Origin of the sequence: Noviherbaspirillum galbum (genome assembly GCF_010974945.1) — a bacterium.
GTDB classification, from domain to species: Bacteria; Pseudomonadota; Gammaproteobacteria; order Burkholderiales; family Burkholderiaceae_D; genus Noviherbaspirillum; species Noviherbaspirillum galbum.
Genome location: NZ_JAAIVB010000078.1, coordinates 113,338 through 171,008, shown reverse-complemented (window position 1 = coordinate 171,008; position 57,671 = coordinate 113,338). Strand labels below are relative to the sequence as shown.

46 protein-coding genes and 1 pseudogene (2 of these 47 only partly in view) are annotated in these 57,671 nt (G+C 64.3%); 21 read left to right on the top strand and 26 right to left on the bottom strand.

What is annotated here, in order from left to right:
• Positions 1–29 carry the start of a hypothetical protein gene (locus G3574_RS23415; RefSeq protein WP_163967827.1) on the bottom strand. Its footprint begins 1,387 nt before the window's first position, so the window shows 29 of its 1,416 coding nt (coding positions 1–29); its start codon is at positions 27–29; its stop codon lies off the left edge, out of view.
• A gap of 238 nt (positions 30–267) precedes the next feature.
• Between G3574_RS23415 and G3574_RS23410 the strand changes: the two genes are divergently transcribed.
• Positions 268–642, top strand: coding sequence for a hypothetical protein (locus G3574_RS23410; protein ID WP_163967826.1), 375 nt, complete (start codon positions 268–270; stop codon positions 640–642).
• Between the two features lie 193 nt (positions 643–835).
• On the opposite strand, the gene G3574_RS23405 is transcribed toward G3574_RS23410, so the two are convergent.
• The 14 genes from G3574_RS23405 to G3574_RS23340 form a co-directional block, all read right to left on the bottom strand.
• Entirely contained in the window at positions 836–1,981 is a 1,146-nt protein-coding gene (locus tag G3574_RS23405) for an N-acetyl sugar amidotransferase (RefSeq protein ID WP_163967962.1), read from the bottom strand.
• Positions 1,978–3,294, bottom strand: coding sequence for a lipopolysaccharide biosynthesis protein (locus G3574_RS23400; protein ID WP_163967961.1), 1,317 nt, complete (start codon positions 3,292–3,294; stop codon positions 1,978–1,980). The genes G3574_RS23405 and G3574_RS23400 overlap by 4 nt, the downstream gene beginning before the upstream one ends.
• Positions 3,291–4,568, bottom strand: a complete 1,278-nt coding sequence (locus tag G3574_RS23395) for a DegT/DnrJ/EryC1/StrS family aminotransferase (protein WP_163967960.1) — start codon at positions 4,566–4,568, stop codon at positions 3,291–3,293. The genes G3574_RS23400 and G3574_RS23395 overlap by 4 nt, the downstream gene beginning before the upstream one ends.
• 51 nt (positions 4,569–4,619) lie before the next feature.
• Complete coding sequence (locus tag G3574_RS23390) at positions 4,620–5,837, bottom strand: GNAT family N-acetyltransferase (protein WP_163967959.1); 1,218 nt, start codon at positions 5,835–5,837, stop codon at positions 4,620–4,622.
• A 101-nt stretch (positions 5,838–5,938) separates the two neighbouring features.
• Positions 5,939–7,108 carry a hypothetical protein gene (locus G3574_RS23385; RefSeq protein WP_163967958.1) on the bottom strand — a complete coding sequence of 390 codons (1,170 nt, stop codon included), beginning with the start codon at positions 7,106–7,108 and terminating at the stop codon, positions 5,939–5,941.
• Positions 7,098–7,646 carry a GNAT family N-acetyltransferase gene (locus tag G3574_RS23380; protein WP_163967957.1) on the bottom strand — a complete coding sequence of 183 codons (549 nt, stop codon included), beginning with the start codon at positions 7,644–7,646 and terminating at the stop codon, positions 7,098–7,100. The genes G3574_RS23385 and G3574_RS23380 overlap by 11 nt, the downstream gene beginning before the upstream one ends.
• Positions 7,643–8,329: a sugar transferase gene (locus G3574_RS23375; protein WP_163967956.1), complete on the bottom strand. Its 687-nt coding sequence runs from the start codon at positions 8,327–8,329 to the stop codon at positions 7,643–7,645. Before G3574_RS23375 ends, G3574_RS23380 begins: the two co-directional genes overlap by 4 nt.
• Positions 8,326–10,593, bottom strand: a complete 2,268-nt coding sequence (locus G3574_RS23370) for a polysaccharide biosynthesis tyrosine autokinase (RefSeq protein ID WP_163967955.1) — start codon at positions 10,591–10,593, stop codon at positions 8,326–8,328. The genes G3574_RS23375 and G3574_RS23370 overlap by 4 nt, the downstream gene beginning before the upstream one ends.
• 76 nt (positions 10,594–10,669) lie before the next feature.
• Positions 10,670–11,821 carry an N-acetyl sugar amidotransferase gene (locus G3574_RS23365; protein ID WP_235953585.1) on the bottom strand — a complete coding sequence of 384 codons (1,152 nt, stop codon included), beginning with the start codon at positions 11,819–11,821 and terminating at the stop codon, positions 10,670–10,672.
• Positions 11,818–12,576, bottom strand: a complete 759-nt coding sequence (locus G3574_RS23360) for an AglZ/HisF2 family acetamidino modification protein (protein ID WP_163967954.1) — start codon at positions 12,574–12,576, stop codon at positions 11,818–11,820. The genes G3574_RS23365 and G3574_RS23360 overlap by 4 nt, the downstream gene beginning before the upstream one ends.
• The gene (gene hisH, locus G3574_RS23355; protein WP_163967953.1) at positions 12,558–13,190 is read right to left on the bottom strand and encodes an imidazole glycerol phosphate synthase subunit HisH; all 633 of its coding nucleotides are present in this window, start codon (positions 13,188–13,190) and stop codon (positions 12,558–12,560) included. The genes G3574_RS23360 and hisH overlap by 19 nt, the downstream gene beginning before the upstream one ends.
• Positions 13,187–14,362 (bottom strand): glycosyltransferase, encoded by a 1,176-nt coding sequence (locus G3574_RS23350; RefSeq protein ID WP_163967952.1) that lies wholly within the window; start codon positions 14,360–14,362, stop codon positions 13,187–13,189. The genes hisH and G3574_RS23350 overlap by 4 nt, the downstream gene beginning before the upstream one ends.
• A gap of 62 nt (positions 14,363–14,424) precedes the next feature.
• Complete coding sequence (locus tag G3574_RS23345; RefSeq protein WP_163967951.1) at positions 14,425–15,744, bottom strand: O-antigen ligase family protein; 1,320 nt, start codon at positions 15,742–15,744, stop codon at positions 14,425–14,427.
• Positions 15,745–15,872: 128 nt separating this feature from the next.
• The gene (locus G3574_RS23340; protein ID WP_163967950.1) at positions 15,873–16,499 is read right to left on the bottom strand and encodes a hypothetical protein; all 627 of its coding nucleotides are present in this window, start codon (positions 16,497–16,499) and stop codon (positions 15,873–15,875) included.
• A gap of 310 nt (positions 16,500–16,809) precedes the next feature.
• Here G3574_RS23340 and G3574_RS23335 point away from each other — a divergent pair, with 310 nt between their 5' ends.
• From G3574_RS23335 to G3574_RS23325, 3 genes are all read left to right on the top strand, one after another.
• The gene (locus G3574_RS23335; RefSeq protein WP_163967949.1) at positions 16,810–18,282 is read left to right on the top strand and encodes a hypothetical protein; all 1,473 of its coding nucleotides are present in this window, start codon (positions 16,810–16,812) and stop codon (positions 18,280–18,282) included.
• Between the two features lie 51 nt (positions 18,283–18,333).
• The gene (locus G3574_RS23330) at positions 18,334–19,605 is read left to right on the top strand and encodes a glycosyltransferase family 4 protein (protein ID WP_163967948.1); all 1,272 of its coding nucleotides are present in this window, start codon (positions 18,334–18,336) and stop codon (positions 19,603–19,605) included.
• A 223-nt stretch (positions 19,606–19,828) separates the two neighbouring features.
• Positions 19,829–20,866, top strand: coding sequence for a LysR family transcriptional regulator (locus G3574_RS23325; RefSeq protein WP_163967947.1), 1,038 nt, complete (start codon positions 19,829–19,831; stop codon positions 20,864–20,866).
• 62 nt (positions 20,867–20,928) lie between these two features.
• Here G3574_RS23325 and G3574_RS23320 read toward each other — a convergent pair whose 3' ends face one another.
• Positions 20,929–21,630 (bottom strand): pirin family protein, encoded by a 702-nt coding sequence (locus G3574_RS23320; RefSeq protein ID WP_163967946.1) that lies wholly within the window; start codon positions 21,628–21,630, stop codon positions 20,929–20,931.
• 181 nt (positions 21,631–21,811) lie between these two features.
• Between G3574_RS23320 and G3574_RS23315 the strand changes: the two genes are divergently transcribed.
• Both G3574_RS23315 and G3574_RS23310 read left to right on the top strand, forming a co-directional pair.
• Positions 21,812–22,735: a LysR substrate-binding domain-containing protein gene (locus G3574_RS23315; protein ID WP_163967945.1), complete on the top strand. Its 924-nt coding sequence runs from the start codon at positions 21,812–21,814 to the stop codon at positions 22,733–22,735.
• A gap of 157 nt (positions 22,736–22,892) precedes the next feature.
• Positions 22,893–25,103 carry an FUSC family membrane protein gene (locus tag G3574_RS23310; RefSeq protein ID WP_163967944.1) on the top strand — a complete coding sequence of 737 codons (2,211 nt, stop codon included), beginning with the start codon at positions 22,893–22,895 and terminating at the stop codon, positions 25,101–25,103.
• 21 nt (positions 25,104–25,124) lie between these two features.
• On the opposite strand, the gene G3574_RS28870 is transcribed toward G3574_RS23310, so the two are convergent.
• Positions 25,125–27,863 (bottom strand): LuxR C-terminal-related transcriptional regulator, encoded by a 2,739-nt coding sequence (locus G3574_RS28870; protein WP_163967943.1) that lies wholly within the window; start codon positions 27,861–27,863, stop codon positions 25,125–25,127.
• Positions 27,864–28,299: 436 nt separating this feature from the next.
• Here G3574_RS28870 and G3574_RS23300 point away from each other — a divergent pair, with 436 nt between their 5' ends.
• The 4 genes from G3574_RS23300 (at position 28,300) to G3574_RS23285 (ending at position 31,208) form a co-directional block, all read left to right on the top strand.
• Positions 28,300–28,872, top strand: coding sequence for a DUF6160 family protein (locus G3574_RS23300; protein ID WP_163967942.1), 573 nt, complete (start codon positions 28,300–28,302; stop codon positions 28,870–28,872).
• A 136-nt stretch (positions 28,873–29,008) separates the two neighbouring features.
• Entirely contained in the window at positions 29,009–29,803 is a 795-nt protein-coding gene (locus tag G3574_RS23295; RefSeq protein ID WP_163967941.1) for a hypothetical protein, read from the top strand.
• The gene (locus tag G3574_RS23290) at positions 29,800–30,702 is read left to right on the top strand and encodes a hypothetical protein (RefSeq protein WP_163967940.1); all 903 of its coding nucleotides are present in this window, start codon (positions 29,800–29,802) and stop codon (positions 30,700–30,702) included. The genes G3574_RS23295 and G3574_RS23290 overlap by 4 nt, the downstream gene beginning before the upstream one ends.
• Positions 30,699–31,208, top strand: a complete 510-nt coding sequence (locus G3574_RS23285; RefSeq protein WP_235953584.1) for a hypothetical protein — start codon at positions 30,699–30,701, stop codon at positions 31,206–31,208. Before G3574_RS23290 ends, G3574_RS23285 begins: the two co-directional genes overlap by 4 nt.
• Here the strand turns inward: G3574_RS23285 and G3574_RS23280 are convergent.
• Positions 31,171–32,277 carry a GNAT family N-acetyltransferase gene (locus G3574_RS23280; RefSeq protein ID WP_163967939.1) on the bottom strand — a complete coding sequence of 369 codons (1,107 nt, stop codon included), beginning with the start codon at positions 32,275–32,277 and terminating at the stop codon, positions 31,171–31,173. The genes G3574_RS23285 and G3574_RS23280 overlap by 38 nt on opposite strands.
• A 395-nt stretch (positions 32,278–32,672) precedes the next feature.
• On the opposite strand from G3574_RS23280, the gene G3574_RS23275 reads away from it, so the two are divergent.
• The 3 genes and pseudogenes from G3574_RS23275 to G3574_RS23265 all read left to right on the top strand — a co-directional run.
• Positions 32,673–34,508, top strand: a complete 1,836-nt coding sequence (locus G3574_RS23275) for a putative bifunctional diguanylate cyclase/phosphodiesterase (RefSeq protein WP_235953583.1) — start codon at positions 32,673–32,675, stop codon at positions 34,506–34,508.
• A gap of 76 nt (positions 34,509–34,584) precedes the next feature.
• Positions 34,585–38,895, top strand: coding sequence for a response regulator (locus G3574_RS23270; RefSeq protein ID WP_163967937.1), 4,311 nt, complete (start codon positions 34,585–34,587; stop codon positions 38,893–38,895).
• Between the two features lie 196 nt (positions 38,896–39,091).
• Positions 39,092–41,089: pseudogene (locus tag G3574_RS23265) on the top strand (ATP-binding protein); the annotation flags it as partial.
• Positions 41,090–41,111: 22 nt separating this feature from the next.
• On the opposite strand, the gene G3574_RS28520 reads toward G3574_RS23265, so the two are convergent.
• Complete coding sequence (locus G3574_RS28520) at positions 41,112–43,043, bottom strand: putative bifunctional diguanylate cyclase/phosphodiesterase (RefSeq protein ID WP_163967935.1); 1,932 nt, start codon at positions 43,041–43,043, stop codon at positions 41,112–41,114.
• Positions 43,044–43,359: 316 nt separating this feature from the next.
• On the opposite strand from G3574_RS28520, the gene G3574_RS23255 reads away from it, so the two are divergent.
• Positions 43,360–43,782: a response regulator gene (locus G3574_RS23255; protein WP_163967934.1), complete on the top strand. Its 423-nt coding sequence runs from the start codon at positions 43,360–43,362 to the stop codon at positions 43,780–43,782.
• Positions 43,783–44,128: 346 nt separating this feature from the next.
• Here the strand turns inward: G3574_RS23255 and cysK are convergent, their stop codons facing one another.
• Positions 44,129–45,106, bottom strand: coding sequence for a cysteine synthase A (gene cysK / locus G3574_RS23250; protein WP_163967933.1), 978 nt, complete (start codon positions 45,104–45,106; stop codon positions 44,129–44,131).
• Between the two features lie 242 nt (positions 45,107–45,348).
• Here cysK and G3574_RS28730 point away from each other — a divergent pair, with 242 nt between their 5' ends.
• Positions 45,349–45,474 carry a hypothetical protein gene (locus G3574_RS28730; protein WP_268958906.1) on the top strand — a complete coding sequence of 42 codons (126 nt, stop codon included), beginning with the start codon at positions 45,349–45,351 and terminating at the stop codon, positions 45,472–45,474.
• A gap of 151 nt (positions 45,475–45,625) precedes the next feature.
• On the top strand, positions 45,626–45,901 hold the full coding sequence (locus G3574_RS23245) for an HU family DNA-binding protein (protein ID WP_163967932.1): 276 nt from the start codon (positions 45,626–45,628) through the stop codon (positions 45,899–45,901).
• 17 nt (positions 45,902–45,918) lie between these two features.
• Here G3574_RS23245 and G3574_RS23240 read toward each other — a convergent pair whose 3' ends face one another.
• The gene (locus tag G3574_RS23240; RefSeq protein ID WP_163967931.1) at positions 45,919–46,362 is read right to left on the bottom strand and encodes a VOC family protein; all 444 of its coding nucleotides are present in this window, start codon (positions 46,360–46,362) and stop codon (positions 45,919–45,921) included.
• Between the two features lie 194 nt (positions 46,363–46,556).
• Here G3574_RS23240 and G3574_RS23235 point away from each other — a divergent pair, with 194 nt between their 5' ends.
• Together G3574_RS23235 and G3574_RS23230 are read left to right on the top strand one after the other, a co-directional pair.
• Positions 46,557–46,787, top strand: coding sequence for a hypothetical protein (locus G3574_RS23235; RefSeq protein ID WP_163967930.1), 231 nt, complete (start codon positions 46,557–46,559; stop codon positions 46,785–46,787).
• A 19-nt stretch (positions 46,788–46,806) separates the two neighbouring features.
• Complete coding sequence (locus G3574_RS23230) at positions 46,807–47,610, top strand: GIN domain-containing protein (protein ID WP_163967929.1); 804 nt, start codon at positions 46,807–46,809, stop codon at positions 47,608–47,610.
• Between the two features lie 119 nt (positions 47,611–47,729).
• On the opposite strand, the gene G3574_RS23225 is transcribed toward G3574_RS23230, so the two are convergent.
• Entirely contained in the window at positions 47,730–49,883 is a 2,154-nt protein-coding gene (locus G3574_RS23225; RefSeq protein WP_163967928.1) for a putative bifunctional diguanylate cyclase/phosphodiesterase, read from the bottom strand.
• Positions 49,876–50,865: an EAL and HDOD domain-containing protein gene (locus tag G3574_RS23220; protein WP_163967927.1), complete on the bottom strand. Its 990-nt coding sequence runs from the start codon at positions 50,863–50,865 to the stop codon at positions 49,876–49,878. The genes G3574_RS23225 and G3574_RS23220 overlap by 8 nt, the downstream gene beginning before the upstream one ends.
• Positions 50,866–51,114: 249 nt before the next feature.
• On the opposite strand from G3574_RS23220, the gene G3574_RS23215 reads away from it, so the two are divergent.
• Positions 51,115–51,435, top strand: a complete 321-nt coding sequence (locus G3574_RS23215) for a hypothetical protein (protein WP_163967926.1) — start codon at positions 51,115–51,117, stop codon at positions 51,433–51,435.
• Between the two features lie 21 nt (positions 51,436–51,456).
• Positions 51,457–51,963, top strand: coding sequence for an HAD domain-containing protein (locus G3574_RS23210; protein ID WP_163967925.1), 507 nt, complete (start codon positions 51,457–51,459; stop codon positions 51,961–51,963).
• 52 nt (positions 51,964–52,015) lie between these two features.
• Here G3574_RS23210 and G3574_RS23205 read toward each other — a convergent pair whose 3' ends face one another.
• Entirely contained in the window at positions 52,016–52,957 is a 942-nt protein-coding gene (locus G3574_RS23205) for a tyrosine-type recombinase/integrase (protein WP_163967924.1), read from the bottom strand.
• Positions 52,958–53,304: 347 nt separating this feature from the next.
• Here G3574_RS23205 and G3574_RS23200 point away from each other — a divergent pair, with 347 nt between their 5' ends.
• Complete coding sequence (locus G3574_RS23200; protein ID WP_163967923.1) at positions 53,305–55,191, top strand: phage integrase family protein; 1,887 nt, start codon at positions 53,305–53,307, stop codon at positions 55,189–55,191.
• A 512-nt stretch (positions 55,192–55,703) separates the two neighbouring features.
• Here the strand turns inward: G3574_RS23200 and G3574_RS23195 are convergent.
• Positions 55,704–56,678, bottom strand: coding sequence for a ParB/RepB/Spo0J family partition protein (locus G3574_RS23195; protein WP_163967922.1), 975 nt, complete (start codon positions 56,676–56,678; stop codon positions 55,704–55,706).
• Between the two features lies 1 nt (position 56,679).
• Positions 56,680–57,671, bottom strand: the 3' portion of a protein-coding gene (locus G3574_RS23190; protein ID WP_235953582.1) for an AAA family ATPase. 184 nt of this gene lie beyond the right edge of the window; only the last 992 of its 1,176 coding nucleotides appear in the window; the start codon falls outside the window, past its right edge — the gene reads right to left on this strand; the stop codon is at positions 56,680–56,682.

The window sequence follows — 57,671 nt, the reverse complement described above, 5'->3', positions numbered from 1 at the left end:
CTGTCTCCGCAGGAGAAGCGGGAAGACACGGGGGCAGGTGCAGGAGCCGGCGCGGGTGCGGGAGCCGGTGCAGGTGCAGGTGCAGGTGCAGGTGCAGGTGCAGGTGCAGGCGCGGGTGCCGGTGCGGGCGCGGGAGCCGGCGCAGGTGCGGGAGCCGGTGCGGGTGCCGGTGCCGGTGCGGGCGCGGGAGCCGGTGCGGGTGCCGGTGCAGGTGCCGGAGCCGGTGCAGGTGCAGGAGCCGGCGCAGGTGCGGGAGCCGGTGCGGTCGTGGGGTTACGCCACCAGCGGCGCGCATACAGCGCCGTTTGTCCGGAATCGACATTGGTCGTGGCGGCGGCGTCGGCGGCCGCGATCTGCACGGACGCTTCGTTCGCGGTGGAAGCTACGGCCGCATTGTCGGCGCTGGTGCTGCTGGTGGGTGCGGCGCTGGTCTGTCCGCCATCTGTGCTGCCGCTGCCGCCGCAGGCTGCCAGGATCATGGATGTACAGGCGCAAGCGATTGCGGTCCGGATGAAAACAACCTGCTTAAGTGATTTAGACAACTTAATCCCCTCTAGGAAAACGAAAAAGGCGCTCGTCTACTGCCAAGCTTTTGCACTGAATGCCTGTTTACGAGATTGCCTCGACGAAATTAGTTCCTGAGGGAATGTATCTTTTCATGAGCAAACGTAACGGCCAAACAGACTCGGAAAGTGTTGGGCCGCGCGCGACTGTCTGACGTCATGCGACAGTGCGGGCAATCAGCCCGCACGAGGGATGCGGATGCGAGGGGAGTTCGGGAGATGCCGCGCCGGCATGCCGGGTGCGCCGGATGCCGTCGGGCCGGGAGGGAAGGTCAGGAGTAAACGTTGATGCGGCGGCCGAGCGCAGTCTCCACCATTTCCTGCACGCGCTTCAGCAGGCGATAGCGAACGTCCCAGTTCGGAAAGTCCGAATAGTGGTGGGACGGCACGGACAGCAGCGCATCGAATTCCGTGCGCGAGATGCAAAGCTTCTTGCAGAAATAATTGATGTCGATTTCCAGTTCGTCCGGATCGTAGAGCGGCTGGGCCAGTTCCGCCAGGGCCTCGTCGCGCGTCATCTGCCCTGAAACGATCAGGCTGCTCAGGTGCGGACGGCGCTTGTCGAAGCCGAACTTCACCGGCAGGTAATGATTCTGGAAGAAGCGCGTGAAGAGCGACTCGCCATGCTTGCGGCCATACGAACGCCAGCCGACGACGCGCTCGAGCTCGGCGATGGCGCTCGCCTTGTTGTAGGGCATGTAGTTGAGCGGCCTGACCGTGCGCATGCGCCGCACGAAGGGATACCAGATATAGCACTCGAAGAAGCTGATGGTGCTGAAGGTTTTCAGGGGGTGTTCGCCGAAGCGGCGGTGGATGGCCTTGAGGTTGATCGAATCCATGGCCGCGCCCTCCCAGGCATCGGGAAAGATGGATTCGGTCGCGATGTTGCCGCCGCTGAGGACGGTGCGGATGCCGTTGCTCGTGGCGAAATGGTAGAGGCTGGCGAAGAAGACGTGGTCTTGCGGCACGTCCTGGTTGGCCACGCCGGAACGCAGGTAGGCCAGTTGCAGGTCGCGCATCTCTTCCCAGTCCACGACATGGGTATGCAGGTCGAAGTTGCAGTACTTGACGATTCTCTCGATGTTCTGCACCGCCAGTTCGCTGTTCCAGCCCGCGTCGACATGCACGACCAGCGGCCGCAGTCCCCAGTCGCGGCACTTGTAGGCGAGGAAGGAACTGTCCGCGCCGCCGCTGAGGCCGAGGATGCAGTCGTATTCCTTGTTCCTGCCTTCTTCCCGTATCTGCTCCGCCATGGCTTTCCAGCGCGCCGCGCCTTCCTCGTTGGGATACCACTTGCGGCGCATCTCGCTGTCGAAGCGGCGGCAATGGTCGCACACGCCCTCTTCGTCGAAATGGATCCTCGGATCGCTGGTGTCCATGACGCACCGGGCGCAGATGCGGTATCGGGTCTGGTTCATGATGGGTTTCCCGTTCTTTTTACGCGTTCTTCGTTCGCCGTCACCCGCGAGCCCTGGCTGAAGCGCCATGACAAGGCCAGGTACACGAGGTACAACAGGCTGTAGCCGGCGGAATACATCCGGATCGCCATCGGGTAGCTCGGTGCCAGCAGATAGGCGGACAAGGTCATTCCCAGCACGCCAAGCTGCCAGGCGAGATCGACATGCTGCTTGTCGGCGACGTAGAACACGAAGCTCAGCGGGCTGGCGACGAAGCTCAGCGCGAACATCGGCATCAGCCAGGCGGCGATGCGTCCGGCCTCGCGCCATTTTTCGCCGAAGGCCAGCACGAACAAGGGTTCGGAAAACGCCACGATGACGATCGACACCGCCGCCGCACCGGCGGACAAGACCTTGAACGTGCGCAAATAGTCGTCGCGGCAATGCCCGCGCTCGCGGAAGCTCTCGCCGGACGTCCGCCAGAACACGTCGAGCACCGCCGTGCCCAGCAGGCTGATCGGCGCGCCGAGCACGCGGATCGCCAGCGCCAGCAAGCCGCTCACTTCCGCGCCGAAGCGGTTCGCCAGGAGAATGAGCGGCAGCATGGCGGCGCAGGCGCTGATGGCGTCCGCCGGCAGGGCCAGCAGCGGAAAGCGGTAGTTCGCCCTCCAGTAGGCGCGCACCGCGTGCCGGAAATCGCGAATGCCGTCGAACTCGCGCAGCGGCAGCGGCATGAGCCGGGAGGACATGAGCACGCTGGCGGCAACGCCGAACAAGAAGCTGCCCGCCATGCCGAGGGCGCTTGGCAGGAACCAGCCGACGATGATCTGGGTGGCGGTGATGACGGCCGCCTGGCAGATCCGCATGGTGGACAGCACGCGCAGCTGCCCCGACGCGGCGGCCCAGGATTGCCAGGTCTTGGACGCGGCAAAGCCGAGGGCGGCCGGTATCGTCAGCAGGGCGAGCGGTATCGTGAGCGGACGCATGAGGCCGGGCGCCAGCCACACCAGCGGCAGGCCGGCCGCCGCGAGCGCGAGCGCGCCGAGCACGCAGGTTGATAGGGTGCCGCATACCGCGACCGCCCGGGGCCGCCCGGTGGCAACGATGGCGAGCGTCATGTCGAAGCGGCCGGTCAGGATGACGCTCAGCATGGTGACGACCCCGAGCCACGTGGCGTAAAGGCCGAAGTCCGCCGGCGCATAGAGCCGCGCGATCGCCAGCGAACCCAGCAGGGGTATGGCTTGCGCCAGGACCACGCCGCTGAGGGCGGTGCCCACGTTGGTCCAGAAACGTCCGGCGTTGGCGCGTTGCGTCGATTGCTCGGGCTGGCTCATGGCGCTCTCGTGCCGGTCGCCGAGCCCTGCCCCTGCCGCCAGGGAAGTTCTCCGGGCCGGATGTGAGGAACGGGACGCCACGACCGGCGCGGGGTGTCGTCCGCTTCCGCCTTCGCCAGCACGACAGCGAGCGCCCGGCAGGCCTCGTCCAGCTCCGCCTGGGTCAAGGTCGGATGCACCAGCATCGCCAGGCTGGTTTCGCCAAGCTCCCTTGCCACCGGCAGCCTCGCCCGCGGACGCAGGCCGGTGCCATCGAAAGCCCGTTCGAGGTACACCTCGGAGCAGGTGCCCTGGAAGCATGGCACGCCCCGGGCGTTGATCTCATCCACGATGCGGTCGCGGGACCAGCCGCCCGCCAGCCGGCGCGGCTCGACGAAGGCGTAGAACCGGTAGCAGGCATGTTCCACGTCCGGGGGAGGAACCGGCACGCGCAGCACCTTGAACGGACGGCAGGCGGCGGCCAGCCGCGCGGCGTTCGCCCGGCGCGCCGCCGACATCGCCGGCAGCCGGGCAAGCTGCATGCGTCCGAGCGCGGCCTGGATTTCAAGCATGCGCCAGTTGGTGCCGAAGGAATCGTGCAGCCAGCGGAACCCCGGGGGATGGGCACGTTCGTAGACCGCTTCCCAGGACTTGCCGTGATCCTTGTAGGACCACATCCGGCGCCACAATGCCTCGTCGTTCGTCGTGACCATGCCGCCTTCGCCGCCGGTGCTGATGATCTTGTCCTGGCAGAACGACCAGGCGCCGACGTCGCCGATGCCGCCGACCTTGCGGCCCTTGTACACCGCGCCATGCGCCTGGGCGCAGTCCTCGATGACGTACAGGCCACGCTGCCTCGCCAGCGCCATGATCGGGTCCATGTCGCAGGGCCAGCCGGCAAGATGCACGCAGACGATGGCGCGGGTTCGCGGACCGAGCACCGCGCCGATGGTGCGCGCGGTGATGTTCTGCGAGTCGCGGTCGACGTCGGCGAACACCGGCGTCGCGCCGGCGTTCACGATGCTGCTGACCGAGGCGAGGAAGGTGCGCGGCGTCACGATCACTTCGTCCCCCGCGCCGATGCCGAGCGCCTTGAACGCGAGGTCGAGCGCCACCGTGCCGTTCGCCACCGCGACCGCGTGGCGCGTGCCGGCCCAGCCGGCGAACTCCTGTTCGAAATGGCAGCATTCCTCGCCCGTCCAGTAGTTCACCTTGTTGGACAGCAGCACCTCGCCGATGCGGCGCGCTTCCTCGGGCGTGAAGCTGGGCCAGGGTGAAAACGGCGTGTTGAGCATGGGATCCTCTTCTTGTTATTCAAGGATGACCGGCGCGGCCGCAAGGGCCGCTCAGGCGAGATAGTCCGGGAAGAAACCGGGCCGGGGCTGCCAGTCCGGCCGTCCACGTTCCGCTTCCGCCATGCGTCGGATGGACACCAGCCGCTCGCAGGCCGCCGCGTCATGGATGACGTGCCTGGTGCGGAAAGGAACCAGGCCGCCGGCGTCGAATGCCAGCTTGAAGCGATAGATGCCGTCGCTCGGACTGACGCCGCCGCCCAGGACGTAGTGCCGGTAGCCGTGCGCATGACCCCACATGATGCTTTCGTGCCGCATCAAGTCGTTCGGACGTTTCTGGAAGGCAGACGCGCGCGAGGCGCTGAGGAAGGCGTACAGCGCGTCCCCGCAGATCAGCAGCAGGTCCGATGCCACCACCGTGTCGCCGTCGTGGACGTAGACATAGGCCACGTTCCCGAGCGGACAGAGCGCGGCCGTCAATGCCTCGAACCGTTCCGCGGGAATGAAGAAGAAATCCGACGCGTCGCGCCGCCGCATCGTTTCGTAGTACACGTCCAGGAAGCCGCCCAGCCCGCTGCCGCGGTGGTCGAAGGATACGCGCAGGCCGGCGCGCTGTGCCTGGCGGATATTGCGGCGCGCGGTATTCTTGTAGCCGTTCCAGATCGATTCCGGGTCGCGCCGCAGGCGGACCACCACGTTCGGCTGGTGATCGACCAGCTCTCCGTCGGTGCGATCTGCCAGCCGCCCGGAAAACAGGTCCTCGCGCACGAACTCGGTCACGCAGCCGCGCCTGCGCAATTCCGCGTTGAGCGCGGCTTCGAAGTCCCGCGACACGGCAGCCTTGCGCGCGGGATCGCCTTCATGCAGCGGCCCGCCATAGCCATAGGGCGACACGATGTGCCGCATGCCGGCCGGTGCCCCCGCGAATCCCGGCAGGTCGCGCACCTCGCACTCGAAGAAGGGATACAGCACGGTTCCGCCCGGATGGGTGTAGTGCACCGCCACCTGGCGGTAATGACGCGGCTGGACCAGGTCGAGGTACTCGGGAGCATCCTGCGGCCGCCTGGCCGCGCTGGCTTTCCACAATGCGGCGTAGCGCCTGCGGTCGTCGGGATCATCCAGGGAAAGCCATGCCAGCCGGGGCTGGGCGAGCGGGCGGACGGCGTCGGCCGCCCGCTCCTGCGCCGGATCGGCAAGGCAGCCCTGGCGCGCCATGTTTTCCATGGCATCGCGCACTCCCTGGTCCTGTCTTGAATATGCTGTCTGTTCCATCACGCTGTTCTCCATGCCGGCAGTCTAGAAATGCTGCATGCGGCGCCCCGGCAGGCGGCGCTCATGCCCATCGCCCCACATTTGCCCCCTCACTTGTCCCCTCACTTGAGGGCCAGGCTGGCCATTGCCGGGGGATCCTGCGCCAACGGCGCCCGCGCTTCTTCGGCTAGCGCATTTCCGAGCGCATCTGCCACGCGTTCCATGTCAGCTTCCCCATAGCGGTTGTCGCAGTGGATGGAAAGCATCGTCTTGCCGAGCCGCCGGTGACGGGCCGGCACTCCCGGCAGCACTGGCGTGTCCAGCGGCCACAGCACCGCCGTGTAGATGCGTTCCCGGTTCAGGCGCTCCCGGATGGCGTCGCGCAGCGACGGGGTGTCGAACACCAGCTGGCAGCCGAGCGGGCATGCCTGCGCATCGTCCGGACGCAGCACGCGCACCGCGGGCGTGTCCGCGGCCCCGGCCATGGATTCCACCGCGGCGGCCAGCCGGTCCCAGTTCCTGCGGCGCCATGGCCGCATCGACGCGACCGGCATGACCCGGTTCAGCGCCTGCGCCCACGCCGTCATGGCCGACGTGCCGGCCTCGTCCAGCGCCTGTTCCGCTTCCAGGTAAAGCTGGCGGAACACCGCCTTCTCCACCACGGCGCCGTCGAGATACATCGCCTTGAGCAGCATCGCGGCGAGCCGGCGCTGGGAGCCGGCGTCGCGCTGCGGCGACGACACCGGCGCCGCGGGCAGGGCATGCCCGCCCGGCGACCAGAGCATGCCGCCATCCGGCAGGGGCAGGGTCTTGCGCAGGGAAGCGACGCACCAGTCGGCGGTGCTGGCCGCCGCCCAGGGCGACCAAGGATCATGGGTGTGGTCTTCGATGAGCTCCAGGCGCGACTGCAAGGACGGCGGCAGCGCGAGGGCTGCGCGCAGGCCGAAGAAATTCACTGCGAGCAGCACATCCCCTTCGCGCAGGGAATCTTCGTCCAGTTCGGGCGCCGCCATGTCAGGCCCATCCGTGTAGACCGCAAGGGATATGCCGGTTTGCACCAGGCTGGCCACCACCCGCTGGCAGTAATAGCTCGGCACCCAGAGGCGGCGCCAGCCGCGCGTTTGCATGCCATGGCCGATCAGCGCATGGAAGGCATCCCGGCCGGAGGCATAGGCATGTGCCCTGCTTCGCCAGGGCGGCGTGGCCGGCGCGCGCAGCAAATCCGCATGCGCCTCGTGCCAGATGGCCGGAAGATGGAAATCCGACCCTTGTTCCCAGCGGTCAGCCTGCATGATCGTCGCCTCCGTCGAACTCGTCGCGCAGCAGCGACATCACGATCACGTCGAGACGCCGCCCGCCCTTGTAGCATGCCTGCCGCAGCACACCGTCCTCGCGGAAGCCGACGCTGGCGTAGAGCGCCCTGGCGCGCTCGTTGGTGGCCAGCAGCGTCAGCTCGATCCGATGCATGTTGAGTTCATCGAATGCGTAGCGCACCGCGAACCGGGTCGCCAGGCGTCCGATGCCCTTGCCCCAGTAAGCGCGGTCGCCGATCATGATGCCGAACTCGCAGGTCTGGTTGCGGTAATCGATCTTGTACAGGCCGACATGGCCGATGCACAGCCTGCTCTCGCGGTCGCGGATGGCGAGCAGCAGTTCATCGCTGCGGCCGCTGTGCGACTGCAGCCAGTTGCGCAGGCCGGCGCGCGAGTAGCCGAAGCCGAAGCCGCCGAGCAGCGCGGCCACCTCCGGATCGTTCTTCTGCGCGTGCAGCCGGTCGAGGTCGTCTTCCTCCAGCAGCGTCAGTAGGCAGTCGCCGAGCAGGTAATTCATGCGTTCCTCCCCGTGGCCGGTTTCGCCCGCGGCGCGCTGAGCCCGAGATCGTCGACATCTTCGACGTCCTGCCCGGAAATCACGCCGCTGCCGGACGACACGCGGCTGAAGGTCATGAGAAGGATCTTGAGGTCGAGCAGGAAGCTCCAGTGGTCGACATACCAGACATCATGCTCAAGGCGCTTGCTGAACTTCAGCGTCTGTCTGCCGTTCACCTGCGCCCAGCCGGTGATGCCCGGCCGCATGTCATGCCGCCGGAATTGCTCCGGCGTATAGCGAGGCAGGTAAGCCATCAGCAGGGGACGCGGGCCGACCAGGCTCATCTTGCCGCGCAGGACGTCGAACAATTCCGGCAGCTCGTCGAGGCTGGTCTTGCGCAGGAAGCGCCCGAAGCGCGTGAGTCGTTCGCTGTCGGGCAGCAATTCGCCGGAGGCATCGCGGCGGTCATTCATGGTGCGGAACTTGCAAATGGAGAACGGCACGCCGTGCCAACCCGGCCGCTGCTGCCGGAACAGCACCGGCGACCCAAGCAGCAGGCGCACCATGAGGGCGATCAGCAGGAGCAGCGGACCGAGCACGAGAAGTCCGGCGGCCGACGCGCACACGTCGAAGGCACGCTTGCCGGCGAGGCCGGCGCGCCGCCGCCAGCCGTCCCGTTCGATGTCGGCGAGGTTCGCGCTCATGATGCCAACGCCCTTGGGGAACGACCGCGGTCGTAGCGTTCGCCGTAGCCGTAATGGGTGAAGCGCGTGGCGGAATCGTTGAGGACGACCCCGGTGACGGAACGCCCCGCCTTGTTGAGATGCTTGACCGATTCCTCGATTTCATTGACCGTGCTCACCCCGCTGCGCACCACGTTCAGGATAACCCCGGCGATCGGCGCCACGGCCAGGGCATCGGCCACCGCCAGAACCGGCGAGGTGTCGATCAGCACGTAGTCGTAGCGCGCGGCGCATTCCTGCAGCAGCCGCATCAGCTGCGGACTGGCAAGCAGTTCGGCCGGCGTGGGCGACAAGGGGCCGGCGGCCAGGAAATCGAGGTTGCGGGCAACGTCATGCTGGATCAGCTGGTCGAGCCGGGCGCGGTCGGCCGCCGGCTCGCCGAGCGCGTCGCTCATGCCGCGGTTGTGATCGGCATTGAAGTACCGGTGCAGGTCGCCGGCCCGCAGGTCGGCGTCGATCAGCAGGACTCGCTTGCCGATCGAGGCAAGCACTGACGACAGATTGGCGGAAACGAAGGACTTGCCGACGCCCTGGGTCGGTCCGGTGATCATCACGATGTTGTTGACCGCGTCGTTCATCGTGAATTGCAGGGCGGCGCGCAGGCTGCGCAAGCCCTCGATCGCGCCGTCGGGCGCATCGTGGGGCAGCACCGCAGGCTTGCCGCCGCCGCGCAGCGCCAGGCGATACAGGCGTTCCTGGTTCTCGCTGTAGGGGATCGCCGCGCTGACCGGCAGGCCGAGCGCCATTTCGAGTTCGACGGGATCGCCCACCTTCCCGACGAGCATCTTGCGCACCACCGCCGCCAGGACGCCGAGCACCAGGCCGGCGAGCGCCGACAAGGCAACCACCAGCACGCGGTGCGGCTTGACCGGCTTCGAGGGGACTACCGCCGGATCGAGAATCCGCGCGTTGCCGACCTCGCTGGAAGCTACCAGGCGCAATTGCTGGGCCGTGCCGAGAAGGCTGGTGTACAGCTCGGTATTCACCTTCACGTCCCGGCTCAGGCGCAGCATTTCCTGCTCGATGCCCGGCAGCTGCTTGATGCGGTTGTTGAGGACGGCGATGCGGCCGTTCAGCTCGCGTTCCTGGCCGGCGATGATCTGCAGGTAGGGGTGGGCGGGCTCGAACCGTGTCAGCAGCTCGATCTTCTTCTGGCTCAGCTCGGTCAGTCGCATCTGCAGGGACGTCGTCTGCTGCAGCAATACCTTGCCTTCCTCGCCGATGTCCACCGCGCCGAAGCGGTGGCGCATCTCCTTGTAGCGGGTTTCCGCGTCTTCCAGTTCCGTCTTGAGCGCGGGCAACCGCCGGTCCAGCCACTTCAGCGATTTCTTGGCCTTTTCGGATTTGCGCTCGATGTTTTGCTGGAAATACTCTTGCCCGATGTCGTTCAGGATGGCTGCGGTCCGTTTCGGATCGGGGCCGTCCAGCAGCAGGCCGATGATGCCGGACTGCTTGCCGTACTCGGCGATCCTCAGGCCGGACTGCAGGCGCTTGACGGTCTCCATCACGTTCCTGCGGGTGAGGAGGAATTCAGCGCCGGGACGCGCCGCGATGCGGTCGACCTGCAGCACGATCTGGCCGTTGCCGGCCGGTCCGGCGAGGACCTGTCCGACCCGGCCCTGCATGTCGATTCCCTGTTCCTCGTCCAGGAGCCGATAGGTGTTGCCATCTCCTACCCGCAGGACGAACTGCCTGCCTTCCATCTCGGGCGGCACGTCGAAGCGCGAGACGGCGGCATCTTCCCTGCCCCATACGTAGCCGCCATGTCCCGCGATGCCGGGCGTCGACAGCTTCTTGTTGTAGCGCGCCACGGCGGCGCCGATCACCGGGAAATAGTGCGGCTCCAGGTCGATGTACAGCTTCAGGTTTTCCACCGCCTGCCTGACCACGGCGCGCGAGCGCAGGATCTCGATTTCCGATGCGGTCGCCGTGCGGATGTCGAATGCGCCGGACAGGTCGCCCTGGATGTTCTTCGGCGCGCTGGAGCTGCCCGTGCCGCTCGCGCCGGACATGTCTTCGACCTGCACCAGCAGGTTCGCCTCGTACAGCGGGGTCGCGGCCAGCGCATACAGCAATCCGCCCAGCGTGCAGAGGATGGTGATGAAGACGACCAGCCAGCGGCTGTCGGACAGGGTCATGAACAGGCGCGAAAGGACGGAGACCTCCCGCAATTCCTGGTTGATTTCGGTGGGACGCGACGGTGCGGGTAACAGAAGCTGGTTCATCGCGGGTTCTCTCGCAAGACTGGAATGGCAGGGCGCCTGCGGCAAGGCTCGGTCCGGACGGCGAACCGCGCCGGCTTCAGCGCGGGTACAGGTGGTGTTTCCTTAGCTGGTTGACGGACTTGCGCAGGAAGCTCACCTCGGCGAACTGGTTGCGGTAATCGCTGAAGGACTTCGGCGCCGCGCGCATCATCGCGTCGAACTGCTCTCCGGTGAGCCCGAGCTTCTTCAGCACGTAGCGCAGGTCCTGTTCCTGGAGGTCCTCCGCGTAGGGCGGCTTGCGCAATTCTTCCAGGGCCTGCTCCCGCTTGATCTGGCCGGAATTGATCAGGTCGGAATAATGGCCGTAGCGCTTGTCGATTCCAAATTTGCGCGGCAGCACGTAGCCCTGGTAAAAACGGGTATAGATGGATTCATGATGCTTGCCGCCATAGTCCTTCCAGCCGAGATCGTCGCGCAGCACGGCCTTGGCTTCTTCCTTGTCGTAATCGAGGTAGTTCAGGATGGACACGATGCGGATGCCGCGCACGATGTTGACGTAGAAGAGATACGGCAGGTTGAAGCGCGGATAGGTACGCAGGCTCACCGCGCCGAAGCGGCGGTGCACGTCGTTGATGTAGCGCCAGTCGGAATGGCCGTAGGACCACGCCGGAACGCTCATCGATTCCGTCGCGAAATTCATGCCCGAGATGATGTACTTCACGCCGCGCCGGTCGGCTTCGCGCCACAGCAGGGCATTGATCGCATGGTCGGTGGGAATCTCGCCGTCGGGCGTCGAGGCCTTCAGGAACGAAATCTGCAGGTCGCGGAATTCTTCCCAGTCGACGACATAGGTATAGAGCTCGATGTCGAGGTTGCGCAGCACGCGTTCGATGTTGCTGACCGCGAGTTCGGAATCCCAGCCGTTGTCGAAATGAACGGCGAGCGGCCGCAGCCCGTACTGCTTTACCACGTAGGCGACGTAGGTGCTGTCCACCCCGCCGCTGACGCCGATGATGCAGTCGTAGTCCGCATGGCGTCCCGCCGCCTTGATCTTCGCGGCGAGCGCCTTCATCGCTTCCCGTCCGCGTTCGCCGTGCAGCACGCGTGAACTCACGAGTTCATCGTAGCGGCGGCAATGATGGCAGACGCCGCTGTCGTCGAAGCGGATGGCGTCGTCGACCACGTTGTCCATGATGCAGCGCACGCAAGCCTGGTAAGCGGGAAACTCGTTCATTGCAATCGCCGTCATTTGAAGATCGCCTCCAGCTGGTAATAATCGGGATAGGTGATGAGGACGGCGCGATGCTTGCCATGGAACACGAACATGCTGCCGGCGGCCGCGGCCGATGCCCCGGCGTCGACCGCCTGCCGCAGGTGCGAGCAGCTTCCCGCGCCGCCGGCGGCGACCACGGGAATCGACACCGCCTGCGCGACGCGGCGAACGAGTTCGAGGTCGTATCCCTCCATCATGCCGTCGCGGTCGATGGCGTTGAGCAGGATCTCCCCGGCGCCGCGCTTCTCCATCTCTTGCGCATGCTCGACCGGGTCGAGCTTGGCGTCGTGCCGGCCGGACCGGGTATGCACCGAATAGCGGCCGCGCCAGTTGCGGCGCACGTCGATCGAGACCACGACCCCCGAGATTCCGGCAAGCGAGGCGGCTTCCGTCACCAGGCCGGGCTGCTCGACCGCAGCGCTGTTTATGATGACCTTTTCGACGCCCAGCGCGTAGAGCCGCTTCACCTGGTCGATGGTTCGCACGCCGCCGCCATAGCCGAACGGCATGAAGGCTTCGCTTGCGATGTCGGCCAGCAGCTCGAAATTCGGGCCGGTCTCGGCCGCGCGGGCGCTGATGTCGAGGAAGACCAGCTCGTCGACTTCCTTCTCGTTGAAGATGCGCACGGCATTGATGGGATCGCCGACGTAGCGCGGCTCGTCGAAGCGCACCGTCTTCACCAGGCCGCCGTTGCGCAGGAGCAGGCAGGGGATCACGCGGGCGTGCAGCATCGCATCTCCACGAAGTTGCGCAGCAGCGCCATGCCGAAGCGGTGGCTTTTCTCGGGATGGAACTGCGCTCCCATCACGTTGCCGCGCTGGACCAGGGCCACGAAGTCACGTCCGTAATTGGCCCGGGCCACGACATCGGCGTCGTCTTCGCAGACGAGGTGATATGAGTGGACGAAGTAGAAGCGCGCCCGCTCGTCGAGTTCATGCAGGAGCCATGCGTCGTTTCCATTGACGGCGAGCCTGCTCCAGCCCATGTGCGGCACCTTCAGCTTTTCGCCTTCGGCGAAACGGAAGCGACGGCAGTAGGCGTCGATCATGCCGAGGCCGGCGCGATTGCCTTCCTCGCTGCCCCGCCCCAGCATCTGCATGCCGAGGCACACGCCGAGCAGCGGCACGCCGTCGTTCAGCACCCGTTCGCGCAGCGCCTGCACCAGTCCCCTGTCCTCCAGCGCCTGCATGCCGTGGTCGAAGGCGCCGACGCCGGGAAGGATGATCTTGTCGGCTTTCATGATGGCTTCGGGCGTGGAGGCCAGGACGGGTTTCGCGCCGACCCGGTGCAACATGTTCAGCATCGATCCGCGATTGGCCACACCATAATCGACGATTGCAATCAAGTCGCTTCCCCTTCCATGGGCGCCAGGCTGCGAACCGGCGCATCGAATCCCAGCCATTGCCGGTAAACGGACTCCAGGGCCTTTTCCTGCCGGTCCCAGTTGAACAGCTGGCGCGCGCGGGCAAGCTCGGCCTGGTAGTGTCCGGGAGGCCGGGAAAGCAGCGTCATGACCGCCGACCGCAAGGCGTCCGCCGTCAGTTCGCTGGCCACTTCCCCGACGCGGAAGCGACGCAGGAAGGACCGCTGTTCCGTGGTCGGCGACACGATGAGAGGCTTGCCCGCCATGATGTATTCGAACAGCTTGTTGGGCATGCAGTACTCATAGCTCAAGGATGTCGGTTCGATCACCGACAGGCCGACGTCGGCCGCCGCAGTGTAGGACAGGAGTTCGCCGGGCGGCACCGCTGGATGATGGAAGACGTTGTCGCAGGCATCGGCCTGCTCCCGAACCCAGCCGGACAAGGGGCCATAGCCGAGGATGACCAGCGCCGCGCGCCCGCGCAGCCCGGCGAACGCCTCCACCAGCAGGCGCAGGCCGCGGCCCTCGCCGATCAATCCCTGGTAGAGGAAGATGGGCATGTCGGCCGGAATGCCGAAGCGTTCCCTGAACACGTCGCTCGGCTGCAATTCGCGGTAAGGGGGGCAGTTGTAGAGAACCGTCGTATTCGTGATGCCGTATGCTTCGCGATACCAGTTATCGATGGCATCGCCGACGAAGATGCAGTGGTCCGCCTGGCCGATCAGCGCGCGCTCGGTCAACTTGGTCAACCGCTTGCGCAAGCCGTGCAATCCATTCGTTTCGGTTTCGAGTTCATGCGCGTCGTAGACCAGGCGGGCGCCGGTCGTGCGCTTGAAGCGCACGCCGAGCGGCAAGGTCGCGATGCTGTGGCAATTGACGCAGCCGATCCGCTCGCCGCGATAACTGCGGAACACCGCCGCGCTCCACGTCATCGTCGCCTGCGTCTTCTCCAGGAAGGAAAGCGATTCATCGCGCAGGCCGATCCGGCGGATGTGGATGCGGTCGCTCACCGCTTCCGTCACGGCCAGGTCGCTGCGCCCCGTCCCTACCAGGTCGATGCGCTCGAACAGTCCCAGCTTCTCCAGCAGGCGCGCCTCGCGCAGGATGCGGCTCTCGTTCAGGAAAGGCGAGGGATAGAGGTGGATGTTAATCATGAACCAAGTATAGAAACCGGTACCGCCGCGGATAAGTACCAAATTTAGATTCCCGGACCAGTCTATGCAGCGCTTCCATCCAGTTTTTCGATGCTGGTTTTTCCCTGCCGCATGCGATTCACCGTTCGCCTTGGCGACGCAGACCCGCCCAGCACCAGCTCGCGATAGCGTCCGAAGACCCCGATGGCGGCCGGCACGCCGAGGTAGGTGAAGTCCTTGACCGTGGCCAGGAGAAACAGGGTGACGCCGAGCAGGCAGAATGCGTTGAGGCATTCGCCTAGCAGGCCGGCATGCCGGCGCCGGGCCATGTCCGCCGCCAGCATGCCCAGCGGCACCAGCATCAGCGCAAGGATGAATAGAAAGCCGAACAGTCCCAGGTCCACCCAGGCAGAGATGAGGTTATGGGCATACGATCCCACGCCGCCGACGTTGATGTAGCTGCCATAGTCTCCCAGCAGCGGATGTTCGCCGACGGTTCGCAAGGCAACCTCGAACATTTCGTTGCGCGAACCCCAGGAAGAGGACGTCGACAGATCGAGCAGTTCCAGGATGCGATTCCCGGGCAGCATCTTCGCCAGGTAGGACACATGCGGACCGAAGGCGAGCATGGCCAACGACGCGATGCCGCCCGCCACCCACAAGCGCCGCCTGGCCAGCACGGTCTCGACCAGCGCGACGGCCAGCAGCGCGCCCACGAGTTCGCTGCGCGCACCATTGAAATACAGCGCTGCAAGCGACACTCCATGCAGGACGAGGCGCAATGGCAATGACTTGATGAATGGCACCGCGACGAGGTAGGTCATGAGGAAGGACCGCGCGAATCCCTGGTAGGTAATGATGGTCGCGGAGTCGTGCCCGGTGATCCGTTCGGAAAGATCGAAAAAACCGTTGGACGACAGATCGAAGATCATTGCTGCCATGCCGCCCAGCGCGGCTACGGAGGCCAGGAGCACGCCGCGGGAATGGAAATCGGCCATGCGGAAGATGATGTAGACCGGCACGAACTGGAGCAGCGCGACGGCGTGCTCCTCGTTTGGATGCGGCGCATCGCTGGTGGCCCACTGGAAAGCCACCATGAAGAAATAGTAGAGCTGGAACAACAGGAAGGCCACGTCGGTTCCACCGAGGAAGCGCGGATTGCGTACGGCTTCCATGCAGTAGTAGAACAGCAGCAGCGGCAGCAGCATCAAGGCCACGGGCGAGAAAAAGCCGGCAAGCACGGGGCCGAGCTTTCCGGTTCCGATCGCCGCGTGGTAGAAGAAGAAGCCCGGGAACAGCAGGAGATATCCGGCATGCACGAGCATCGCGCCGGCCCGGCTGGGTGCCCTCCCGCGTGGTTTCGCAGCGGCGCGCGGATAGGTCCGGATGAGAGTGGCAGCCATGGCGAGGAATTCCGACGGAGCAAATGCTTAATCTATCGTCCGCAGGCAAAATGATAAATACAGGTTTTCGATGGAAAACCCGGCATGCGCGACGCATCCAGCGCATTTCTCGATGACACGCGGTGAACTCAGCGTTTCCAGGCGATCGGCGACGTCCTGCCTGAAAGATGCAGCGCGGCTTTTTCTATCCAGGTCTTGCCATGGCCGTGCGCGAGCCAGCCGGATGCCAGGAAGATCACGGTGCATGCCGCGGCGATCCAGCGCAGCGAGGCAACCGGAATAGATGGGTCGGATGATGCGTGCGGTGCAGGCGGCAGGCGCCGGATGACCTGGAGACTGGCGATGCAACCCAGCAGCCATCCGCCCAACGCTTCCGACAAGGTATGGAAGCCGAAATGCACCAGGAAGGCCAGCATCGCCACGCTGAGCCCGAGGCCGGGCAAGGCTGCGGCGCCGGCCGGATGCGCAATCATCCTGCCCAGCATCGTGCGCGACAGCACGGGAAAGACGGCCGCCGCCAGCATGGCATGGCCGCTCAGCGCGTTGTAATCGATCTCCGGCAGCGCAACGCCCCAGCCCATGTAGGCCGCCTTCGATGCGGCCACCAGCAGGCAGGCGACGGCAAAGCGCAGCATCCAGCGCCATGCCAGGCCGGCAGCCCCGGATAACGCAAGCCAGGCCGCGATGCCGCATGCCAGCGGAATCATCACGCTTGCATTGCCGAGATAGGCAACAAGTTTTACCAGTTTTTCCAATGATGGCCGAAATGAAAGGGAATGTCCGCCATGTGGGCCTGGATCCATCGAAAACCTCGATCGTTCCGGCCGCGCTCCATCGAATCGCCTGATGCATTTGTCCGCCGATGCGACAGGCATCTCATCGATCCGTTGTAGTTTGAATTAGGTCAAGCACACCGCTATTGGACTTAGTCAAACTGCAACCGCATGGCGTGATCGAGCCCTTCCGCGAGGCGCGGGAAGGGCAATCCTTGCCCGCCTGCCAAGCCAAGCCAAGCCAAGCAACGTGAGCGGACACCATGTCCTTACCCCCGAACCGGACGCACGCATGATTACCCGCCTGCATTCCTTGTTTGTCATCGCGCTGCTGTTCGCGCTGCAGGTTCCGCTGGCCGCCGGCGCGCAGGCAAGCAGCGCGGACGCTGATTTCCTCTGTGGCGGCCGCGTCGAAGCGGACACGTGGCAGTTGTGGGACCAGCAAGTCCGTGCGCCGTTCGAGCAGGAAATGCTGCCGGAGCGCCTGCTCGGCCAGGGCGATACCTATGCGCTCTACGACATGCAGCTTTATAGCCAGAGCCTGTGGTCGATGGCCCAGCAATGCGGGCGCATCGACCGGTTGCGCGAGGCGGCCGGCCTGGTCGCCGCCACCTATCCTTCGCTCGAGCCCGCGCCTGCGCCGGCAACGGGCCGCGCATGGATCTGCCGCGGCGGCGCCATCTGCGCCGACAACGGCTTGCTTGGCCGCGAAGTCAAGCTCGTCAGCTTCCAGTTCCTCGGACTCGCCTCGTTCGTTGCAAATGCGCTCGCAACTTCGGATGCACCGCTGTCGGGCAAGGAGAAAGACTTCATCAACGACACCGTTGCCATCGTGACCGAACACATGCTGCGCTGGTCGGGCGACTATGAAATCAATCGCCTGATGCAGGTGCGCAAGGCCGGTCTTCAGGATGTGCGCGCCGATGATTCCTTCCTGCTCTTTTCCGACCAGGACCTGTGGCCGCTGACCATCTACGCGGAACTGGCCGGCCTGCGCCAGTGGCAAGTGAAGCAGGGGCTCGGGGCCACGACCGCCGCCGATGGCAAGCTCAAGCAGCATCTGAATGCGCTGCTGCAGGCATTCAGCGCGCGCGTGTCCATCCTGAACAGTCCCGCGCTGCGGCTTGCGAACACGGACTCCGCCGACCTCGACCGGGGATACTGGAAGCGGATGGCGGCCAATGCCTACGCCGCCTACGAGGGCGCCGACAGCCCGGTGTCCTGTCCGGCCGGCGTGCCGCGCGTGGACACCGCTGCGATACCCCAGCGCGCCGACATCGGCTGGGACCTGAGCCATGCGCGGCGGCTGGTGCAGGCGGTCGATGCCTTCGAGCGCAACCGCGCGGCGCTGAAATCGGTGTTCGCGGTGAGCGAGGCCCGCCTGCCGCTGCCAACGCTGCCGCAGGCGTTTGCCGCCATGCTGCTCAATGGCCCATGGAACGGCGATACGCTGCGGCCGCTGTTCGCGAATTACTGGAGCGGCGCCAATGGCTGGTTCGGCGTGGTTGCCGCACCCGGCTGCACGGCCGGCACCGCACCCTATGGCATGACGGATTCCTTTCCCACCGGCGGCTATGTCACCTGGGCCCGTTACCTGCCCATGATCGGCCTGCTGGGACGCCGGCTGTATGACATCGCCTACAGCAGCGCGCCCGATGACCGGGCTTTCATCGAACGCTTCTATCCCAACCTGGGCCAGGGCGTGCCGGTGCGTTACCGCTCACTCTACATGAGCATGTTCCTGGCCTCGCTGGTTCATCCCTGAGGCAGGCCTGTGCCCCTTGCCTGGCAAGGGGCGTCCCGGAAAGGAGCGAGCATGAAGCAAGTATGGATACTCAACCATTATGCGGTGGAGCCGGGAGCGCCCGGCGGCACGCGGCACTACAGCTTGTCCGAGCACCTGCCCCGTTTCGGCTGGAAAGCCACCATCATCGCGGCCAGCGCCGAGCATAACGGCGACGGCCAGCGATTGCAGGCGAACGAGGCTTTCCGCCACGAAGTGTGCGGCAAGGTCCCTTTTCTCTGGCTGCGCACGCCGCGCTATCGCGGCAATGGCGGCGGCCGCATGGTGAACATGCTCGCCTACACCATGCGCGCCCTGCTGCCCGCGTCTACCGCCGCCCTGCCCCGTCCGGACGCCATCATCGGCTCGAGCGTCCATCCCTTCGCGGCGCTGGCGGGCGCCCTGCTTGCCCGCCGCCATGGGGTGCCTTTCCTGTTCGAGGTGCGGGACCTGTGGCCGCAGACGCTGATCGACCTGGGACGGCTGACTGAACGCCATCCGATGACCTGGATGCTGCGCCGCCTGGAGCGCGCCTTGTATCGGTCCGCCGAAAACATCGTCACCGTGCTTCCGAACGCGGCCGACTACATCGCGCCGCTGGGCATCCCCCGCAGCAAGGTCACGTGGATACCGAATGGCGTGGAAACCGATGCCTTTCCCCTGGCGGCGAAGCCTCAGCCCGCTCCGGGCGCGCCCTTCGTGCTGATGTACCTTGGTTCGCATGGCACCGCCAACGGGCTCGATCATGTGCTGCATGCCTTGCTGCATGCCTCGCGCCAATTGCCGCCGGGAGCGTTGCAGCTGCGCATGGTGGGCGACGGTCCGCTCAAGCCCGAGCTGCGCGAGCTGGCGCGGCGCCTCGGGCTCGACAACGTCAGCTTCGAGCCGCCGGTCGCAAAGACGGCCATTCCCGCGCTCGCGGCGCAGGCGGATGCCTTCGTCATTTCCGTGCTGGATCGGCCGCAACTCTATCGCTATGGCATCAGCATGAACAAGCTGTTCGATTACCTTGCCGCCGCGCGTCCCATCCTCATCGCCTCCGCCGCCGCGAACAACCCGGTGGCCGACGCGAACGCCGGCATCGCCGTGCCGCCCGCCGATCCGGCCGCGCTTGGCGACGCCATCGTCAAGCTATGGAATCTGGGCGACGCCGAACGCCGCAGGATGGGATTGGCCGGCCGGCATTATGTCGAGACGCATCATCGCTTCCAGATGCTTTCGCGGCGGCTTGCGGAAACCCTTGACCGCTGCGTGGATCCGGTCGCGCAGCCGCGCCCCGAGCTGGCCCCCTTGACCAAAGGCTGAGACACCGCGGCTTGTCCGATGACCTTTGCTGTTTTTCCCGGTATTCGTAACGCCCGCATGATGAGCGCAACAGAAAGAGGAACCCCAGGGTAACTGGCTTGAGCTAGATTAAAACTAGCAGTCACAAAAAAGATGGTTGATCCACGCGATGTTAGGGTTTTCAGTCCGACTCAAGTTCAGCTGGTCGACACGGTTCAGTGGTAGATGTTTGAATGGAAAAGCGATGAAGCCAAACAACAATACACCCTCATGCCTCCTTGGTTTGCAGCTGAATGAAACTGGCGCACTGCGAGGCAGGCGCCTCTACGATGCGAGAAGCCTGCATGTCAGCCTGCGTCAATTGCGAATGCTCCACGCGGTGGTCGACTGCAATGGTTTCACCGGCGCCGCCAACCACCTTCACCTCAGCCAGTCCGCCATCAGCTATTCGATTGCCAAGCTGCAAGAGCAGCTCGGCGTCTGCCTGCTGAAGGTCGAAGGCAGGAAGGCCTATGTCACCGAAGAGGGCCGCACCTTGCTCGAACGTTCGCGCAACCTGATGCACGAAGCGCTCGAACTGGAAGTGCTCGCGGAAAAGCTGCGGGACGGCCTGGGCAGCGAAGTGCGCCTGGTCGTGGACGGCAACTTCCCGAACAAGCTCCTGATGTGGGCCCTCAGGCAATTCGACAAGGAGGCCGGGCACACGCAGGTTGCGCTCAAGGAAGCGGGTCCCGCCGAAGCGGAAAACCTGCTGCGCGACCATGGCGCCCACCTGGCGATCAGCAGCAACGTGCCGCGCGGTTTCGCCGCCGATCCGCTGATCTTCATCGAGATGATCGCGGTCGCGCATCCCATGCATCCCTTGTTCCAGCTGCATCGCGCGCTGACGGTCCAGGATCTCGAAAACCAGGTCGAGGTCGTCGTCTCCGGCAGCGTGACGCCGCCGCTTGCGAGCAGGCGGAACAGCGCGAGGCGGGTGCCGCCGTGGCATGTGAGCGGCATCGACCGGGCGATCAATGCCCTCTCCGAGGGATTCGGCTATGCGTGGCTGCCCCGCCATCACCTGGAGCCCTTGCTGCAGAAGCACAGCCTTCGCATGTTGCCGCTGGAAGGCATCGCGGCGCAGACCAGCATGCTTCACCTGGTGTATTGCAACCCGATACGCCTGCACGCGGGCGCGCGCAAGCTGGCCGAGATCCTGCAGGACATTTCCGGCGAGTCGTCGCACGGCCAGGTTGGCGCGGCATCGAACGGCGACCAGGGAACCGCCTCCCTGCCTTGACCGCAATGCGGTGCGGGAAGACGCCTTCCTCGCGGAAGGCGCTTCTGCATGGCGTCAGTGCGTCAGTGCGGAAGGTCGAACAGCAGCACTTCCGCATCATCGGCCTGGTTCAAGGTCACAAGGGCCTCGTCGCTCAGCTTCAGCGCATCCCCGCCGGCGAGGCTCACGCCATTGACGCTGACGTTGCCGCGGATGACGTGCACGTAGGCAAGGCGCCCGGACTGCAGTTCATGCCGCACCTCGTGGCCCTGCCCGAGGATGGATGCGTAGACGCGCGCATCCTGGTGCACCGATACCGAGCCGTCCTTTCCATCCGGCGACACGATGAGGCGCAACTGCCCGATCTTCGACGCCTGGTCGAAATGCTTTTCCTCGTAGCCCGGCGTCACGTTCTGCACGCCGGGTTCGATCCAGATCTGCAGGAAATGCACCTGCTCGCTGTCGGACGGGTTGTACTCGCTGTGCCGTACCCCCGTTCCGGCGCTCATGCGCTGCACGTCGCCGTAACGCAGCACGGAACCGTTGCCCATGCTGTCCTTGTGCTCGAGCGCGCCGCTCAGCACATAGGAAACGATTTCCATGTTGCGGTGCCCGTGTGTGTCGAAGCCCGCGCCCGGCTCGACCCGGTCTTCGTTGATCACGCGCAGCGGCCCGAAGCCGTTGTGGCGCGGATCATAGTAATGGCCGAACGAAAAGCTGTGGTTCGAATCCAGCCAGCCGAAGTTGGCGGTGCCACGTTCATTGCCTTTGCGGACTTGCAGCATGATGCATCCTTTCCAGTTTGGTTCGAAAATTTTGAATGCCCTTGTCGCTGACGTTCAGGCCGTTCCATCCGGCCTTTCTCAACGCATCTCTCTCGACATGGTTGTATTATGGTGACGCCGGCCCGGAAATCAAAACGGAAAGTTTACCGTCCAATGATCGAAATTTTCGAATGCCCATCCCATGCTGAAGCTTAGCCTCGACGCCCTGCAGATCATCGACGCCATCGATCGCCGCGGTTCCTTCGCGCGCGCCGCCAAGGAGCTGTTCCGCGTGCCGTCGACCATCTCGTATACCGTCGGCAAGCTGGAAGAAGACCTCGGAGTGCAGATTTTCGAGCGCTCCGGCCCGCGGGTGGAACTGACGGCGGCCGGGCGGGAACTGCTGCGCGAAGGACGCTACCTGCTCAAGGCGGCGGGCGACCTGGAATGCCGGGTGCGCCGCGTCGCCTCGGGCTGGGAAACCGAATTCATCATCGGCATGGACTCGCTGTTCTCGCCGTTCGGACTTCGCGATGACGTCGCCGACTTCTATGCGTGCACGGACCAGACCCGCCTGCGCATCGTCCAGGAATCCATGTCTGGCACCTGGGAAGCGCTGCTCGACGGACGCGTCGACCTGCTGGTCGGAGCGGCAGGCGAGGGGCCGTCCGGCGGCGGCTATACCACCTTGCCGCTGGGACAGATTCCTTTCATCTTCACTGTCGCGCCGGGTCATCCCCTGGCCGCGGTAAAACGCCCCCTGGCCAAGGACGACCTGCAGACCTGGCGCGCCGTTTCGGTTGCGGACTCCGCGCGCAGGCTTCCCGCGCGCACCGTCGGCCTGCTGTTCGGCCAGGACGTGCTGACAGTGCCGGACATGGAGACGAAGCTTGCCTTCCTGGCAGCCGGCCTCGGCGTCGGCTTCCTGCCCGAGGCATGGGCAAGGCAGGCGATCGCATCCGGCCTGCTGGTGGAAAAGGAGGTGGAGGAACCGAGGGCGCCGGAATCCTTCCACCTCGCCTGGCGCAGCGGCGAGGAAGGACAGGCAATGACGTGGTGGATGGCACGCATGCAGGAAAACCCGCCGCTGGCGCGCTTGCTGGCGATGCCGGCGCCCGCGTCCTAGCGACTGCCCCGAGATTGCCGCCATGCATCGGAGGGCGCCGCCGGAATGACAGAACGGCAGGCGTCTTCGCCGCTCCAAGCTCTCATGCATGCCGGCCCGCATGACCCATCGCGCCGCGCAACGTCCAACCCCGCCATCCAGACAGGCAATCGTTTCCATGCACTACGCCCTTTCGCCACGCACCTTCTTCTTCAGCCATTACTTCTATACCGGCCTGCGCATCGCCACCGGCGTGGTAGGGATCGCCCTGCTGGCAACCCTTGCCTTCGGCGAACGCATCGGCGTCGCGGTTGCCTTCGGGGCTCTGTGCAACAGCCTGATGGACCTGCCCAGTCCCTTGAAGCACAAATTCAATGAGATGCTGACCAGCGTGCTGCTCTGCTCGGCAATCGCCCTGGTGAGCAGCCTGTGCGCGCCGCACCCCTGGCTGCTGGTCCCGCTGGCCGGCCTGGTCGGCTTCATCACCAGCATGCTGGTCGTCTTCGGACGCAAGGCTATGCCGCTGCAGTTCGCCGCGCTCTTCACCATGATGCAGACCGGCAGCAATCCGACCGGCGGCGAGCATGCCGTGGCCACCAGCCTGCTGTTCTTTGCCGGCGGCTTTTCCTACATGCTGTATTCGCTGGCCGTGTCGTGGTGGCTGCGCGAACGCATCAAGCAGCAGGTGCTGGCCGAGTCGCTCTACGCGCTCGCCGCGTATCTCCGCATCAAGGCGGGCTTCTACGATGCGCGGCGCGACCTTGGCACGCAATTCACGCGCCTCGTGCGCCAGCAGACCACGCTGGCGGAACGGCAGCAGGCTTCGCGCGACCTCATCCTGCGGGTGGCGCCGGCGCAGCGCGACACCTTGCTGGTGCGCGCGCATTACGCCATGCTGGATGTCTACGAGCTGGCGCTCGCCATGCACCCCGACTATGCCTTGCTGCGCAAGCATGTCTCCGACGGCGACCTGCTGATGGCGTTCGGCCGCCTCGCCGGCCTGCTTGCCGACGATCTCGAAAACGTTGCCTTCGCCATGGCGCAGAACCGCCTGCCCGCCCCGCCGCCGGACCGCGGCCCCGAACTCGACCGCATCGAAGCCCAGGCCCGGCAGGCGACCGACGCCGGCCGCTCCACGCCGGCCGCCGACTATGCGCTGCGCGTCACCATCGTCAAGCTGCGGGAACTGTTGCGGGCCGTCGAACGCCTGCACCGGCCCGGCAGCGGCGCAAGCATCCCCGAGCCGCCGGCGATACAGGATGCCTGGGCGCCCTTTCTCAGCCGGCAACGCTACGAGTGGCGCATCCTGGTGTCCGAGATCCGGCTCGGCTCGCCCACCTTCCGCTATGCAATCCGGGTCGCGGTCGGCATTTCCTTCGCGCTCGCGCTGTCGCGCGTCCTTCCCTATGCCACGCACGGCTACTGGATCGCCCTCACCGTGGCGGTGATCCTGAAACCGAACTACAGCATGACCCGGCGCCGGCGCAACGACCGCGTCATTGGCACGCTCGTCGGCTCGGTGCTCACGGCGCTGATCCTGAAGGTGGTGCATGCGCCGCTCGCGCTGCTGGGCATGCTGTTCATCGCCACGGCCGCCGCCCCTGCCTTCCTCAACATCCGCTACCTTTACACCGCGATCGCCGCCAGCGCCCAGGTCCTGCTGCTCATCGGCCTGACCACGCCGGAAGCCTCGCACGCCATGCTGGAGCGCCTGCTCGATACCGGCGTGGGCGTGCTGATCGCCGGCGTCTTCACCTACGTCCTGCCGTCATGGGAGTACGAGGACATTCCGCGCCAGGCCGACCGGGTGCTGGCGGCGAACCGCGGCTACATCGCCGCCTGGCGCAAGCTGCTGCTCGACGAGGATGCCGACGACTTCGCCTACCGCGTCGCGCGCAAGCGCTTCATGGATAGCATCGCCGGCCTTGGCAACGCATTGCAGCGCATGCAGGACGAGCCGGAGAACAAGCGCTATGCCTTGATGGAACTGGACCGCTTCGTGGTGCAGAACTATCTCGTGGTGGCCCACTGCGCCGCCATCCGGCTGATCATGCACCGCCATCCGGCCCCGCCGGAAAACGGCCTGCCGGCGGCGATGATAGAACGCATCGCGCGCGGCCTGGCCGGCCAGCTGGGCACGGCGCAGGAGGCGCTGCGCGCGCCCGAGGCGCGCCTGCGGGCGGCGGACGCGTCCGCCGCCCGGGAGGACGGGACCGAGGAGACGTCCGATGCGGCGCGGGCGTGGACGGGTTACCGGCTCCTGCAGCAACGCGCGCGTCAGCTTGCAAGCGACGCCGACGTGATCACCGGTGTCAGCGCGGCCATCGGCTCGGTCTTCCGGCAAGCCGGCGTGGCGGTGGGCGCGGCGCGGGACAGCCGGCCGGGCTGAGCGATGTTCCCTAAGCGGATGCTAGTCGATGATGCAGCGCGAGCGCGCCAGCGAGATGGCTTCGGTGCGGTTGTGCGCGCCGAGCTTGGCATTGATGTTGCGGAGATGGGTCTTCACGGTGGTGATGGAAACGAACAGCTTTTCGGCGATCGCCTGGTTGCCGTGACCCTTCGCCAGCAGCACCAGCACGTCGAGTTCGCGCGAGGTCAGGTCGCTCTGCTGGACGGGTGCGCGCGCCAGCGCGGAAGGCGGCGGCGTCGTCAGGCCAGTGGTCGACGGCTCGCCCCGCATCCTCTGCATGAAGGCCAGCAGGCCCGCGCGATCGCGTTCCTCGCGCTCCCCCGGCTCGCCGCTGCCGTCGAGCAGTTCGCGCAGCAGGCCGAGCAGCAGCGGACCTTCCTCCTTGAACGGCCGGACGATCCCTTCCGGCATGGCATCCTCCAGCACTTCCTTGATGGTGCGCAGGGCGAGGTTGCGCTGGCCGGCCAGGTGCAGCGCCAGCGCATGCAGGATCTTCACCCGGATGGCATAGCGGATACGTCCGCGCGCCTGGGCATCGTGCAGATGATCCTTGAGGCCGGGAAGGATGGCATGCGGGTTGCCGAAGCGGACATGCCAGCGGTAATGCGCGAGCGCCGGCGTCTCGATGTCGTTGGCCACCATCTGCACATGGCGGCACAGCCATGACGGCTGTTCGCCGACGAGCGCCAGCAGGTCGCGCGCCACGACCTGGTTGCCGTCGAGGGTCGCCTGGCGCGCGCGCTCCAGCCTTGCCATGTCGATGATGCGCAGCAGCCCGCGCTGCATGCCCAGCTGTTCGAGGTCGAGCAGGACATGCATGGCGTCGCCGCCCTGGCCCTGCTCGTGGAGGATGCGCGCATGCAGGACGTGGCTGGCGATGAGCTGGTCGGGAATGCCGGCGTCCTTCACGAGCGGCAGGTAGAGCTTGAGCAGGCGCTTCGCTTCATCGAGCGCGTCCGCCTCGTAGAGCGCCTCGGCGAGATACAGGCTGGCGAACCCGGTATCCGCGCCCTGGCGGGCGCAGCCGGCGTCCGCGCCGGCCTGCCTCGGCGCGTACGGCGCGGGATGGCCGATGAGGGCCTGCAGGCGCGCCGTCGCCGCGCGCAGGCGGCCTTGCATCAGGTCCAGCATGGCGTGCACGTAGCCGCCCACGGTGATGCTGAACAGCGGTCCGATGGCGGATCGCTCGCGGGTGGCGTGGTCGAGCATCACACGCGCCTCCTGGAAGCGGCTGGTGGTCGCCTGGTAATACGCGCAGCCGATCAGCAGCATGCTGCGCAGCAAGGGTTCCTTTTCCGCCGTCCCGAGGATGTGCGGGTCTTCCCACATGGCGGCGGTCTGCTCGGAGCGGTCGAGCATGAAGAGGCTCAAGGTTTTCAGCACCAGGTAGATCGGATGCGGCAGCACGCTGCCCGCGCCAGCGGTGGCGCTATGTTCGAGCAGGGCGAGCGCCTCCTCGCTGCGGTTGATGTGGATCAGCGACCAGGCATACACCGTCACCAGCGCAGGCCGCTCCAGCAGCGCCTCGTGCGGCACGCCGTCGAGCCAGCGCGCCAGCAGCCGCACCCGTCCGCGCAGCAGCAGCGACTCGGCATGCTTTTCCAGAAGTTCGAGGGTCAGTTCCTGGTCGCCGCATGCGAGCGCATGGTCGATCGCCGGGACCGGACGCTGCTGGGCGACATGCCACAGGGCGGCCCGCCGGTGCAGCACGGCCGCCAGGCCCGGCGATTGCCGTTCGAGCTGGCCGCGCAGGAAGCCGGCAAAGAGCGGATGGTAGGCATACCAGGCATGCTGGTCATCGAGTACGGTGACGAACATGCTGGAACGCTCGAGGTCCTCGAGTAGGCGGCGGCTGTCGCTGCGCCCTGTCACCGCGTTGCAGCTGTCGGCGCAGAAGGTCTGGAGGATGCTGGTCTGCAGGATGAAGTCCTGGACTTCCTTCGGCTTGTGCGACAGCACGTCCTCCGCCAGGTAAGAGGTGACGACGCTGTTGCTGCCGGTGAAATGGCTGATGAAGCGCTTCGGATCGTCGTTGTCCTGCAGCGCCATGGAGGAGAGCCACAAGGCGGCAGGCCAGCCGTCCGTCAGCTGGTGCAGCCGCTCGATGTCCTGGCCGTCGAGCGGCAGGCCGCGCTTCTCCCGCAGCAGGTGGCTGGTCTCCTGCACGCTGAAGCGCAATTGAAATGCATCGATCTCGAGCAGCTGCTGCTTCACCCGCAGCCGGCCGACGCTCATCAATGGCTGCTCGCGCGAGCCGATGACGATGCGCTGGCGCGGCCCGAGCATGTCGATCATCTGCTCGATGACCGAGAGCACGGCGGGATTATGGACATGCTCGAACTCGTCGATGATCAGCATGAAGGCGCTTTGCTGGCGCTCGAGCGCGGAACCGAGTTCGAAGTTAGATGGCCATTGCGCACCGGCGGCGTCATCGCCGTTCGCCAGGGCGAAGGCTTGGCCGAGGCACACCATGAAGCGGTCGAGGTCGTTGTCGCCCTGGTCCGCCGTGAGCCAGGCGACCTTCCAGCCCTCTTCGGCGCAGGTGTCGAAGACATGGCGCAGGAACGTGGTCTTGCCGAATCCGGCCGGCGCCTGGACGAAGGTCAGGCGCGCCGGATGCTCGCGCAGGCGTTCCAGCAGCCGCGGGCGGGCCACGAAGGGAAACCCCATCGCCGGCGGGCGAAGCTTGGAAGGCGCCGGCCGGAGCACGGGCGGCAGTTCACGCAACTGGTCTGGCATCGGAATGGCTGGTCACTTCGTTGTGACGAGGGGCAACAACGATGACATGAACTTGTCATCGAAACAATAGAGCGCGGCCTCTAGTTTATCTGCGGTAACAGTTTTGTCACGTCGCGGCGCAGCGAGGAATGACCCGGGAAGCCTGGAAGTTTCTTTGCGGACGCGGTGCGGCGGGCGTGGCTCTTTCAGCCAGATGTTTGGCTTGCGCGGTAAGGGGCGCGGCCACCGGATTTTGTTGCCATTGTCCTAACATGAAGGCTCTTAATATTGCTTTTATATTAAGACCAAAGCGGTGCCGGATTCTTGCAGGGAAGCGCCGGGCGATATCCCGGTTTCCAGTTCAGGGGTGTTCCAAAAGGGCACGGGGGCAGGAAGGCGGCAACCGCAACATGCTACGACAACTTACCGCATTCGCACATCTACTAGGAGACTTTCCATGAAACTGTTGAAGAAAACCGCCATCGCCGCTGCTCTCGCCTTCGTCGCCGTCAGCGCTTCCGCCATGACCGAGATGCAGGACGAATCCCTGAGCGCAGTGAGCGGCCAGGACGGCGTTTCCATCGCCGCCAACCTGAACGTGAACATCGGCGAATTCAAGTACACCGACACCGATGTGGGCACCGGCGGCTCGGTAAGCTTCTACAACATGAAGACGCAGGGCCTGATCGGCGCCACCATCGACGTCATCAACAAGAACGTGTTCAACGCGATCCTGGGCGCGAACGGCGTCACCCTGACGGCCGCCGCCGGCCCCTCGCCCGCCATGTGGAACGGCACCTCCGACGTGGTCCAGATCGCGATCCCGGCATCCATGCAGATCGACGATGCCAACAAGAACAAGATCCTGAGCATGTCCGTCGATGCGATCCGCATGGGCAGCGGCTACGATGGCTCCGCAGCAAGCGCCAACCTGGGCACCATCGCGGCCAACGCCAATCCGTCCTTCGGCTCGTTCCAGATGAACCAGGTCGACCTGCGCGGCACCACCGCCTGGATCTGGGCTCACTGATCCAAGCCATTTACAGCAACGTGATCCAAGGGTGAGGCAGCGCTTTCCGGCTTCGGCCGGGAAGCGCCTCTTTTTCCCGCCGAATCACGATACGTCACGGTTCTTCACCTTCCCTCCGCTTCCGACCCAGACCGCCATGCGCCTCATCATTGCCCTTTCCGGACTCGCCGCGGCAAGCTGCCTGCTGGCGCCGCCGACCGCATGCGCCCAGATGCAGGCGCTCGATGACAGCGAGCTGGCGCTCACCAGCGGCCAGGGCCTGCTCGAACTCACCAACAGCAGCGCCAACGGCTTCGACTTTTCACGCATCTCGCTCGGCGCGGACGTTGCGCTGAACGCCAATTTCCGCAACATGCGCTGGGGAGAATACAGCTATCCCGCGCGCAACGGCAGCGGCGCGGACATCGACATCGCGGCCCTGCAGTTCGGCCGCAGCGACGGCACGGCCGCCCAACGGGTGGTGCAGATCACCAATCCCTATTTCGAAGTCGTCTACAGGAACGGCGGCAATGCCGCCACGCGCGAGATCGTCGGCATGCGCTTCGGCTTCGACAGCATCGCCGGCGACATCGGACTGAAACTGAACACCCTGAGCGGCTCGATGCTCATCGATGGCGGCGCGGCGGGCACGCTCGACTCGCGCGGCGATCCCGGCGGCGGCAAGCGCTGGGACGGCGCCTGCACCGGCACCTGCCTGAATTTCAACCAGGTCGGCGCGATCCGGGCAGGCGATGCCAACGGACCCAGCCGCGACTTCTGGATGGCGGTGCTGAAGACGCCGGTGCAGTTCGCCGCGCCCAACCCGGCCATGCCATTGCCCGACGTGGCCCAGGCCGGATTCTGGATGAACTGGCGCGACCGCCTGACGGCGCTCAATGCCACCGGCGCCCTCCCGCCCAATCTGCTGGCCGGCGTGGCGGCCGCGAAATGAAGGCCATGTTCGCCATCCGCTCCGGCCGGCGTCCGCTGGCAACGGTATGCCTGCTGGCAGCCCTGCTGCCCTCCGCGCATGCCATGGAAGCATTGAACGACCAGGCGCTCTCCTCGGTGCAAGGCCGCGACGGCATGAGCTTCGACCTGTCGAACTTCGCGCTGACGAGCAATGCGCGCATCACCTACTACACTCCCGGCCCTTCGCCATCCAGCCTCACGCTGTCGAACCTGTCGGCGAGCCGCTCCGACGACCCGACGCTGCCCTTCGCCGATCCGTTCCGCCTCGACATCCGGCGCAGCGAAGCCGGCCTGGCGGATTTCCTCGAACTCGCCTTTCCCATAAACGCCAGCGGCAACGTGCGCTGGCAAGCTGCCCTCGACTGGAACGTCAACGCCAATGGCATCAGCCAGGACGGCGGCAGCGTGGTGCTGAAAGATGCCGCGCTGCTAGGCGGCGGCATCCAGCTCACCACGCCGCGCAGCGGCGACGGCTTCGCCTGGGGACTTGCGCTGGGCGCGGAGATCGGCAACCTCATCTTCCGGCCGCGTGGACGCGACGACGTCACCCAGGCCGACCCCGCCGGCGTCGCCGAACAAATGAACATGCGCGGCATCCGCATCGGCGCGGTCGACGCCAACGGCAACCTGACCCGTTCGCCCTGGCGCATCGCCGACGTGTCGACGCAGCCCGGCATCCTGCGCGCGGAAGCCGATGCTTCCGGAACGCCACGCCTGCGGCTGGGCATCGACTGGCCCGGCAGCGCAGGCGCGCCGGCGGGCGGCATGAGCATCGACAACATCTCCTTCAAGAGCGACATGACCGGCAACCTCGACCTCGGCTCCAGCCGCATCGGCAGCATGCAGATCCAGTACCTCGACATCCGGTTCCGCCCATGAAGCGCGCCCTATTCTCCTTCCACGCCTTGCTGCTTGCGGCTGCCCTCTCGGCGCTGCTCCTGCCGTGCGCCCGCGCCGACAGCGCGCTGGAGGAACTGCAGGGCTTGCAGCCCCTGCCTGATTCAGAACTCGAAGGCATCGCCGGCGGCGACGGCATCGGCATCGCGGCGCACATCGCGCTCAACGACCCGACCTTGAACAATCCGGTCACCGACAGCCGCATCGCCATCGGCCATACCGTCAATGGCGCGACCAACTACATCGTCATCAAGAACCTGCGCGGCAACGTCGACATCTCCGGCATGCTGCTGCAAGTGCAGAAGAAGCCGGACGGTTCGAGCTATCTCGAGCTGACCCTGCCCGAGCATATCAGGCTGGGCAACGTCGGCTTCGAATCGCTCAGCGTGCAGTCGGATCCGGCGGCGCCCGTCACGGGCAACCTCGGGCGCGTCTCGATCGACGGCACCATCAACCTGCAGGGCCAGCTCCGCGTCTGGGCCCACTAGACCCACCGGACCATGGCGCCAGCATGCGCGCGAACCCGGCAATGCCGCCCTCTTCCTTCAGGCGCCGCCGCAAAGATTGCGCCTGGCGGCGCAGCCTCGCCTTGAGGTCTCCCGCGGCCACCAGCGGGTGCCGCGCCATCTCCAGGCGGGAACGATAGATCGTCAGGTGGCACAGCCGGCGCTCCACGCCGAGCAGCCGGAACTTGTAATCGTGCGGCCCCCACAGGAAATGATATTCGCGGGCGCCGCGCCTTATGCATTCGCAGATCGTCAGGTAGCAGCAAAGCGTGCCCACCCGGTAGTCGTTCCACTCCGGATCATGGGCGATGGTCTCCAGGAAGACGTTGCTTCCCGCCTGGAAGTTGATCGTTCCTGCGATGATGCGTCCGTCGATGCGAAACACGCTCAGGATGCCGCATTCCTTGGCGAGCGCGACGATGCGCCGCGTCTCAACTTCGTCGATGCCGGCGACCTTGCCCTTCTGCTCCATGCGCAACTTGTTGAGCGCGATCAGGTCGAGGATGTCCTTTTCCCGTATATCCGCTCTGGACGCGATCTCATGACTGAGCGTGGGAAAGGTTTTCTTCAGCTTGTTCAGGTAACGCTTGATGTAGCTTCGCGTGGCGCCGCCGAGGCGGCTGAAATACGCTTCCTCCGTCGGAGGCAGGTCGAGCACGATGTCCTCCAGGCATTCATAGGCGAATGACGGATATGCCGCGACCGGATCGGCCTGAACCGCATGCAAGACAACCACGTCGGCATTGCCTTGGGAAAACATCTGGGCAGAAAAGCGCTCGAGAAGTGCTGCCGGGAAGCAATGTCCTTCGTTGAGCACGCGCACCCGGCGCCCATCACGCGTGAAGACGATGATTGCCGTCAATTCGTTGCCGCAGGATTCAACGTAGGAGCCGATATTTCCTGCCAGCATGCCAGTCAGCTTCCACTGCGCAGGCAGCGCATATACATTTCCATACAGCCGCGCCATCTGCGCCTCGGCATCGGCGGGCAGCCCGTCAAACACGAGTCCCTGCAATTCGGCGCAGGTTTCTCTTGAAGGTGAAAGATCCATCCGCATATCGTCCTGCAACGCCTGCTTCGCATGCATGTCTTGCTTTCTCCAGGGTAAGGTGGACGGCTCGCTCGCCGGTCCTGCAAATTGGATGACGCCACCTGCCCAAGTTCATCCGGCATGCAGCACGCGCGCATGCCTCTTGCGGCCACACAAGCCGCCCTTCCCCAAAGCATTTTATTGTTCACGGTAATGGTTGCCTTGACGAATCTCGATATGACCGGGAACAAATCCACCCTTGCTCCTTCTAAATGTGTTTCCGCTGAGACGCTACAGGGAAAGCGGAATTTCGTTGCCGCGTATCAATGTTTTTTTGAGAGGCTCACCTCATGTCATTGAACGACGGCAACACGGGAATGCCCCCAAGAAAACGCCACAATGAAGAGAGCTCCCAATTGCAGAAGCCAAAAGTCCTCGTGGTCAATGACCACGCCGCAAGCCTGTTCGCACTCCAGACCATCCTTCTTAATTCACCCCAGTCCCACGAATATGAAGTACTGACCGCCACCTCCGGCACGGAGGCGCTGCGGCAAGTTCTTGCCCACAAGTTCGCCGTCATCCTGCTCGACGTCAGCATGCCCGGCATGGACGGTTTCGAAACCGCCGAACTGATTCACTCCCACCCGATGTCGGCCACCGTGCCCATCATCTTCATCACCGCCTATTACGCGGATGAAATGAATCGCATGAAGGGCTTCTCGCACGGTGCGGCGGATTACCTGATCACGCCGGTCATCCCGGAAGTGCTGCATGCCAAGGTCTCTGTGTTCATCGAACTCGAGCGCAAGAACATGCTGCTTGAAAAGCAGAAGGGCGAGCTGGCGGTGCTGAACAAGAACCTGCAGGTGCAGCAGATGGAAAAGCTCAAGCGCGTCAACGCCGCGCTTGAAGCGGAGATCGCCGAGCGCCGTCAGGCCGAGGAGCGCGCCCAGGCGCTCGCGACGCGCGATTCGCTCACCGGCCTGCTCAACCGCCGCTCGCTCACCGAACAGCTCGAGCATGCGGCCGTGCGCGCGGCGCGCCAGCAAGAGCATCTCGCGCTGCTGTTCCTCGACATGGACAAGTTCAAGAGCATCAACGATACCTATGGCCACGACGCAGGCGACGATCTTCTGGTGCAGATGGCAACCCGGCTGCGTTCCGCGGTGCGGGAAGCCGACATCGTCGCCCGCCTCGGCGGCGACGAATTCGTGATCCTCATGGAAGGACTGCCTTCCTATGCCGCCGCGGCCCAGGTTGCCAAGAAGATCCTCGCTGCGACCGCCAAGCCGTTCAACGTGCAGTCGCAGCAGGTGCGCACCTCGGTCAGCGTGGGCATCGCCATGTTCCCCGACGACGGCCAGACCGTCCAGGACCTGATGCGCAGCGCCGACCTCGCGATGTACCACGCCAAGCAGGAGCGGCGCGGCAGCATTCAATTCTTTCATCCCGAACTCAACGCGCGCCTCATCGAGCGCCGCCAGCTCGAACACGAACTGGAGCAGGCGCTCGAGAACGAAGAGTTCGAGCTGTACTACCAGCCCAAGGTGGATGTCCGCTCCGGACGGGTTGCCGGGGTCGAGGCGCTGCTGCGCTGGCACCATCCCCGCCTCGGCGTGCTCAGCGGCGGGCAGTTCATGCCGGCCGCCGTCGAAACCGGCCAGGTGGTGCCGATCGGCGAATGGGTGATCGCCCAGGCGTGCGCGCAGGCGCGCGCGTGGCAGGATGCGGGCGCGCACTTCCCGCACCTGCCGATCGCCGTCAATATCGCGATTCCGCAGCTCTACGCCAACCTGCCTGAAGTGATCTATCGCGCCTTGCGCAAGTACCAGATCGCGCCTTCCTGGCTGCAGCTGGAAATCACGGAATCGCTGGTCATCCGCGATGTGGAAAAGGCAACGAGCGTCTTGCAGGAAATCAGCGAGAGCGGCATCACGATCGCGATCGACGATTTCGGCACCGGCTATTCCTCGCTGTCGGTGCTCAAGTCCCTGCCCATCGACATCCTCAAGATCGACCAGTCCTTCGTGAGGGACCTGGGCAAGGGCGCGGGCGACAACGCCATCGTCGCCGCAGTCGTCAACATGGCGCGCGCGCTGGCATTGCGCGTCGTCGCCGAAGGCGTCGAGACCGAGGAACAGCTCGCCATCCTGCGCGACCTCGGCTGCGACGAACACCAGGGTTACCTCTTCAGCAAGCCCTTGCCCGCCGCCGCGCTCGGCGAACACGTCATGCAGGCCATCCGGGCCTGACGCAGCGAGCTTGCCCGGCCATTCAGGCCAGCCCCGGGGCGCCGTCCGGCGCCCCGAAGCACACAAGGAACATCACATGAATCCAAGCATCGACCAGGTGGACGACCTCGACGTAAAAACCTTGCTGGCCACCTTGCGGGCCCTCAAGCGAGGCGACCTGTCGGTGCGCATGCCCTCGGACTGGACCGGACTTGCCGGCAAGGTCGCCGACACCCTCAACGACATCATCGACACCAGCGAGCAGACCGTGTCGGAACTCATGACCGTCAGCCGCGTGGTTGGCAGGGACGGCCAGCTCGACCGGCGCGCGACCGTGCCGGGGCTGACCGGCGGTTGGGGAAGCATCGTCAGGTCGGTAAATACCCTGATCGACGATCTGGTGCATCCGACCAACGAGATGGCGCGCGTCATCGGCGCGGTGGCGAAAGGCGATCTTTCCCAGAACGTCGCGCTGGAAGTCGACGGGCGTCCGCTCAAGGGACAGTTCCTGCGATCGGCGTCGACCGCCAACACCATGGTCGAGCGCCTCAATTCCTTCGCCTCGGAAGTGACGCGCGTGGCACGGGAGGTGGGCACCGAAGGCAAGCTCGGCGGCCAGGCTAGCGTTCCCGGCGTGGCGGGCACCTGGAAGGACTTGACCGACTCGGTGAACTCCATGGCAGGCAACCTGACCTCGCAGGTGCGTAACATCGCCGACGTGACCACCGCAGTGGCGAACGGCGACCTCTCCAAGAAGATCACCGTGGACGTCAAGGGCGAGATCCTGGAGCTCAAGAACACCATCAACACCATGGTCGACCAGCTTCGTTCGTTCGCGTCGGAAGTGACGCGGGTGGCGCGCGAAGTGGGCACCGAGGGCAAACTCGGCGGCCAGGCTTATGTGCCGGGCGTGGGCGGCACCTGGAAGGACCTCACCGACAACGTGAACTTCATGGCGGGCAACCTGACGGCCCAGGTGCGAAACATCGCCGACGTGACCACCGCCGTGGCGCGAGGCGACCTCTCCAAGAAGATCACCGTGGACGTCAAGGGCGAGATCCTGGAGTTGAAGAACACCATCAACGTGATGGTGGACCAGCTTAATTCGTTCGCCTCGGAAGTGACGCGGGTGGCGCGCGAAGTGGGCACCGAAGGCAAGCTCGGCGGCCAGGCGCAGGTCGAAGGCGTTGGCGGCACGTGGAAGGACCTGACGGAAAACGTGAACTTCATGGCGGCCAACCTCACCGCACAGGTGCGCGGCATCGCCGGCGTGGTGACCGCCGTGGCGAACGGCGACCTGAAGAAGAAGCTGACCGTGGTGGCGCGGGGCGAGATCGCTACCCTCGCCGATACCATCAATGAAATGATCGACACGCTGGCGCTGTTCGCGGACCAGGCCACGACGGTGGCGCGCGAGGTGGGCGTGGAGGGCAAGCTCGGCGGCCAGGCGCGCGTGCCGGGCGCCGCGGGCACGTGGAAGGACCTGACGGAGAACGTCAACCAGCTCGCGGCCAACCTCACCACCCAGGTGCGGGCAATCGCGGAAGTGGCGACGGCGGTGACGCGCGGCGACCTGTCGCGCTCCATCCAGGTGGAAGCACGGGGCGAGGTGGCGGACCTCAAGGACAACATCAACGAGATGATCCGCAACCTGAAGGAGACCACGCAGAAGAATGCGCAGCAGGACTGGCTCAAGACCAACCTCGCGCGCTTCACCCGGCAGCTCCAGGGCCAGCGCGACCTGCAGGCGGTGTCATCGATGATACTGTCCGAACTCGCGCCGCTGGTGTCGGCGCATCATGGCGTGTTCTACCTGATGGACGCGGCGGAAGACGATCCGCGCCTCCATCTCGTGGCAACCTACGGCTATCGGGCACGGCCGCATCTGCCGCCGTCGTTCCGGCCGGGCGAGGGCTTGGTGGGGCAATGCGCCAGCGACAAGCGCCTTGTCTGGCTGACCAACGTGCCGCGCGACTACATCCAGGTGTCGTCCGGCCTCGGCGCCGCGCCGCCCGTGAACATCGTGGTGCTGCCCATCCTGTTCGAGCAGCATGTCAAGGCGGTGATCGAGATCGCTTCCCTCGACCGCTTCACCGAGACGCACGTGTCCTTCCTGAGCCAGCTCACCGAATCGATCGGCGTAGTGCTCAATACCATCGAGGCCAACAGCCGCACCGAATCGTTGCTGACACAGTCGCAGTCTCTGGCGCAGGAACTGCAGCAGACCAACCTGGAACTGGCGGAGAAGGCGCGCCTGCTCTCCGACCAGAACATCGAGGTGGAACGCAAGAACCGCGAAGTGGAACAGGCCAAGATGGCGCTGGAAGAAAAGGCCACGCAGCTTGCCCTGTCCTCGAAATACAAGTCCGAGTTCCTGGCCAACATGTCGCACGAACTGCGCACGCCGCTCAACTCGTTGCTCATCCTGGCCCAGCAGCTCGCAGCCAATCCGGACGGCAACCTGACCTCGAACCAGGTGGAGTTCGCGCGCACCATCCACGGCTCCGGCAGCGACCTGCTGACCCTGATCAACGACATCCTCGACCTGTCCAAGATCGAGTCTGGCACCGTCACCCTGCAGCTCGGCGAATACGGCTTCCATGCCCTGCGCAACTTCGTCGAGAGAACCTTCGGCCATATGGCGGACGCGCGCAAGATCGGCTTCAAGGTCGACATGTCGTCGCGCCTGCCTTCCACCTTCATCACCGACAAGACGCGCCTGCAGCAGATCCTGAAGAACCTGTTGTCGAATGCCTTCAAGTTCACGAGCAACGGCGAGGTGTCCCTGCACATGGACGTCGCGGGCGGCGGCTGGAGTCCGGAAAACCGCGGCCTGTCGGCCGCGCCCGCGGTACTGGCATTCTCGGTGCAGGACACAGGCATCGGCATCCCGGCGGACAAGCTGCAGCTGATCTTCGAAGCATTCCAGCAGGCCGACGGCAGCACCGCCCGCAAATATGGCGGGACCGGCCTGGGCCTGTCGATCAGCCGCGAGCTGGCACGCCTGCTCAACGGCGAAATCCGCGTCGAGAGTACGGTGGGCGCGGGCAGCATCTTCACGCTCTACCTGCCGCTGTGCGAACCCGCCGGCACCGGACTCCACCATCTTCCCGCCGTATGGGAACGGCAGCTCGAAACCGCGCGCCAGCGGGCGGAACGCGCCGGCGCCGCGGAACGCTCGACCGTCGCCGATGCCGGGGACGACCGGGAATTCCTCGGCGAGGGAGAAGAATGCGTGCTGATCGTCGAGAAGGATGAGGCGCTCGCCTCGGTGCTGGCGGAGCAGGCACGGGCCCATGGTTTCAAGATCGTGGTGGCCGACCAGCCGAACGCCGCGCTCGCGCTGGCGCGCGACTACCAGCCCCTGGCCGTGATGATCGATCTCGACCATGAGCGCGAGGCAGGCCTGCTCACCATTGAGCGGCTGCAACGCGACCCGGTCACGTCGAACGTGCCGGTCGTCGTGCTGTGCGCCGATGCCGCGGACGATGCGCCGCCGCTGCAGTTGCCCGAAAGCGTTCGCGGCCGCCTGCGCAAGCCGCTTGCGGTGGATGCGCTGGATGCCGAGTTGCGCCGCATCGCCAGCGGACCCGCCGGAGATGCGCGCAACGTCCTGGTCGTGGAACCGGAAGAACGACAGCGCCGCGCCCTGCTCGAGCTGATCGGCGGCGGCGACGTGCGGGTCGAGTCCGTCGGCAGCGGCGAAGAAGCCCTGCGGGCGCTGGAATCGAGCCGCATCGACTGCGTCGTCCTGAGTCCCGATGCGACCGATGCGCACGGCGTCGATCTGCTTGCAGCGGTGGACCGCCACCCCGCGCTGGCGAGCGTCCCGATCGTGGTGCATTCCGAAAAGACCCTGACCCAGGAAGACCTGCGCAAGGTCGACCATGCCAGCCAGTCCGCCCTGATCCGGATGACGACCTCGATCCAGGAGCTCCAGGCCGAAACGGCGTCGCTGCTGCAGCTTCCGCAGGGCGACGGGCCGCATGCCGCGGCGGGCGCACCGGGGGATGGCGGGGACGGCCTGCTCGATCTCGCCGGCCGCAAGGTGCTGGTGGTCGACGATGACGTGCGCAACATCTTCGCCCTCAGTTCGGCGCTGGTGCGCGAGGGAATGAAGGTGCTGTACGCGGAAAACGGCCGCGACGGCATTGATGTCCTGCAGGCCAATCCCGACATCGACATCGTGCTGATGGACATCATGATGCCGGAGATGGATGGCTACGACACCATGCAAGCCATCCGCGCGCAGCCGGCGCTCAAGGACCTGCCCATCATCACCCTGACGGCAAAGGCGATGAAGGGCGACCGCGACAAATGCATCGCGGCGGGCGCCTCGGACTACATCACCAAGCCCGTCGACCTGGCGCGCCTGCTGACACTGATCCGGGTCTGGCTGCACCGCTGATTACCAAGGGCCATCGACGCCTTTGATATCAATCAAAAAGTGTTTTTGATGACGGAGTTTTGCAGTTGCGCAACTGAACTGCCGGGGCCGGGCGTTTTACAATAGCACGATGCGACGTGCTCCGCAGCGCCGCCCCGCCCGGCCATGCGCCGGCGGTGGTCGCGGCATGCCTGCCAACCGCCTGTATTGATTCGCCATGCCCAACCCCGATCTCTCCCAGGACCGACTCCGTGACAAGCTCAAGGTATACCGCCGCGCGGTAGAACTGCTTGCCTCCTCCCTGGAATTCGACGAAACGCTCGCGCACACCATTTCCGCCTGCCTTCCTGCGCTGGGCGATTTCGGATTCTTCGACGTCGTGGTGGATGACGGCGTGCGCCGCACCGCCCGCGCCCACCTCGATGACGAAGTCGATGCCATCCTGCGTCCGACGGAATGGATACGCCAGGAGCGCCCGGACATGAACCTCTGCGCGCTCTCGACCGGGCAGGCGGCTTTCCATCCGGACATCGACGACGGCTGGTACCGGGCCGTCGCGGTGGACGAAGGCCATCTCGCGATCCTGCGCAGGCTGGCCTTCCGCTCCATGATTTCCGTACCCATGTGGTACCGGGGCGAACTCGTGGGCGCGCTGACCTTGTTCATGGGCCGGTCCGGCCGGCGGCATACCGAGGACGACCTGGAGCTGGCAATGGAACTCGCCATGCTCGCCGCGCCGACGGTGGTCAACGTCCGGCTGCTGGAAAAGCAGCGCCGCGCCGAAGCCGCGCTGCGCGCCAGCGAAGAGCGGCTTCGCATCGCCCTGGACGCGGGCGGCATCGGCATCTGGGACTGGAACATCCTAAGGGACGAGATAAGCTGGTCGGACCGGGTCCATGCCTTGTATGGCCTGCCGCCGGGAAGCTTCCAGGGAGGCATCGCGGATTTCGCCGCGCTCGTCCATCCCGAGGACCTGCCCGACGTGCAGGCCCGCATCGAGCAGGCCCTGGCCGTTGGCAGCGGCTACACGGCGGAATTCCGGGCGCTGCTGCCGGGCGGCCGCATCCGCTGGCTTTCGACGCAGGCCCACCTCGACCGCGACGCCGCCGGCACGCCCGTGCGCATGGTCGGCGCCACCACCGACATCACCAAACGCATGGAACTGCTGGCCGCCGAGCGTGCGGCCAAGGCCGAAGCCCTCGCCGCCAGCCGGGCCAAGGATGAATTCCTCGCCATCCTCGGCCACGAACTGCGCAATCCACTTGCTCCCATCGTCACCGCGCTGCAGCTCATGGAATTACGCGGCGAGCGCACCACGCAGTATGAGCAGGGCGTGATCCGCCGGCAGGTCGACCACCTGTCGCGACTGGTCGACGACCTGCTCGACATCGCCCGCATCTCGCAGGGCAAGGTCGAATTGCGGCTGGAACGCATCGACCTGGCGGCGGTTCTCGACAAGGCCATCGAAGTGGTGGCGCCGGTGCTCGAAAAGAATGGCATCCGCTTCGACGCCAGGCTGCCCGAGCAGCCGGTCTACGTCCTCGGCGACCCGGTGCGGCTGGCCCAGGTGCTGGCCAACCTGCTCGGCAATGCCGCGAAGTTCACGCCGCCGGGCGGCCATGTAACGGCGGAGCTTACCGTCGCCGACGCGGGAGCATGCCTGCGCGTCACGGATTCGGGAATCGGCATTCCGCCGGACCTGCTGCCGCATGTATTCGACATGTTCGTGCAGGGACCCCAGCGCATCGACCGCGAGGCGGGCGGACTGGGGCTGGGCCTGACCATCGCCAGGACGCTGGTGCGGATGCACGGCGGCAGCATAAGCGCGGTCAGTGCGGGCAAGGACCAGGGCAGCCTGTTCGAGATCCTTCTGCCGATCGCCGCGTCCGCCTTGCATGATGACCGGTCGTCGGTTCGACGCGAACATGATGTCGCCGGCGCGCGGGTGCTGGTGGTGGACGACAACGTGGATGCCGGCGAAACGATCTCGGAGTTGCTGCGTTCCGAAGGCTGCGAGGTGAGGTATGCGCCGGACGGCGCCACGGCGCTTGCCATCGCAGCGGACTTCGTTCCTGGCGTCGCCATTCTCGACATCGGCCTGCCCGACATGGACGGCTACGAACTCGGCAGGCTGCTGAGCGCCATGCCCGCGCTCGCGCGCACGCGTTTCGTGGCCTTGTCCGGCTACGGCGCCCGGCCGGGCGACGAAAAGCGGTTCGAGTTCAGTGCGCGGCTGGTCAAACCGGTTCGATCGCGTGACCTGCTGGCTGCCTTGGCGCCCGCGCGCGAACGCGAGGCCGAGGCTGGCCCGCCGTCCGTCCCGCCGCCTCTTGCTCCTGCTGCCGGAGCAACGCCGTGAGGCAATCGGCGTCCATCGGCCGTCCGAAGAAATAGCCTTGCGCGAGCGCGCAGGCGTGCGTCGACAGGAATTCCACCTGCTCCGCCGTTTCCACGCCCTCGGCGATGACTTGCAGGTGCAGGTGCCGCGCCATGGCGATGATGGTATCGGTAATCGCCATGTCGCTCGCGTCGGTGGCAATGCCGGCGACGAAGCTGCGGTCGATCTTCAGCGCCGAGATCGGAAAGCGCTTGAGATAGGACAAGCTGGAATAACCCGTACCGAAGTCATCGACGGACAGGCGCACTCCCATGGCGGACAGGCAGCGAAGCGTAGCGATGTTTTCCTCGCTCGGCTCCATGAGCACGCTTTCGGTAATCTCCAGATCGAGCGCCTCCGGCGGCAGTCCATGTTCCTCGAGGATGGCGGCCACCACGTCGCTGAAGCCCGGCTGCATGGCCTGGCGCGCGGAGAGGTTGACCGCGATGCTCATGCCGGCGTGGCCATCGTCGCGCCATACGCGTAACTGGCGGCAGGCTTCGCGCAGCACCCACTCCCCGATCTTGAGGATCAGGCCGGACTCTTCGGCGACCGGAATGAAGTCCAGGGGCTGGATCATGCCGCGCGCGGGTTGCAGCCAGCGCAGCAGCGCCTCGGCCGACATGATGCGGCCGCTGCGCAGGTCGACCTGCGGCTGGTAGTGCAGCAGGAGTTCGCCGTGCGGCAGGGCATTCCTGAGCTGGCTTTCGATCGCGAGCCGCTGCTGCACGGCGGTGTTGAGCGAAGCCGTGAAGAACTGGTAGTTGCCCTTGCCCTTGGCCTTGGCGTGGTACATCGCCGTGTCGGCGGCCTGCATCAGGGCGTCAACGGTTTCGCCGTCCCCCGGGTACATGCCGATGCCCATGCTGGCTCCGGCGTGCAGGGATTGTCCGCGGACGATGAACGGCTCTTCGAGCGTGTCGAGGATCTTTTGCGCAAGCTGACCGACCTGGGTAGTGCTCCGGAGCTTGGGCAGGCAGATGACGAACTCGTCTCCCCCGAGGCGCGCCAGCGTATCGCTTTTGCGGATGCAGCGCCGGATGCGGGAGGCGAACTCGCACAGCAGCTCGTCGCCGGCCAGATGGCCGAGCGAGTCATTGACGTGCTTGAAGTTGTCGAGGTCGATGAACAGCAGGGCGATGGCGTGCCGTTCGCGGTCGGCGTGCATGATGGCGTGGTTGACCCGGTCGTGCAGCAGCACCCGGTTGGGCAGCCCGGTCAGGCTGTCATGCAGCGCCATGTAGCGGATGCGCTTCTCGGTTTCCTGAAGCCGCTGGTGCGCCTGCTCCAGCCGATAGTTCGACTTGAGCAATTCGCCGTTGGCTTCCCGCAGCGCGCTGGTGCGCAGGGACACCAGAACCTCGAGGTGTTCGCGGTATTGCTGCAGCTCGACGGTGTCGTGCATGCGTTCGGTGACATCGCGGATCAGGGCGATCAGCACCTCTTCGCCGTCGATGTCCGTGATGGTCGCGGAGATTTCCACGTTGCGCAGTTCGCCATCCCGGGATCGCAGGCGGGCGGCGAAATCGTTGACCTGCCGGAGGCGCCGCACGGCGTCGACCAACCGCTGGCGCTCTTCCGGCTCCGGCCACACGCCGAGCTCCGTCGCCGTGCGCCCGATGATGCGCTCGCGGGTCATGCCGACGAAGCGCTCGTAGCTGGCGTTGACGTCGATGTAGAGACCGTCCTTCAGACGGCTGATGGAGATGTAGTCGGGAGAACGATAGAAGACGCGCCGATAGGCGTCGCCATCGTCGACTTGCGCGGTCTTCCTGATCGCGTTACCAGCCATCGGCGGGGTTCTCCTTGCTCCCGAAGGGCACACCGTTGTGCCGAAAGCCGATCATGCCATGTTGCCATGTGTCATGGCTTTGCGCAAAAGCAATGGTTTGCTCTTAATAAGGCGCATACTTGGCGGGAATGAAGACGTTGCCTGCCAACCCGCAGGAGCGTTTTTTGACAAAACACAGTGTTTATCGAGCCCTCCGACAACCGATTTTACTATCTAAGCTATACTTCCCGGACAGGCTTCCATGGACTGAAAACTCCAGCCCTGCCTGGCTTGTCAAACCACGATGTAGCGATTGCCGGAATCATTCCGGAAAACCATGCCCGAAACCAAGTCAACAGAGCAACAGTCTGCCGCGGCAGAAACCCGCCGGCCCCATGTGCTGGTGGTCGAGGACAATCGCGATCTGGCGAAGCTTTTCTGCGACCTCCTGGAGATCGTGGGCTGTTCCACCGATATCGCGACCACGGTCAGCGCCGGCCTTGAGCAGGCGAAACGCCGCACTCCGGAACTGGTGTTCTGCGATCTCGCGCTCCCGGGCGACAAGAGCGGCTTCGAGTTTCCCACCGAATTCCGCAAGCTTGGCATGCCAAGCCAGATCCGCCTGATCGCGGTGACCGGCTACAGCAGCCCCGAAGACCACGCCCGCGCCATGGAAGCAGGATTCGAACGGGTGATGACCAAGCCCGTCAAGTTCGCCGAAATGCAGACGGTGGTCCGCAGCATCCGCCTCGTCGCCTGACGCCTTTCCCCGACATTCCATTGCAGTTCCGCTGTGCCGGACGCGTCGCGGCGCATGCAAGATTTTTCATGGCAGGACTTCCAATGTTCAGGGCGGCTGGTGTAACATTCCGTCGCTTACAAAAAAAATCCTGCCAAGGAGCGAGAGAGACAAGAGCCCGTCCGGCCTGCCGCGACGGGCTTCTTTTTTGATATGTCCTGCATGAATGTCTGTCATCACGACAATAAATTGGCTGCATGCAAGGACGTTCGCTAAGATGCGAACTGTCTCCTCCAACTCTCCTTGAATTGGATTTACCCGCCCACCGCAAGGTCGGCGGGTTTTTTTTCGCCTGCCAACAATTGCCTCAGAGCGGCATGCCGGTTGCGTCGAACAGCCCTTCGAACAACGCGGAGCTCAGGTAGCGCTCGCCGGAGTCGGGCAGCACGACGACGATGGTCTTGCCGGCCATCTCGGGAAGCTTGCCCAGGCGCACGGCCACCGCGGCGGCCGCGCCGCAGGAAATGCCGGCGAGGATCCCCTCCTCCTTCGCCAGCCGACGCGCATAATGCATCGCCTCTTCATTGGTGACCTGTTCGATCCGGTCCACGAGCGACATGTCCAGCACCTCCGGCACGAAACCCGCGCCGATGCCCTGGATCTTGTGCGGCGCCGGCTTGAGCGGTTCCCCCGCGCGGGTCTGGGTCAGGACCGGGCTGGCGACCGGTTCGACGGCGACGGAAACCAGGGAATGGCCCCGGGTCTTCTTGAAATAACGCGACACGCCGGTGATGGTGCCGCCCGTGCCCACGCCAGAGACGAAGACATCCACCTTGCCATCGGTGTCTTCCCAGATCTCCGGTCCCGTCGTGGCCTCGTGCACCGCCGGATTGGCCGGATTCTTGAATTGCTGCAGCAAGACATATTTGCCGGGGTCCGAGGCGACGATCTGCTCCGCCCTGGCGATCGCGCCATTCATGCCCTTCGGGCCTTCGGTCAGGACAAGCTTCGCGCCATAGGCCAGCAGCAGCTTGCGACGCTCGATGCTCATCGTCTCGGGCATGGTCAGCGTCAAGGGAATGCCGCGTGCGGCCGCGACGAATGCGAGGGCGATGCCGGTGTTTCCGCTCGTCGGCTCGACCAGTTCCTTGCCCGGGCCGAGCAGCCCGCGCTTTTCCGCGTCCCAGATCATGGCCGCGCCGATGCGGCACTTCACCGAGTAACCCGGGTTGCGCCCTTCTATCTTTGCCAGGACGGTCGCGCCGGCGCCATCGGTGATGCGGTTCAGGCGCACGAGCGGGGTTCGTCCGATCGACAACGAGTTGTCTTCAAACCAGTGGGACATGTCAGCTCCTTGTTGCGGTGAAATGAGAACGGGATGGCATTGTTTCATTGCGCCGTGAGGCGGGCAAGCCATCCATGTCAAGAATCCTGCCGGGACCCGGGCGCGTCAAGGCGCGCTTTTGTTGTTTCGATGCATCAGCGGCGACATAAGTGTGCGCTGTGTCACGTTCATGCCAAAAGCACATTTCTATAATGGACTACAGCAACATTCTTTAACGGAATCCTTTCTGAGAGAGAACCATCATGGGTAAGACGCTTCATGAGCGTGTGCCGCTCAAGTCCAAGCCTGCGGTTAACGTGCAGCAGACGCTGCTGTTTGCCGCCCTGCTCGCCTCGGCCCTGGTTTTTGCGCTCTTTCAGCTGAACTGACGCGTCATTTGCCTATCAATGGCATGCATGGCTGGCATGTCCGGCGCGCGGGCGTTCGCCCGCGCTGTAAAAAGCTTGCGCCGGAATAACAAGCCGCATGGCCGGGCGACCGGTTAATGCTAGAATCCGTGCTCTTTCCATTGGAGGTTGCATGAACAAAACCGAACTCATCGACGCCGTCGCCGCAGAATGCGACTTGTCCAAAGCCTCGGCCCAGCGCGCTGTCGAGTCCGTCCTGAACCAGATCGTCAATGCCGTAACCGCTGGTGACAGCGTCCAGCTCGTCGGCTTCGGCACGTTTGCCAATGGCTCGCGTGCGGAACGCACCGGCCGCAATCCGCGCACCGGAGAAGAAATCAAGATCGCCGCGGCCAAGACCGTGAAGTTCTCCGCCGGCAAGGCGTTCAAGGACGCGGTCAACAAGTAATACGGACTCTGCAGGCTTCAGGACGCGGACGGCAACGTTCTTCCCGCCTCCTGCGCCTGCCAGGGCGGTCCCTTCAGTTCCACCACGTTTCCCTCCGGGTCGGTGACATAGATCGACGGCCCCTCCCCTTCCGCGCCGTAGCGCGATTCCACCTGTCCTGCCGCGATCCCCTTCTCCTCGAGATGGCGCCTGATGTCCTGGGCATCGAATGGCTCGACGCGCAGGCAAAAATGATCGAGGTTCCGACCTTCGCGGCCGGGCGCCACGCCACCGGCACGGCCGAGCTTGCCGTCCACCGGCACCAGGTCGATGAGGCAGGTTCCCGCGCGAACCTGGTAGAGCCCGATTTCTTCCTGCGCCTTTTCCAGGCTGCATCCGAGAACCCCGAGATAGAAATCCAGCATGGGGGGCAGGTCGGAGACCCGCAGGACCAAGTGATCGATATGCTTGATGGTCAGCATGACGGTAGTTTTCCAGGTTGATGGCAAAAATGATGCGGTCCAGCGGCGTGCGGCAGCGGCCTGCGCTCGCACAGTCCGTCGCGCCAGGATGCATTTTGCACCAGGAATTGTGCAATCTGTCGCAATCCGCTGGAGCGTGGGCGGCCGCGGGCATACAGTGGCATCACACCGCGCAACCAACCACAGGAAAGAACATGAAAAACGTCATCGCCATCGCCCTGCTCGTCAAGGTCTTCGCCATCGTCGCCATCATTGCTTTCTCGGGCCGCTTCGCCGCCACTACGCCGGTCCAGCCGCAAGCCGCCTCCGACATTCCGCGTATTACAATCGTGGCGAAGCGCCTGACCCCGGCGCAGAAAGCCGCGATGCTGGAACAGGATGCGGAGCAGACCGCCGGCACGCGCAATGCCGCAGAAGCGGCCTGATTTCAGGAGAAGAAGCGCCATGAGAACCCGAGTGTCCGCCGTCGCGCTGGCCATTTGCGCCGTCCTTGCCAGCGTTGCCGCCATCGAGGCCCATGCCCAGGGAACGACGCCGCAGGAAAGCAACTCCGGAACCGCCGTCTCGGAAAACCGTAGCGTGCCGGCGTCGGTCACGATGGTGGAAGTGCGCGGCAATATCGACCTGCGCATGCGCCAGGCCGCCGCGCCCGCGATGGTCATGCGTTACCAGCCGAGGCTGAAACCGAAGGTGACCTTGAGCCAGGATGGCACGCGCCTCCTCATCGAGACCGAAAAGGAAAGCTGGACGCTCGGCCGCGCCGCGACGCCGGTGGTCGAGCTCAACCTGCCGGCATTGCGTGAACTCGGCATCTCCGGAAGCGGCGACGCCGATGTACGCGGATTCAAGGGCGAGTCGCTGCAGCTGTCGCTGGCCGGCTCGGGCAACGCGAAGTTCGAGGGACAGTACCGCGAGGTGACGGTATCGGTTTCGGGAAGCGGCAACCTCAAGATGGATGCCGGCGCGAGCGACAACCTGGAGTTTTCCCTGGCCGGCTCCGGCGAAGCCACGGTCACGGGTTCCGGCAAGTCGCTGGCATTGAATATCGCCGGTTCGGGCGCCTTCAACGGCAAGCAGCTGAAGGTGGCGAGCGCGCGCATCACGTCCGCCGGATCCGGCAGCGCCTCGGTCAATGCGGCCAGCGCCATCGCCGTATCCTCCGTCGGCAGCGGCGACGTTTCGGTCTATGGCAACCCGGCCCAGCGCAGCGTGAGCAGGGTTGGATCGGGCAGCGTCCGCTGGCAGTGAGCCGGCGGACCGCCGCACGGCATCACATCATTCAAAGCATCACTCCTTGCGGCCGCGCCAGGCATGATCTGCCCGGGTGCGGCTCTTTTTCGCCGGTTCGCGCTCCATGCCTGCCGGCGTCATCCCCGCCTTAGCGCCAATCGTTCCCCGTCGCGGACTTTCCTTTCGAATTCCGCCGGCGGCAGCGCCGGACTGAAGAGATAGCCTTGCAGCTGGTCGCATCCGAGGTCGCGCAGGAAGGACATCTGCTCGCGGGTTTCCACGCCTTCGGCGACGATTTCCTGGCGCAGCTGCTGCGCCATGGTGACGATGGCGCGGGCGATCGCGCAGTCATTCTCCTCGTGCGGCAGGCCGATCACGAAGGACCGGTCGATCTTCAGCGTGCTGATGGGGAATTTCTTGAGGTAGGCCAGGCTGGAGTAGCCGGTGCCGAAGTCATCCAGCGCCAGGGCAAGTCCCATGGCGACGAGCTGGTTCATGATGGGAATGACGTTTTCCGCGCCCCGCACCAGCAGGCTCTCCGTAATTTCGAGCTTGAGCAGGTTGGGCGGGAGCTGGTGCTTGTCGAGCACGGCGTGCACGCGCTCCGGCAAGGCCGCGTCGAACTGGCGCGAGGAGATGTTGATCGCGATCGGCGGCACTTCGAGGCCGGCGTCCTTCCATTGCCGGATCTGGCGGCAAGCCTCCTCCAGCACCCAGTCGCCCAGGCTGAGGATGAGCCCGGTCTCTTCGGCCACCGGAACGAAGATGCCCGGAGACACCATGCCGCGTTCCGGATGCTTCCAGCGCAGCAGGGCTTCCGCGCCGACGATGCGGCCGCTGCGCAGGCTGACCTTGGGCTGGTAGTGCAGCTGAAGCTGGCTTTCCGCGAGGGCGCGCCGGAGCTCGCTCTCGAACCACAGGTGTTCCTTGGCGCGCTGGTTCATCTCGGCGCTGAAGAACATGTATCCCACTTCTCCGCTCTGGTGAACCCGCGTGCGCGCGGAATCGGCGAAGCGCAGCAAGGTATCGGTTTCCATGCCGTCCTCCGGGTAGACCGCGATGCCGATGCTCGCGCCGATGCGCAGGTTATGGCCGTCGATCAGGAAAGGCGCGTCCAGCGAGCTCAGCAGCTTCTGGGCGACGATTCCGGCGTGCTCGCGCTTCTGGATGTCGAGCAGCGCGACCGCGAACCGGTCGCCGTCGAGCCGGCACAGCACGTCTTCGTCGCGCAGCGTGGCGCGGAAGCGCTGGCTGATGTCGCGCAGCAGCGTGTCTCGCACTTCATGGCCGAGCGTGTCGTAGATGGACGTGAACCGGTAGAGGGCAAGGACCAGCATCGCCCCGTGCCCGTGCTGGCGACGCGCAACGGTCAGCGCCTGGTCGGTCAGTTGGGTCAGGAGCGAACGGTTGGGCAGGCCGGTCAGCGAGTCGTAGTTGGCGAGGTGCTGGATCCGCGCCTCCGCTTCCTTATAAACGCTGATGTCGGAAAAGATGGAAAACGCGTGGGTGATGTCGTTCGTGTCGTTGCGCACCACGCTGATCGAGACGGACTGCGGAAAGTGTTCGCCGTTCTTGCGCTTGCCGATGATTTCGCCATGCCATGGTCCGGCGCCGCGCATGGCCGAGCGCACCTGGGCGCGGAAGTCGGCGTTGTGCTTGCCGGAACGCAGGATGTCCGGCGTCTTGCCGATGGCTTCGGCAGCGGTGTAGCCGGTGATGCGTGTGAAGGCGGTGTTGACGGAAACGATGCGCTCTTCGCTGTCGGTGATCAGGATGCCCTGGTCGCTGTCCTCGATGATGCGTGCGTGCAGCCGCAGCTTGTCTTCGTCCGACAGCCCGTCGCCGATTTCCGACATGCGCGCCACGAAGCCCGCCGGCTGGCCGGCCTCGTCGCGTTCCGCGGTCAGGGACAGGCTCGCCCAGAAGATGTCGCCCGACTTTTTCCGGCGGCGCACTTCCATCACGGCGCTGCCGTCGTCGAGGAACATCTCCGCGATTTCCTCGCTGCTGTCGGCATAAAGGAAGAGCACGTTCTGGCCGAGGGCCTCCTCGGCTGTGTATCCGAACAGATGCTCCGCGCCCGCGTTCCAGCCGGTGATGTAACCCAGCAGGTCCATCCGGATTTCAGGCTGGGGAAGAGCGGCGCGGCCTTGCGGCGACGCCGTTGGCGACAGGCGCATCTCGTTCAGGGCGGATTCCAGCTCGCTGAGGGTTTGCAGGAGGGCAGCGCCGTCCAGCTCGCGCGCCCTGCGGCAAAGCGCGATGCACGCCTCGAGCCTGGCGTCAGGCATGTTTGCCCCCGTTGGGTTCCTGGATGACCTCGCTCATCCAGAGGTAGGACTCCACCAGCAAGCCATGGAAATCGTGGGCCGACAGGTGCAACTGGTCCAACCGGTCCTGGCCGGGCATCCACTGCTCCGCCCATGTCGCCGTGTCGAGCAGGCAGCCGATGTCGCCGCCATGCTCCAGAACCGCCTGGCGGATGGCGTCGCTGATCTTGAGCGGCTTGAGAACCTCCGCCAGCGGCATGCCGAACAGCACGCCGAGAAGGGAAAACATGCCGGCCATGAATGCGGCTTCCTGGGTTGCCTTGTCCATGCCGCTCGCCTTGGCAAGCAACTCCATGGTCCGGGCACGGACGGCAACGCGGGCCAGGAGCATGGCGGAACGCTCATCCCCCTGGCGCGAGGAAAAGAGCATGAGGTTCAGCCAGCGACGAAGCTGGGCACGTCCCATGATGAGGATCGCCTGTGAAAAGCTGGTGATCTGCCGGCTCATTCCCATGCCGAGGGAGTTGACCACCCTCAGCAGCTGGTATGACATCGTCGGATCGCGCCGGAGCACCGCCTCGATCTCGTGGGTATCCGCGTCGTCATTGACCAGTTGCACCAACTGGAGCGCAAGTGTGCGCGATGCGGATTGCGCGGCATTCGGCTTGGCGGGCGGGGCAGTCCACCAGTCTCCGGCCAGCCATGCCGCCGTGGCCGGAACCGCAGCGGGCGCGTCCTTGGAGAGAACATGAAGCGCCGCAACGGGGACGGTCTTGCAGCCTTGCCGTGCCAGTTCCTCCACGAGCGCCGCGTCCGCAGCGACGGGTTCGACGAGCAAGCAGGAAAAGCGCTTCGCCAGGGCGGAGAAAGCGTCGCTGGACACGATCTCGGCCGCCATGGCGGGGTCGAGTATTTCCGGGCGCAGTCGGATGGTGCTGGGTGCCCTGGTCTTGTCAGCCAGCAGCTCGATCAGTGCCGGAACCGGAGAGGAAGAGCGAGTCATGGAATGCGGATCTGTTAGGCAATACGGCAATACTACCTTGATTCCCGACGCTTTATTGATCCTCGGCAATGCACGGGCCGGCTTTGTCGCATTCGCGCATGCCGGCAGCGGTTCGTTGCGCCCAGGCTCGGGCGTTTCCACCTATGCTGCCTGGCCGTGTCGCTTCCTGGCAGCGTTCTACGCGTGGCAGTTGACGCCGCGTCCGCGAGGATATACTGTATATAAAACCAGTACATTGCAGGAGTGACCATGAACCACCAGACCTTTGGCCGTGAAGCGGCCGGATCCATCGTTTTCGCTTCCGAGTCCGCGCGCGAACGCACGCCGTTGCGGCGCAGGGACGGAGATGGAATCCGGACGCGGTTCGGCGAACTGGTCGACGTTCGCCATCGCGGCGCACTGCGGCTGGCGCGGCTGACCGGCTTGCAGGTGCCTCAGACCGACATGCCGGCGGTCGTGCGCCTGTGGAACGGCGACATATGCAAGGAAATGTCGATACATGAAGCACGCGCCCTGGCAGCCCAGCTGCTCGAGGCGGCAGCCTGCGCGGAAGGACAGAATCGCCGGTAATCCGGGCGGAAGGCGGACGAGATGCGAGTGATTTTCCTGGACGTGGATGGCGTATTGCATCCGGCGAGCGCGGCGATCCGCTTTTCGCTGGCGGGATCGCCGCGTGCGAATGCGCAAGCCTTGTGGCTGTTTCGCTGGGCATGGATACTCGACGAATTGCTGGCCCCCTACCCTGACGTTGGCATCATCGTCCATTCGGACTGGCGGCTTTTCCTGTCGTCCGGCGAGCTCCAATCCCTGCTTGGTCCGTTGGGAAGGCGCTTCATCGGCGTGACGCCGCGGGGACCGCGGCCGGAAAGCGTCGCCGCCGTGCTGGAGACCGCGGACGTGGAGGATCATCTCGTTCTCGAGGCCGGCATCGACAACGCGGTGCAGTCGTCCTGCCAGGTACGATGCGACCCGATGGCGGGCTTGCAGGACTTTCGCGTGCAGGCGCGGATACGGGCATGGCTGGCGACCGGCGACGCGCGGCTGGCGCAAGCGTCGGGCGCAGGCGAGGCGCCGCAACGAGGGGCCCTTCCTTTTTGACGTCTCCCCTTCCTGATGTTCCAACTTCTCCGGAAGTAGCCCCCGGCACTACCTATTTCACGGCGACTGGTGCGATGAGTAGGCGCTTGTATCGATTCATTCCGGTGACATCGAGCAGACCGAGCCAGCGGGCGATGTCGGCTTCGGCGTGGCCGGCGGCGAGCTGCCGCATGGCGAAGGTATGCCTGAGCCGAAAGAGACCGCCGCCACCCTCCCCGATTTCCGCCGCCTGGATGACTGCCTTGGACGACTCGAAGCAGCGGGTATGCGACCACTGCTTGCCGCTGCTGGTCGATGGTAAGACATAGTCGCCCAGGAATCCCTGGCGTTCACGTTCGCGCATCCATTCTGCAAGCATCTCGCCTGCCCATTCCGCAAGAGGCGTTTCCCTTCCCGGCGCATTGCCGTTGCCAGGAACCGAAAGCTTCCAGGGCAATCCCTCCCCGTTGGTCAATACTCCCGCGGTTCGAAGATGGCGCACGTCGCCCGGCGCCAATCCGGCACCTAGCATCAAGGCCACTGCGGTCAAGTCGCGTAGTTCCTTCCAGTACAAGGCTTTCTGCCGGTTTTCCTCGAAACGATGCTTGAGGAAGGTGATGAGCTGCTCGACGAGTTCATCACCCAGGTAATCAGGCAAGGGATCGCGTTCCGCCGCCTCGGCGTGCTTGAAGTGCGGCTGTTGCAAAAGCTCGAATGCGGCAAGGTTGGGCTGCTGGTTCCGGGTCGCGGCGGCATGGCGCAGCACGCGATCGATCAGGGTCAGGAAGCGACGCGCATAGCGCATGTTCAAGGCGCGTCCTGCGCCTGGCGCCGGGGCGCGGCTGCGCTCGCGGTGAAGGAAAAACTCGGTGAGATCCTGCGGACGCAGCTTGCCTGGGTCAATGCCTTTTTCGAGACAGAAGGTACTGAAGGCAGCCCACATTTCCCGATAGATGTCGGCCGTTTCCGGGCCTAGCGGCCGGTCCGCCACGTCGCCCTTGGCACGGCTGGACATCCATTCTTCGTACAACTGCAGCAAAGCCTGATGCCTGTCCTGCGCTCGGGGAGACGGGAAGAAGCTTGGATTCATGATTCGACGGTCAGCTTGCGCGCCTCGGGGGTAAAGTCAGCTTTTTTGCCGATAGTTCCGTAAATGTCTCCCAGATTCTATTTTCGTTTGCCTGTGATGTCCATGGTCTCAATTGATGACTTTCGCAGGCAAGGCAGGGTATAGACTTGCCTATTCCTTCAAAGGTTATAATCAATAGTGATGTTTTCCTGGAGAAATTGATGCATGGTTTCTACTGGATCATTCTTTTTACATCAAAAACAAAGGGTTAGCACCAATTGAAAAGAAGCTGGATGAACAATGGGACGGTGCTGATCCGCTTGGGACCAAACCACTTCGCCTTCATGCGCGGATATCTGGAGGGTTTGCCCCTTGAAACCCTTGCTGAGCGCTACCTTGACGCGGCAACGGACGGGCAATCAGGTTCCAGGATCGCGAAGGCAAGCCTGAAGTGGATACGGGAGCAACTGAATGTCGCGGCGCGGCGTGTTGGAGCACATAGCGCGGCGCGCGTAATTTTCATTGATCGTGATCGCTTTCGGCTTCCGCCGAGAAAAGAAGCGCTGACATTGGAGGAGTTCCGGGAAATTCGGGACCCGCACGAGTTGTTCAGTGAAGCTGAACTGATTGACCTGTTCCACGAAGAGCATGGCGGCCATGTCCAGGTCGATAGAAGGATCGCCAGGAACGACAGGCTTCGCCGCAAGCAGATGGAAATTCTCCAGCTGCTGGAACGCGCACTGGTTTCGCCACCAGCCATGAATGATGCGGTAGAGGGCTGGCTGGACCCTGCCCTTTCAAGGCGACTTCAGACGGCCGGCATTCATTCGATCAAGGATCTCGTCGACCTCATCAATATCCGGGGTGCCCGGTGGTGGACCAAGGTCCCCAGGTTTGGTGCAAAGGCGGCAGCGCAGGTGGTCACTTGGCTGAAAACGGACACGGTCGGCTCGGCACTCGGAATCCATGGGGTCCAGGCCCAAGCATTGATGAAGCCAACCCAATTGCGTCTGACAGACAAGGCCATGCTGCGCCAACGTGAATTTGGCATGGTTGGCCTGGAATATCTCCGCATACCAGCATCGCTCGACGGACGTGACCGCCGCAACCGGGGCCAAGAGTGCGCGCTCGGTGAGGTCTCCGACCTGCGTGCCGTCGAACTCTGGCTTCTCGACAAAGCGCCGGACGGCAACACTTGGCGGTCGTATCGGCGGGAGGCGGAGCGCTTTCTGCTCTGGATGCTGCTGGAACGTGGACGCAGCTTGTCAGACGCGACATGGGAAGACGTCAATGAATACAACGAATTTCTACGACAGGTCGGACGTGATGGCGAGATCCTGAAGGGATTCCGGATCGCTGGGCAGGCGTGGTGTGCCCCGCGTGGGACTCGGCGCTGGAGCGCTTCCTGGCGTCCATTCGAGGGAGCGCTTTCCGAAAGCAGTCGCCGCCAGGCAATGGTCATTCTCGGAGTGTTGGGAGACTGGCTGGTTCTCAAGGGATACTGGGCTCAGAATGTGTTTCGGGCGGGCGCAATGGTGGCGCTAGCTCAACAGCCAAATCCGAGCGGCCTGTCGACTGAACACATTGCGCTGGTGCTTCTTTATGTCGAAGCCAATTTGGTTGGCACCCAACAAGTACGTGCACGATGGCTGCTTCTGCTCGGTCTGTTGGGATTGAAGGCCGGGGACATTGCCTTGGGGGAGATCGTCGCTCGCGAAGATTCCATTGCCGAGGGAGCCTTTCGTCTGGTAGTCGCGATGCCAGATCAGGGGAGTAAAGTCGTGTTACTACCCAGGCACGCCATCCCCATGCTGGACGATTATGCTCTGGCGGTGCACGGTGAATTTGGCAAGGCATTGACGACCCGGATGCCTCTTATGTTCCGACTCCAGGCTAGCACGAGTCTTCCTGAGACTTCTCGCCAGAAGATATCTTTGGCAGGCGTGTCTTATCTGATCAAGTCACTGTTTGAAGATACAGCTGAATGGCTCGAGGTTTCCGTGCGAAGCAGAATTGAGCCAATTAAATTCGACAGCACGCGCGGTGAAGAGTTTTGCCGCCATTTGCGCTCAGCCAATCTCCATTCTTTCTCACGCTGGAGGAAATCTGTCGGGTCAAGTGAGAAGATTTGGGAAGCCATTGAAGCCCTATATGGGGCAGGGGGCCAGAATGGGTTTTAGGTGAGAGGTTTTGGGAAGTCTGGGTCGAGCCTAGCTCGGTTGTACGGTACAACTCCGAATCGGGTGCTCGCGAGAGGTAGCATTGGAATGAGTGTATGTTTCGCACTTGCTAAGTATCGTGCGCCTGCTTAAACCGGCATAATTCGATATAAGGAGTGGCGGGTGCATGACTCTAAACCGTTAAGCGTAACGCGGACATGCTCTCCAGTAAGAAAATCGTCGGCTCGCAATCACCAGTCACAAACAGAACTCACTACGGGTGCTTCCCAGCTACCGAGCTGCCGGGCGTATATTTAAGACGATTCACCACATACCAATCAGGTCACTTTGCGCTTCGGGGTCGGGGCACCCAACCAAACATCTCAGCAACCGCGACCCGCCACTAGGCTGAAGACAAGCAAGTTTCGCCGTTCAAATCTGTTAGGTGAGAAGATTTGGGAGGCTAACAGAAAGCGTTAGGCGAAAAAAAGAGGTTGTACCGTACAACCTCTTTTGCATCATATGAACCAGGTCTAGCTGCCAAGCCATTCGTTCAGGATCTCACGCAATTCTTCGAAACGCCGGTCATTCAACGTCCCCTTCTCGAAACGAATCATCACCTCATCCTTGCCTCGAGAAAGCCGCCCCTTTACCACCCCATCAACCGCCAACAACACATCATCCCGCTGCTTCGGTTCGGCTCCAATCAGGTATTCATAAACATCCTTTGGCGCCAAGGTTCCAACACCATTCTTCCTCAACTCATCAGCCCTCGACGCAACAAGTGCACTATCGCGCTGAGAGGCTTCAAGCAACGGTTTCGCCCAGCGGTATTGCAAATCCAGGGGTGACTTGAATGCCTCCACGATTACCTTGTCCAGTGCGGCCAATTTGAGCGCCTTGCTCACATTTCCGGCATCGACACCAAGCTCGCGCGCTAGTTGCTCCTGCGAAGAGAACAACTTTTCATCGAGCGCCCGGCGATACATCATTCCCTGCTCCCAAGGCGAGAGATCAAGCCGGCTGCGGTTCTCCCGGTCCATCTCCTTGAACAACTCGGTGTCCGACACTTCCTCGACCATTGCCAGCACCGGCTTGCCAAGCTCAAGGCAAGCGCGATGCCGTCGGTGGCCGAAGACAATTTCATACTTTCCAGCCTGATCTTTCAGTGGCCTTACCTTGATCGGCTGGACATTTCCGTCTCCAGAAGCGATCTCTTCCCTAAGCGCGGCGAACTCGGGTGTATCAAAACCCTGGGCATCCCGATTTGCCCAACGCGACGGAACGACATCATTGGCATCGATCAGCCGAACCGGAAGCGTGCCTTCAAAGTCCTTGAGTTGCGCCTCCAGCTTGGCCAGCTTTTCATTGCTTTCCTTCATCAACGAATTCACCATGAGCATTTGCCCCGGGCTGGTTCGCAACGGCGTCGGAGCCGCCGCGGCATCCGACTTGTTAGGTACGACCAGGCCCTCCGTCTTGCGGCTCAGACGATCTTTGATTGACACATCAGACTCCTTCGCTCAGTTGGTTCAGCCAGGAATTTCGGATTGACGCTTCCACCAGATCGATGACGCGGTCGTACGCATCACGCGCACGGGCATACGTCTTCGCACTTCCTTCATAACGATTGATGTCATATACCGTCCCGAATTCCGCCGAGCTCGATGACGTTACAGCGGTCTTCGGTATCTCGACGGGAAGCACCTTCTCGGCATAGGTCGCCGCAATCCAGGAGCGTACGACGTCGCTGGCCACGTCAGCCGAGTCAACCCGCGCGAGCAAGACATGGATGAAATCGAAGGTCTTGCTGATCCCCGCGTTCTCGACCAGGTTCGACGCCAAGTCGCTGAAGAGACTCCAGAATTGCGCCGAGCTTGCGAAATCGAGCGCATTGGGCGGCAAGGGCACGATCAAGGCGTCCGCAGCCATGAAGGCATTGATCGTGACGTAGGACAAGGAAGGCGGGGTATCGATGATGATCACGTCGTACTCGTCGCGCACATCCTCCAACCCCAGGTTGATGACATCCCAGAACTGGAACTCCGGGTCCTTCATCTGCCGCGACGGCAGGACGAACTCCGCAGAAAACAGGGTGGACGAGGCGGCGACGAGGTCAACCCCGTCCCAGTACGTTGGCTGGATGGACGAGCGAATGGACGTCGTGTCGCCATAAACCAGCGGGGCGATGGTTTGCTGCTCGGTGACTTCGGTGTCCGGCATGATGCCGAACAGTGTCGTCAGGGATCCCTGGGGATCCGCATCGATAGCCAGGACGCGATGTCCGCGAAGGCTCAATCCTTGCGCGAGCACCATTGCCGTCGTCGTCTTGCTCACGCCTCCCTTGAAGTTGCCGATGGCGATGGTGATTGCCCTTCCACCATCCGGCCGGAGATGTTCCGAGCGATAATTCCTTACCCATGTTCTCGTCTCGGCCAATGTAAATTCGCGCCGGGATCCTTTATCATTGAGTTGTCCTGTCGGCAAGTCTCCCTTGCTTA

Excerpts from the sequence above, each read along its gene's own strand:
- G3574_RS23330 (WP_163967948.1), top strand. The coding sequence starts at position 18,334 with ATGAAGCAAGTATGGATACTCAACCATTATGCGGTGGAGCCGGGAGCG.
- G3574_RS23345 (WP_163967951.1), bottom strand. The coding sequence starts at position 15,744 with ATGGCTGCCACTCTCATCCGGACCTATCCGCGCGCCGCTGCGAAACCA.
- G3574_RS23390 (WP_163967959.1), bottom strand. The coding sequence starts at position 5,837 with ATGGAACAGACAGCATATTCAAGACAGGACCAGGGAGTGCGCGATGCC.
- G3574_RS23335 (WP_163967949.1), top strand. The coding sequence starts at position 16,810 with ATGATTACCCGCCTGCATTCCTTGTTTGTCATCGCGCTGCTGTTCGCG.
- G3574_RS23320 (WP_163967946.1), bottom strand. The coding sequence starts at position 21,630 with ATGCTGCAAGTCCGCAAAGGCAATGAACGTGGCACCGCCAACTTCGGC.
- G3574_RS23385 (WP_163967958.1), bottom strand. The coding sequence starts at position 7,108 with ATGCAGGCTGACCGCTGGGAACAAGGGTCGGATTTCCATCTTCCGGCC.
- G3574_RS23300 (WP_163967942.1), top strand. The coding sequence starts at position 28,300 with ATGAAACTGTTGAAGAAAACCGCCATCGCCGCTGCTCTCGCCTTCGTC.
- G3574_RS23360 (WP_163967954.1), bottom strand. The coding sequence starts at position 12,576 with ATGCTGCACGCCCGCGTGATCCCCTGCCTGCTCCTGCGCAACGGCGGC.
- G3574_RS23400 (WP_163967961.1), bottom strand. The coding sequence starts at position 3,294 with ATGAGCCAGCCCGAGCAATCGACGCAACGCGCCAACGCCGGACGTTTC.
- G3574_RS28730 (WP_268958906.1), top strand. The coding sequence starts at position 45,349 with ATGGGTAAGACGCTTCATGAGCGTGTGCCGCTCAAGTCCAAGCCTGCG.
- G3574_RS23405 (WP_163967962.1), bottom strand. The coding sequence starts at position 1,981 with ATGAACCAGACCCGATACCGCATCTGCGCCCGGTGCGTCATGGACACC.
- G3574_RS28870 (WP_163967943.1), bottom strand. The coding sequence starts at position 27,863 with ATGCCAGACCAGTTGCGTGAACTGCCGCCCGTGCTCCGGCCGGCGCCT.
- G3574_RS23370 (WP_163967955.1), bottom strand. The coding sequence starts at position 10,593 with ATGAACCAGCTTCTGTTACCCGCACCGTCGCGTCCCACCGAAATCAAC.
- G3574_RS23210 (WP_163967925.1), top strand. The coding sequence starts at position 51,457 with ATGCGAGTGATTTTCCTGGACGTGGATGGCGTATTGCATCCGGCGAGC.
- G3574_RS23325 (WP_163967947.1), top strand. The coding sequence starts at position 19,829 with ATGAAGCCAAACAACAATACACCCTCATGCCTCCTTGGTTTGCAGCTG.
- G3574_RS23240 (WP_163967931.1), bottom strand. The coding sequence starts at position 46,362 with ATGCTGACCATCAAGCATATCGATCACTTGGTCCTGCGGGTCTCCGAC.
- G3574_RS23215 (WP_163967926.1), top strand. The coding sequence starts at position 51,115 with ATGAACCACCAGACCTTTGGCCGTGAAGCGGCCGGATCCATCGTTTTC.
- G3574_RS23255 (WP_163967934.1), top strand. The coding sequence starts at position 43,360 with ATGCCCGAAACCAAGTCAACAGAGCAACAGTCTGCCGCGGCAGAAACC.
- G3574_RS23285 (WP_235953584.1), top strand. The coding sequence starts at position 30,699 with ATGAAGCGCGCCCTATTCTCCTTCCACGCCTTGCTGCTTGCGGCTGCC.
- G3574_RS23200 (WP_163967923.1), top strand. The coding sequence starts at position 53,305 with ATGAACAATGGGACGGTGCTGATCCGCTTGGGACCAAACCACTTCGCC.
- cysK (WP_163967933.1), bottom strand. The coding sequence starts at position 45,106 with ATGTCCCACTGGTTTGAAGACAACTCGTTGTCGATCGGACGAACCCCG.
- G3574_RS23235 (WP_163967930.1), top strand. The coding sequence starts at position 46,557 with ATGAAAAACGTCATCGCCATCGCCCTGCTCGTCAAGGTCTTCGCCATC.
- G3574_RS23310 (WP_163967944.1), top strand. The coding sequence starts at position 22,893 with ATGCACTACGCCCTTTCGCCACGCACCTTCTTCTTCAGCCATTACTTC.
- G3574_RS23270 (WP_163967937.1), top strand. The coding sequence starts at position 34,585 with ATGAATCCAAGCATCGACCAGGTGGACGACCTCGACGTAAAAACCTTG.
- G3574_RS23280 (WP_163967939.1), bottom strand. The coding sequence starts at position 32,277 with ATGGATCTTTCACCTTCAAGAGAAACCTGCGCCGAATTGCAGGGACTC.
- G3574_RS28520 (WP_163967935.1), bottom strand. The coding sequence starts at position 43,043 with ATGGCTGGTAACGCGATCAGGAAGACCGCGCAAGTCGACGATGGCGAC.
- G3574_RS23395 (WP_163967960.1), bottom strand. The coding sequence starts at position 4,568 with ATGCTCAACACGCCGTTTTCACCCTGGCCCAGCTTCACGCCCGAGGAA.
- G3574_RS23225 (WP_163967928.1), bottom strand. The coding sequence starts at position 49,883 with ATGCCTGACGCCAGGCTCGAGGCGTGCATCGCGCTTTGCCGCAGGGCG.
- G3574_RS23365 (WP_235953585.1), bottom strand. The coding sequence starts at position 11,821 with ATGACGGCGATTGCAATGAACGAGTTTCCCGCTTACCAGGCTTGCGTG.
- G3574_RS23290 (WP_163967940.1), top strand. The coding sequence starts at position 29,800 with ATGAAGGCCATGTTCGCCATCCGCTCCGGCCGGCGTCCGCTGGCAACG.
- G3574_RS23295 (WP_163967941.1), top strand. The coding sequence starts at position 29,009 with ATGCGCCTCATCATTGCCCTTTCCGGACTCGCCGCGGCAAGCTGCCTG.
- G3574_RS23315 (WP_163967945.1), top strand. The coding sequence starts at position 21,812 with ATGCTGAAGCTTAGCCTCGACGCCCTGCAGATCATCGACGCCATCGAT.
- G3574_RS23245 (WP_163967932.1), top strand. The coding sequence starts at position 45,626 with ATGAACAAAACCGAACTCATCGACGCCGTCGCCGCAGAATGCGACTTG.
- G3574_RS23220 (WP_163967927.1), bottom strand. The coding sequence starts at position 50,865 with ATGACTCGCTCTTCCTCTCCGGTTCCGGCACTGATCGAGCTGCTGGCT.
- G3574_RS23380 (WP_163967957.1), bottom strand. The coding sequence starts at position 7,646 with ATGAATTACCTGCTCGGCGACTGCCTACTGACGCTGCTGGAGGAAGAC.
- G3574_RS23350 (WP_163967952.1), bottom strand. The coding sequence starts at position 14,362 with ATGATTAACATCCACCTCTATCCCTCGCCTTTCCTGAACGAGAGCCGC.
- G3574_RS23205 (WP_163967924.1), bottom strand. The coding sequence starts at position 52,957 with ATGTCCAGCCGTGCCAAGGGCGACGTGGCGGACCGGCCGCTAGGCCCG.
- G3574_RS23230 (WP_163967929.1), top strand. The coding sequence starts at position 46,807 with ATGAGAACCCGAGTGTCCGCCGTCGCGCTGGCCATTTGCGCCGTCCTT.
- G3574_RS23375 (WP_163967956.1), bottom strand. The coding sequence starts at position 8,329 with ATGAGCGCGAACCTCGCCGACATCGAACGGGACGGCTGGCGGCGGCGC.